This window comes from Nocardia sp. NPDC051052, assembly GCF_044456045.1.
Taxonomy (GTDB): Bacteria; Actinomycetota; Actinomycetes; order Mycobacteriales; family Mycobacteriaceae; genus Nocardia.
The window spans coordinates 96,889-144,059 of sequence record NZ_JBITFL010000019.1 but is presented as its reverse complement, the minus strand read 5'-3'; the positions used below and the strand labels follow the sequence as shown (position 1 = coordinate 144,059).

50 protein-coding genes and 1 rRNA gene are annotated in these 47,171 nt (G+C 66.7%); 32 read left to right on the top strand and 19 right to left on the bottom strand.

Annotated elements, in window-relative coordinates; all coding sequences use genetic code 11:
• From rrf to rd, 6 genes are all read left to right on the top strand, one after another.
• A 5S ribosomal RNA gene (gene rrf, locus ACIBCN_RS41090) occupies positions 1 to 88 on the top strand; the annotation flags it as partial.
• A gap of 449 nt (positions 89 to 537) precedes the next feature.
• Positions 538 to 1,176 (top strand): hypothetical protein, encoded by a 639-nt coding sequence (locus ACIBCN_RS41085; protein WP_396997819.1) that lies wholly within the window; start codon positions 538 to 540, stop codon positions 1,174 to 1,176.
• A gap of 106 nt (positions 1,177 to 1,282) precedes the next feature.
• Positions 1,283 to 3,541: an MMPL family transporter gene (locus tag ACIBCN_RS41080; RefSeq protein WP_396997817.1), complete on the top strand. Its 2,259-nt coding sequence runs from the start codon at positions 1,283 to 1,285 to the stop codon at positions 3,539 to 3,541.
• A gap of 12 nt (positions 3,542 to 3,553) precedes the next feature.
• On the top strand, positions 3,554 to 4,660 hold the full coding sequence (locus tag ACIBCN_RS41075) for an SDR family oxidoreductase (protein WP_396997815.1): 1,107 nt from the start codon (positions 3,554 to 3,556) through the stop codon (positions 4,658 to 4,660).
• Positions 4,660 to 5,748, top strand: a complete 1,089-nt coding sequence (locus tag ACIBCN_RS41070; protein WP_396997842.1) for a fatty acid desaturase — start codon at positions 4,660 to 4,662, stop codon at positions 5,746 to 5,748. Before ACIBCN_RS41075 ends, ACIBCN_RS41070 begins: the two co-directional genes overlap by 1 nt.
• A gap of 32 nt (positions 5,749 to 5,780) precedes the next feature.
• Positions 5,781 to 5,948, top strand: a complete 168-nt coding sequence (rd, locus tag ACIBCN_RS41065; protein WP_396997840.1) for a rubredoxin — start codon at positions 5,781 to 5,783, stop codon at positions 5,946 to 5,948.
• Positions 5,949 to 5,958: 10 nt separating this feature from the next.
• Here the strand turns inward: rd and nucS are convergent, their stop codons facing one another.
• Together nucS and ACIBCN_RS41055 are read right to left on the bottom strand one after the other, a co-directional pair.
• A complete protein-coding gene (gene nucS / locus ACIBCN_RS41060) occupies positions 5,959 to 6,645 on the bottom strand; it encodes an endonuclease NucS (protein WP_396997813.1) in 687 nt (228 codons plus the stop codon).
• 37 nt (positions 6,646 to 6,682) lie between these two features.
• Entirely contained in the window at positions 6,683 to 7,399 is a 717-nt protein-coding gene (locus ACIBCN_RS41055) for a rhomboid-like protein (protein WP_396997811.1), read from the bottom strand.
• Positions 7,400 to 7,660: 261 nt separating this feature from the next.
• Here ACIBCN_RS41055 and ACIBCN_RS41050 point away from each other — a divergent pair, with 261 nt between their 5' ends.
• On the top strand, positions 7,661 to 7,969 hold the full coding sequence (locus ACIBCN_RS41050) for an ATP/GTP-binding protein (RefSeq protein ID WP_396997809.1): 309 nt from the start codon (positions 7,661 to 7,663) through the stop codon (positions 7,967 to 7,969).
• 241 nt (positions 7,970 to 8,210) lie between these two features.
• On the opposite strand, the gene ACIBCN_RS41045 is transcribed toward ACIBCN_RS41050, so the two are convergent.
• Entirely contained in the window at positions 8,211 to 9,212 is a 1,002-nt protein-coding gene (locus ACIBCN_RS41045) for a hypothetical protein (RefSeq protein WP_396997807.1), read from the bottom strand.
• 86 nt (positions 9,213 to 9,298) lie between these two features.
• The gene (mce, locus tag ACIBCN_RS41040; RefSeq protein ID WP_396997838.1) at positions 9,299 to 9,760 is read right to left on the bottom strand and encodes a methylmalonyl-CoA epimerase; all 462 of its coding nucleotides are present in this window, start codon (positions 9,758 to 9,760) and stop codon (positions 9,299 to 9,301) included.
• A gap of 115 nt (positions 9,761 to 9,875) precedes the next feature.
• On the opposite strand from mce, the gene ACIBCN_RS41035 reads away from it, so the two are divergent.
• The 3 genes from ACIBCN_RS41035 to ACIBCN_RS41025 all read left to right on the top strand — a co-directional run bounded on the left by ACIBCN_RS41035 (position 9,876) and on the right by ACIBCN_RS41025 (position 12,524).
• Complete coding sequence (locus tag ACIBCN_RS41035) at positions 9,876 to 11,042, top strand: acetyl-CoA C-acetyltransferase (RefSeq protein ID WP_396997836.1); 1,167 nt, start codon at positions 9,876 to 9,878, stop codon at positions 11,040 to 11,042.
• Positions 11,043 to 11,233: 191 nt separating this feature from the next.
• On the top strand, positions 11,234 to 11,611 hold the full coding sequence (locus ACIBCN_RS41030; RefSeq protein WP_396997805.1) for a DUF3817 domain-containing protein: 378 nt from the start codon (positions 11,234 to 11,236) through the stop codon (positions 11,609 to 11,611).
• Between the two features lie 61 nt (positions 11,612 to 11,672).
• On the top strand, positions 11,673 to 12,524 hold the full coding sequence (locus tag ACIBCN_RS41025; protein ID WP_396997803.1) for a tetratricopeptide repeat protein: 852 nt from the start codon (positions 11,673 to 11,675) through the stop codon (positions 12,522 to 12,524).
• Between the two features lie 6 nt (positions 12,525 to 12,530).
• On the opposite strand, the gene glgB is transcribed toward ACIBCN_RS41025, so the two are convergent.
• The 4 genes from glgB to ACIBCN_RS41005 form a co-directional block, all read right to left on the bottom strand.
• Positions 12,531 to 14,669 (bottom strand): 1,4-alpha-glucan branching protein GlgB, encoded by a 2,139-nt coding sequence (gene glgB / locus ACIBCN_RS41020; protein ID WP_396997834.1) that lies wholly within the window; start codon positions 14,667 to 14,669, stop codon positions 12,531 to 12,533.
• 14 nt (positions 14,670 to 14,683) lie between these two features.
• Positions 14,684 to 16,684: a maltotransferase domain-containing protein gene (locus tag ACIBCN_RS41015; protein WP_396997801.1), complete on the bottom strand. Its 2,001-nt coding sequence runs from the start codon at positions 16,682 to 16,684 to the stop codon at positions 14,684 to 14,686.
• A 53-nt stretch (positions 16,685 to 16,737) separates the two neighbouring features.
• Positions 16,738 to 17,379: a LysE family translocator gene (locus ACIBCN_RS41010; protein WP_396997799.1), complete on the bottom strand. Its 642-nt coding sequence runs from the start codon at positions 17,377 to 17,379 to the stop codon at positions 16,738 to 16,740.
• 114 nt (positions 17,380 to 17,493) lie between these two features.
• The gene (locus ACIBCN_RS41005) at positions 17,494 to 18,201 is read right to left on the bottom strand and encodes an SDR family NAD(P)-dependent oxidoreductase (protein WP_396997798.1); all 708 of its coding nucleotides are present in this window, start codon (positions 18,199 to 18,201) and stop codon (positions 17,494 to 17,496) included.
• A 145-nt stretch (positions 18,202 to 18,346) separates the two neighbouring features.
• Between ACIBCN_RS41005 and ACIBCN_RS41000 the strand changes: the two genes are divergently transcribed.
• On the top strand, positions 18,347 to 18,946 hold the full coding sequence (locus tag ACIBCN_RS41000) for a TetR/AcrR family transcriptional regulator (protein WP_396997796.1): 600 nt from the start codon (positions 18,347 to 18,349) through the stop codon (positions 18,944 to 18,946).
• A 128-nt stretch (positions 18,947 to 19,074) separates the two neighbouring features.
• Complete coding sequence (locus tag ACIBCN_RS40995; protein WP_396997794.1) at positions 19,075 to 19,545, top strand: DUF4262 domain-containing protein; 471 nt, start codon at positions 19,075 to 19,077, stop codon at positions 19,543 to 19,545.
• A 43-nt stretch (positions 19,546 to 19,588) separates the two neighbouring features.
• Here ACIBCN_RS40995 and ACIBCN_RS40990 read toward each other — a convergent pair whose 3' ends face one another.
• Positions 19,589 to 19,915, bottom strand: a complete 327-nt coding sequence (locus ACIBCN_RS40990; protein WP_396997792.1) for a type II toxin-antitoxin system PemK/MazF family toxin — start codon at positions 19,913 to 19,915, stop codon at positions 19,589 to 19,591.
• Positions 19,909 to 20,106 carry a hypothetical protein gene (locus ACIBCN_RS40985; RefSeq protein ID WP_396997791.1) on the bottom strand — a complete coding sequence of 66 codons (198 nt, stop codon included), beginning with the start codon at positions 20,104 to 20,106 and terminating at the stop codon, positions 19,909 to 19,911. The genes ACIBCN_RS40990 and ACIBCN_RS40985 overlap by 7 nt, the downstream gene beginning before the upstream one ends.
• A 208-nt stretch (positions 20,107 to 20,314) precedes the next feature.
• On the opposite strand from ACIBCN_RS40985, the gene glgP reads away from it, so the two are divergent.
• From glgP to ACIBCN_RS40945, 8 genes are all read left to right on the top strand, one after another.
• Positions 20,315 to 22,903, top strand: coding sequence for an alpha-glucan family phosphorylase (gene glgP / locus ACIBCN_RS40980; protein WP_396997789.1), 2,589 nt, complete (start codon positions 20,315 to 20,317; stop codon positions 22,901 to 22,903).
• Positions 22,904 to 23,082: 179 nt separating this feature from the next.
• Entirely contained in the window at positions 23,083 to 24,408 is a 1,326-nt protein-coding gene (locus ACIBCN_RS40975; RefSeq protein WP_396997831.1) for an NCS2 family permease, read from the top strand.
• A 117-nt stretch (positions 24,409 to 24,525) separates the two neighbouring features.
• Positions 24,526 to 25,065, top strand: coding sequence for a DoxX family protein (locus ACIBCN_RS40970; RefSeq protein WP_396997787.1), 540 nt, complete (start codon positions 24,526 to 24,528; stop codon positions 25,063 to 25,065).
• Positions 25,066 to 25,367: 302 nt separating this feature from the next.
• On the top strand, positions 25,368 to 25,718 hold the full coding sequence (locus ACIBCN_RS40965) for a RidA family protein (RefSeq protein ID WP_396997785.1): 351 nt from the start codon (positions 25,368 to 25,370) through the stop codon (positions 25,716 to 25,718).
• A gap of 779 nt (positions 25,719 to 26,497) precedes the next feature.
• On the top strand, positions 26,498 to 27,049 hold the full coding sequence (locus tag ACIBCN_RS40960) for a DUF3558 domain-containing protein (protein WP_396997784.1): 552 nt from the start codon (positions 26,498 to 26,500) through the stop codon (positions 27,047 to 27,049).
• An 86-nt stretch (positions 27,050 to 27,135) separates the two neighbouring features.
• On the top strand, positions 27,136 to 27,537 hold the full coding sequence (locus ACIBCN_RS40955) for a hypothetical protein (protein WP_396997783.1): 402 nt from the start codon (positions 27,136 to 27,138) through the stop codon (positions 27,535 to 27,537).
• Positions 27,538 to 27,557: 20 nt separating this feature from the next.
• Positions 27,558 to 28,877: a hypothetical protein gene (locus ACIBCN_RS40950; RefSeq protein WP_396997782.1), complete on the top strand. Its 1,320-nt coding sequence runs from the start codon at positions 27,558 to 27,560 to the stop codon at positions 28,875 to 28,877.
• Positions 28,874 to 29,641 carry an ESX secretion-associated protein EspG gene (locus ACIBCN_RS40945; protein ID WP_396997780.1) on the top strand — a complete coding sequence of 256 codons (768 nt, stop codon included), beginning with the start codon at positions 28,874 to 28,876 and terminating at the stop codon, positions 29,639 to 29,641. Before ACIBCN_RS40950 ends, ACIBCN_RS40945 begins: the two co-directional genes overlap by 4 nt.
• Here the strand turns inward: ACIBCN_RS40945 and ACIBCN_RS40940 are convergent, their stop codons facing one another.
• From ACIBCN_RS40940 to ACIBCN_RS40925, 4 genes are all read right to left on the bottom strand, one after another.
• On the bottom strand, positions 29,642 to 30,337 hold the full coding sequence (locus ACIBCN_RS40940; RefSeq protein WP_396997778.1) for a class I SAM-dependent methyltransferase: 696 nt from the start codon (positions 30,335 to 30,337) through the stop codon (positions 29,642 to 29,644). It lies immediately after the preceding gene.
• 177 nt (positions 30,338 to 30,514) lie between these two features.
• Positions 30,515 to 32,557, bottom strand: coding sequence for an ATP-dependent DNA helicase (locus ACIBCN_RS40935; RefSeq protein WP_396997777.1), 2,043 nt, complete (start codon positions 32,555 to 32,557; stop codon positions 30,515 to 30,517).
• Positions 32,558 to 32,612: 55 nt separating this feature from the next.
• Positions 32,613 to 33,179 carry a pyrazinamidase PncA gene (gene pncA / locus ACIBCN_RS40930; protein ID WP_396997775.1) on the bottom strand — a complete coding sequence of 189 codons (567 nt, stop codon included), beginning with the start codon at positions 33,177 to 33,179 and terminating at the stop codon, positions 32,613 to 32,615.
• An 85-nt stretch (positions 33,180 to 33,264) separates the two neighbouring features.
• A complete protein-coding gene (locus ACIBCN_RS40925) occupies positions 33,265 to 34,620 on the bottom strand; it encodes a nicotinate phosphoribosyltransferase (protein WP_396997774.1) in 1,356 nt (451 codons plus the stop codon).
• 149 nt (positions 34,621 to 34,769) lie between these two features.
• On the opposite strand from ACIBCN_RS40925, the gene clpS reads away from it, so the two are divergent.
• The 10 genes from clpS (at position 34,770) to rdgB (ending at position 41,742) form a co-directional block, all read left to right on the top strand.
• Entirely contained in the window at positions 34,770 to 35,120 is a 351-nt protein-coding gene (gene clpS / locus ACIBCN_RS40920; RefSeq protein WP_396997773.1) for an ATP-dependent Clp protease adapter ClpS, read from the top strand.
• 22 nt (positions 35,121 to 35,142) lie between these two features.
• Complete coding sequence (locus ACIBCN_RS40915) at positions 35,143 to 35,712, top strand: DUF2017 domain-containing protein (protein ID WP_396997771.1); 570 nt, start codon at positions 35,143 to 35,145, stop codon at positions 35,710 to 35,712.
• A 76-nt stretch (positions 35,713 to 35,788) separates the two neighbouring features.
• Positions 35,789 to 36,853, top strand: a complete 1,065-nt coding sequence (locus tag ACIBCN_RS40910; protein WP_396997770.1) for a P1 family peptidase — start codon at positions 35,789 to 35,791, stop codon at positions 36,851 to 36,853.
• 100 nt (positions 36,854 to 36,953) lie between these two features.
• Entirely contained in the window at positions 36,954 to 37,376 is a 423-nt protein-coding gene (locus ACIBCN_RS40905; protein WP_396997768.1) for a Mov34/MPN/PAD-1 family protein, read from the top strand.
• Between the two features lie 33 nt (positions 37,377 to 37,409).
• On the top strand, positions 37,410 to 37,682 hold the full coding sequence (locus ACIBCN_RS40900) for a MoaD/ThiS family protein (RefSeq protein WP_357390617.1): 273 nt from the start codon (positions 37,410 to 37,412) through the stop codon (positions 37,680 to 37,682).
• A 7-nt stretch (positions 37,683 to 37,689) separates the two neighbouring features.
• Positions 37,690 to 38,652, top strand: a complete 963-nt coding sequence (locus ACIBCN_RS40895; protein ID WP_396997765.1) for a PLP-dependent cysteine synthase family protein — start codon at positions 37,690 to 37,692, stop codon at positions 38,650 to 38,652.
• A gap of 100 nt (positions 38,653 to 38,752) precedes the next feature.
• Complete coding sequence (locus ACIBCN_RS40890) at positions 38,753 to 39,475, top strand: rhomboid family protein (RefSeq protein WP_396997763.1); 723 nt, start codon at positions 38,753 to 38,755, stop codon at positions 39,473 to 39,475.
• 69 nt (positions 39,476 to 39,544) lie between these two features.
• The gene (locus ACIBCN_RS40885; protein WP_396997761.1) at positions 39,545 to 40,309 is read left to right on the top strand and encodes a cyclic nucleotide-degrading phosphodiesterase; all 765 of its coding nucleotides are present in this window, start codon (positions 39,545 to 39,547) and stop codon (positions 40,307 to 40,309) included.
• A gap of 48 nt (positions 40,310 to 40,357) precedes the next feature.
• Positions 40,358 to 41,128, top strand: a complete 771-nt coding sequence (gene rph / locus ACIBCN_RS40880; protein ID WP_396997759.1) for a ribonuclease PH — start codon at positions 40,358 to 40,360, stop codon at positions 41,126 to 41,128.
• Between the two features lie 2 nt (positions 41,129 to 41,130).
• Positions 41,131 to 41,742: an RdgB/HAM1 family non-canonical purine NTP pyrophosphatase gene (rdgB, locus tag ACIBCN_RS40875; RefSeq protein WP_396997758.1), complete on the top strand. Its 612-nt coding sequence runs from the start codon at positions 41,131 to 41,133 to the stop codon at positions 41,740 to 41,742.
• 7 nt (positions 41,743 to 41,749) lie between these two features.
• On the opposite strand, the gene ACIBCN_RS40870 is transcribed toward rdgB, so the two are convergent.
• The 4 genes from ACIBCN_RS40870 to ACIBCN_RS40855 form a co-directional block, all read right to left on the bottom strand.
• Positions 41,750 to 42,064, bottom strand: coding sequence for a DUF3817 domain-containing protein (locus ACIBCN_RS40870; RefSeq protein ID WP_396997829.1), 315 nt, complete (start codon positions 42,062 to 42,064; stop codon positions 41,750 to 41,752).
• Positions 42,065 to 42,132: 68 nt separating this feature from the next.
• A complete protein-coding gene (locus ACIBCN_RS40865) occupies positions 42,133 to 42,582 on the bottom strand; it encodes a transcriptional regulator (RefSeq protein ID WP_396997756.1) in 450 nt (149 codons plus the stop codon).
• 124 nt (positions 42,583 to 42,706) lie between these two features.
• Entirely contained in the window at positions 42,707 to 43,582 is an 876-nt protein-coding gene (locus ACIBCN_RS40860) for an oxidoreductase (RefSeq protein ID WP_396997755.1), read from the bottom strand.
• A gap of 203 nt (positions 43,583 to 43,785) precedes the next feature.
• Positions 43,786 to 45,192, bottom strand: a complete 1,407-nt coding sequence (locus ACIBCN_RS40855; RefSeq protein WP_396997753.1) for a lipase family protein — start codon at positions 45,190 to 45,192, stop codon at positions 43,786 to 43,788.
• 198 nt (positions 45,193 to 45,390) lie between these two features.
• On the opposite strand from ACIBCN_RS40855, the gene ACIBCN_RS40850 reads away from it, so the two are divergent.
• On the top strand, positions 45,391 to 46,035 hold the full coding sequence (locus ACIBCN_RS40850; RefSeq protein WP_396997752.1) for a TetR/AcrR family transcriptional regulator: 645 nt from the start codon (positions 45,391 to 45,393) through the stop codon (positions 46,033 to 46,035).
• On the opposite strand, the gene ACIBCN_RS40845 is transcribed toward ACIBCN_RS40850, so the two are convergent.
• Positions 46,020 to 46,655, bottom strand: coding sequence for a TetR/AcrR family transcriptional regulator (locus ACIBCN_RS40845; protein ID WP_396997751.1), 636 nt, complete (start codon positions 46,653 to 46,655; stop codon positions 46,020 to 46,022). The genes ACIBCN_RS40850 and ACIBCN_RS40845 overlap by 16 nt on opposite strands.
• 102 nt (positions 46,656 to 46,757) lie before the next feature.
• On the opposite strand from ACIBCN_RS40845, the gene ACIBCN_RS40840 reads away from it, so the two are divergent.
• Entirely contained in the window at positions 46,758 to 47,036 is a 279-nt protein-coding gene (locus ACIBCN_RS40840; protein ID WP_396997749.1) for a hypothetical protein, read from the top strand.
• The last annotated feature ends 135 nt before the right edge of the window (positions 47,037 to 47,171 follow it).

Genomic DNA, 47,171 nt, shown 5'->3' with positions numbered 1-47,171 from the left:
CGGTCCCATTCCGAACCCGGAAGCTAAGCCTGCCAGCGCCGATGGTACTGCACTCGACAGGGTGTGGGAGAGTAGGACACCGCCGGAACATCATTCATGAAAGCCCCCCAGCTCACGCTGGGGGGCTTTCGTCGTTTCTACCGATCCGCCAACTATCCGCGCGCCGAAACCCACAACCGGCCCCCGCTCCGCAGAATCCGCACCCTTATGGTCTCGAGCTGGCCGACGCCGCGCAACCAATTTCAGTCTGCGTTTTCTTCGCGACTTGTTCCATCGGCGCGCCATGAGCACAGCCCGGGCGACGTCTACTGGTCTATCGACCAATAGACCGATCTCCTTGTGCCTGAACACATCTGCCCAATTGGTTCCATCCAGACGCACTCCGGCAACGAATGATAGATGACCATTCCGGATGGTAGGTTCTGCTCACAGTCCAATCTTCACAGACTTTCAGCAGGATCGTGACGACCTCTGTCCCGGGTTACAGACCCGCGGGGGTGCTGTTCCAGTGATCTCACAGTCGATGGAAGGTTTGCGATGACAATTGAACGGACAGAAGAATCCGAGTCAGCGAGTCCGGCACGTAATCGACGTCAGGGAACTCGGCGTATCGCCTACCTGGCCGCAGGTCTGATGGCTGTTTCCGCCGCCTACGGCATTGCCGCAGCTCCCGGCTCGATGGCAAAAGGATCTGAGCCGGAAAACCGTTCATGCTCCGGTGGCGAGGGCTCGGTCACCACCAAGAAGGACGGCTCTGATGTGGTGGCGTCCGGGTCCTTGACGAAAGCACTGCAGGGTGAGGATTGCCTGCAAAAAGGCGACGGTAAGTCAGGGCCGATCAAGCTGACGAAGAAGGACAACGCGTGCGTGTTGACGGCCCCCATTCTGGTCGCGGCCGGCAAGAACGATGACGGTGCGGAGGAACGTGTCGAGGCGGATCCGGATGCCGAGGAGGCCGAGCCTTTCGAGGTGGGCACGGTCACTGTGACTGTTCCACTGGACGGGAAGAAGCCAGCGACAGCGAAGACGTCGACCAAGCTGAGTGACGACAGTGAAGACGCCGACGATACCGTCACCGCTACGGCGACAATCGCCGACCTCAAGATGAGCAAGTGCGATGCGGTCCCGATCGGCAAGTTCACCGTGACGAAGATCGCCGCGGCGAATACGGATTAGTTGTCGACCGCGCCGCGTCGGACGATCGGCGCGGCGCGGCGCGGCGCAATCAGTGAATTTGCCCTGGTCTCTTGCCTTTTCGTCCCGATATCCATAGAGGTGGCACATGCGCGTCCGGCGCGGGGATCCGTTGGCACAGCTCGGGGTGCTCGCGGCCCGGTATCGGTATCGAGTCTTCGCGGCCTGGCTGATCGCGGTAGTTATCAGCCTGCTTGGCCTGCCTTGTTTGTTCGCGTCGATCTCCTCGCCGCCGATCGAGGTCGCCGGCTCGGAATCGCAGCAGGCCGGCGCGGTATTGCGGGCGGGCATGCCGTCGTTCGGCAACGAACAGATGAGCGCTGTGCTGCATTCGAACACCCTGCGGACAATGGATCCAGCGTTCCAGGCAGCGATCGACGGCGCGATGGCGGCCATGGGTAGCCAGGACGGCATATCCGGAGCGGTGTTGTTGCCAGTGGTCGGTGATCCGAAGCCAACGCCGGCGATGCCTGAGACGCTGGAACCCCTTCGCCCGCTGCTGCACGACGAGCACACCGCGTACATCCTCGTCGGGATCTCGGGTGACGATCGGAAGCGCCAAGATCTTATTCCGGTAGAGCAGGCAGCGATCGATCAGGCGACCAGGGCAGCCTCGGGCGGCGCCGTGCGAACTTATCTGATCGGTGCTTCGGCGTTCGGCCAGGCGGTGCAGAAGGCTGAAGTCTCCGATCTGACGCGCATCGAGTTGGTCGCGGTGCCAGCCGCGATAGTCGTGCTGCTACTGGGTCTTCGGGCTCCGGTCGCCGCGGCGGTGCCGCTCGCTATCGCCGGTGCCGCCGTACTGACAACCCTCGGGCTGTTCACCATGATGCGCGGGGTGTTCCCGATCGACGGCATGCTCCTCATCGGAGTGAACGCGACCGGGCTCGGTATCGGCATCGACTATGCGCTCTTCGTGACGAACCGCTACCGCGAGGAATTGGGGGCCGGAGCCGGTCCGGAACAGGCGATCAGGACGGCGATGTCGACGACCGGCCGGACGGTGCTGTATTCGGCACTGATCCTGCTGCTGGCCTGCACGACCCTGTTCATGCTGCGCTGGCATATCTTCGTCATGGCCGCCATCGGCATCATGGTGGTCATCGCGGTCACCCTGGTGGCGTCGATGTCTCTGCTGCCCGCGCTTCTGGTGTCGCTGACCCGCTGGGTCGAGTGGCAACCCCGATGGGTGTCGAAGCGCGCTCCGCTCGACGACCGCGGCGCACACGGATGGCTGGCACGCTGGGCGCAGCATCTGATGCGCCATCCTTGGCCGTACACGGTGGCCGTTACCGCGGGGTTGTTGTTGACCGCGACCCCGATGCCGAGCATGACCTTGGGCTTCGATGCGGAAAGTCGAGCGCTGGCGGGCACCCAGTTCCTCACCGGCGTGGCCATCGCGGACCGTGACGTACCCGGTATGGGGTCAACGGTCACGATGCTGCTGAGCCGCCCCGCAGGCACCGACGAGCCGGATACCGAGCCACTACTCGCGGCATTGCGCGCGGATCCGGAGGTGGCCGCGGCATCGAAGATGGACAACGGCGTCGACGTCACCGCGGTACTCGCCATTCCGAAGCACTTACCCACCTCCCCGAAAGTTGTCGAGCTGGTTCGACGGATACGCGCGGACATCGCGCCGACGACCGCGCCACCCGGCCTCCAGTGGTACGTCGGCGGCCCGAGCGCCCTGATCAGCGACATCCTCAGCGAGGTGTCAGCCAAGCTGTGGCTGGTGGTCGGTTGCGTGCTGGCACTGATGTTCGCGGTGCTGGCCTGCATGCTCCGCAGCCTGGTACTGCCGTTGAAGGCGATCCTGATGAGTCTGCTGGCGACCGGCGCGTCGTTCGGTCTCACCGTGCTGGTGTTCCAGCGGGACGTCGGTGACCAGGCGTCCGGTCTGGTCAGCCAGGGGCTGATCTGGCCGCAAGTGCCGTTGATCGTTTTCGTGGTGCTGTTCGGATTGTCCACGGACTACGAGCTTTTCCTCGTGCGCCGAATCCAGGAGGAGTACCTGGTCACCGGGGACAACCGCGGCTCGGTCGCGATAGGTCTGCAAAGTACCGGCCGGCCGATCACGCTCGCGGCGGTGATTCTCGCTGTCGGCTTCGGCAGTCTGTTGGTGTCACAGATCAACGGCCTGAAGGCATTCGGCTTCGCGATCGCCGTGGCCTTGATCATCGACGCGACGTTGATCCGGCTCATCCTGGTGCCCGCGTTGATGCAGATCATGGGCCGATGGAACTGGTGGTTTCCTCGGCTGCCCGCAGCCGTGCGGCGTGGCGCAGTACCACGGTCGCTACCCGAGCGTCCCGAGCTCGTAGCGAATCCTGTTCCAGCACCCTGAATGAGGACTGACATGACCGGCTATTTGGTAACCGGAGCGACCGGGTTCGTCGGCGGCGCGCTCACCCTGGAACTGTTGACGGCGACGGACGCACCCATCCATCTACTGGTGCGAGATTCCGGGACCGGCGCGGACCGTTGCCGCGTTGCCCTGCAGAACGCGGCCGAATCATATGGATACGAACCGGATTTCGTGGCTCGGCAGCGCGACCGGCTGCACGTCGTCGCCGGTGATCTGCGGTCGGCCGAGGTCGCCGCGCAGTTGCCTGCCAACGAGATCTCGGAGGTATGGCACTGCGCGGCGTCACTCAAATTCGACGACCGGAGCCGGGATGAAATCTTCGCGGTGAACGTGGACGGCACCGCTCGCCTACTCGACCTGTCCGAGCGGCTCGGCGTCGCCAGGTTCAATTACATGAGCACCGCGTATGTGGCAGGTACCGCAACGGGGATGCTCACGGAATCGGCCGTGCCCGCAGACGTCAGCCCCAACAATCAGTATGAACTCAGCAAGACTTTGGCCGAATATGCTGTCTCCAAACGAGATTCGATGCAGACACGAATTTGGCGTCCGAGCATCGTGGTGGGGCACAGCGAGACGTACGCAGCCACCAGTTTCACCGGCCTCTATGGATTGACCCGGGAGGCGTTGCGGTTCAAGCGGCGCACCGAGAAGGTGTTCGGTCCGAACTTCGTCATGCGGCAGCGGCGGATACAGGCCGACCCGGCGGCGCAGATCAACCTCGTTCCGGTCGATCTGTTGGTGCGGCAGGCCGTTTCGCTGTCCATGCGTCCGGGTTTCGTGGCCGACATCATCCACCTGACGAACGGATCGGCACCTACGTTGCGTGAGATCCTGTCGGCCGTGTTGTCGCTGGTCGGCGTTACTGAACCGGAATATGTCACCTGCACAGCGGGATTCACGCCGATCGAACGCAGATTCCACAACACTTTGCAGTTCTACGCCCCGCATGTCGACCGAGCCAAGTTCTTCGCACAGGACGTCGCCGAACGCTACGGGGCGCCCATTGATTTCCCGATGGACGTGGACTATCTCGGTGCGCTGCTCGGCTGGTATATCGACCATGCCGGGCTTGCGGATGAGGCGAGGGCCGCGTGATGCGACTCGCGAATCGTCTGCCCGGCGAACGCAATCTCGCGCAGGACGATGCTGATCGAATCGCTTCGATCCGGCAGCAGATCATCGAGGTCGGTGATCGTTGGCGAGCGGAGCACGAGTGGATCGACCGCCATCAGAGCGCTGTCGGGATGGCGATCTTCACGATGGCCGGCGTCGGCGTGCTGGGCGATGCCGTGCTCTACACAAGGGGCGTATTACCTTGGTGGGCAACGATATTGATGACCGCTTTCTGGTTGTCGCTGCTGCATGAAATCGAGCATGACCTCATCCACTCGATGTATTTCCGGACGAACAAGTGGGTGCACAACTCGATGATGTTGAGTGTCTGGCTGTTTCGGCCGAGCACCATCAACCCCTGGGTCCGGCGCCGCTTGCATCTGCATCATCACGACGTGTCGGGGACCGACTCCGATCTGGAAGAGCGAGGTATCACCAACGGGCAACGGTGGGGTGGCCATCGTCTGCTCGGCCTGCTGGACACCATGCTCGGGTACGCGTTGCGGCCGTTTCATATGCGGCGGCTCGTCCATGCGTATGTGGCGCAGGCGGCTCGGGATCCCGAGGAAGCTCGCCGCCTCGCCGTCGCGACGCCGCTCGGCTATTTCCCGCTCAGTGCGGTGCACTACGGGCTCTGGTACCTCACGATCGGTGTTCATCTCTACGAGTTCTTCGGCGGCCAAATCGCCTATCCGAGCGTGCATCACGCATTAGATGTCGTAGCCGTGACCTTGTTGGCCCCCAACATGATCCGTACGTTCTGCCTGCATTTCGTCAGTTCGAATATGCACTACTACGGTGACGTCGAGCCGCACAATGTCCTGCAGCAGACCCAGGTCTGGACCGCCAAGTGGTTGTGGCCGGTGCACGCGTTGTGTTTCAACTTCGGTGGCACCCATGCCATTCACCACTTCCTCGTGCGTGACCCGTTCTACGTCCGCGAGGCGATCAGAGCCGAATGTCAGGTGATCCTGCGTACGCACGGCGTCCGATTCAACGATTTCGGCACCTTCCGCCGCGCCAACCGATTCGGGCTCGCCGCCTCGACGACAGGACCGGTAGAGGTATGACGGATCACGTTGCGGCGGTCCAGCAGTCGACAATCGTACAGTTATGGATTTGTGTCACCTGCGGGATGATCTATGACCCCGCCGAGGGTGATCCGGACGGCGGGATCGAACCGGGCACAGCCTTCGCCGACATCCCCGACGACTGGGTGTGCCCGGTGTGTGGCGCGCGCAAAGCGGACTTCGTTCCGTACGAGGACTGACGCCGCGGCGTCAGAACAACCGGAATTCGGTGCTTTCGGTGCCGCGCAGGGCGTCGTAATCCAGTGTGAGGCAGCGGATTCCGCGGTCCTCGGCGAGGGTGCGGGCCTGCGGCTTGATCTGCTGGGCCGCGAAAACGCCTGCTACGGGGGCGAGTAGCGGGTCGCGGTTGAGGAGTTCGAGGTAGCGGGTGAGCTGTTCGACGCCGTCGATCTCGCCGCGGCGTTTGATCTCGACCGCGACGGTGGCGCCGCCTGCGTCGCGGCAGAGCAGGTCGACCGGGCCGATGGCGGTCATGTACTCGCGGCGGACGAGGGTGTAGCCGGCGCCGAGGGTAGTGACGTGTTCGGCGAGCAGCACCTGAAGGTGGGCCTCCACACCGTCTTTCACCAGGCCGGGGTCGATGCCGAGTTCGTGCGAGGAGTCGTGCTCGATGTCCTCGATGGTGATGCGGAGTTCCTCGCCGGCCTTGTTGGTGACGACCCAGAGCGCCTTCGCGCCCTCGGGGATGTCGTCGGCGCCGCGCTCTTCCAGCCAGCACGGCGGGCTCATCCAGTTCAACGGCTTGTAGGAGCCGCCGTCGGAGTGCACGAGGACGGAGCCGTCCGCTTTCACCAAGAGCAAGCGGCGGGCCATCGCGAGATGGGCGGTGAGTCGCCCTACGTAGTCGACCTGACAGCGAGCAATCACTAGGCGCACCCAAGCACTGTAGGTGACCGGGTGCGAGAGCTTGTCGTCAGCCCAACAGGATCGCCGCGGCCAGTATCGCGCTGGTGGTGAGCAGTGCCTGCTCGACCCGGGTGAATCGACGAGTGACCGGGGTCTTGGTGCGGATCATGCCGTAGCCGACGGCCGAGCCGATGCCGAAGGCCAGCAGGTGGCCGACGTTGGTGAAGGTCTGCCCGAGCAGCACGCCGCCGATCGCGGCCGCGAACCACACTGCGGCCCAGGCGATCCGCAGCCGATTCGGCACCACGAAGACCAGGGCGCCGATCAACGCCATCGAGCCGTAACTGATGCCGACGTCCTCGCTCCAGCGCACACTCGCGGGCAGCCAGTCGAATTCGACGGCCACCCAGAGCCCGCCGGCCACGAGCAGCGTCGCGCCGATGTGGCCGGCCAGGAAGACGCGCACCATGTGCAGCGCGCCGAAGCGCAGCTCGGCGAGCCCGAGCAGACAGGCGAGCAACGGCATGATCAGCCACGCGGTGCCGACGTCGCCGATGACCAGCGCGCTGGACAGCAGGGTGACGACGCGCCCTTGCAGCAGGTTGTGCAGATTGGTGCTGGCGTGCAGCACCACCTTCGACTGGGCCGAGTCGCTCAAGGCGGAGAAGATCGACGTGACGAGGACGAGCGCGGCCAGGTAGCCGACGGTCGCGGGCACCCTCGGTCGCCACCAGCGAGAACTGACGACCGTTGTCAGGTCGTCCGTGGTCGTGGCGACGGCCATGCGTACCTCCGTGTTCTGTGCGGTGTCTCATCCATGATCGAGTCCGCTGCTGCGCTTGATCAGGGTATTCCCTGTGAAATTGCTGCGAAACTGATCGCCGGTGCACATCGAGATCGGTATAACGGCGGTGCCCCACTGTGCCACATCGCGCGGATCTCGGCAGGGTGAACGAGCTGACCAGGCAGTCTCGGCGCGGGCCTCGGTTCCAGCGGCGCACCGGCCGTTCCGGGGCACCTTCGGCCGGAGTAATAGTCTGGGAGCATGCCTCGTCGGAAACCGCGCGCAGACGGTCAAACAGGCCGCTCGCGGACGGGCGGCGCACCGCTCGGTGATGTGTTCGGCCGGACCGAGGCCGGGCCGGGCGGTGACGAGACATACATCGTTCGCACCATCCCAGGCGCCCGTGCGGTGAAGATCTACCGCTGCCCGGGGTGCGACCACGAGATCGTCCAGGGCGTCGCCCACATCGTCGCCTGGCCCGCCGACGGCGGCGAGGACGATCGCAGGCACTGGCACCGCGGTTGCTGGAACGGCCGCCAGACTCGTGGAATCACTCGACGCTGGTCGTAGCTGTGCCGTCCGGTTGGTGGCGTCGATTCCGGGTAAGCATTGCCCGTCGCCCCCGGAAAAGAGGGAAGGCCGCCCCCAAGGGGGCGGCCTTCGGACGAATTCGGTAACACGACAACTGATTTGGTGAGTACATGAGTAACTCACCGGGGACCGGCTGACTCAGCCTGACCCATCACCGCCGGCCGCCGACGTACGTCTGTCGCACCTCGATCTGGCCTGAATACGCGGAGAGGCGGGCCAGCTAGTTGCTGATGTCGGCGTTCTCGCGCTCCTCGTCGACGATGTCGTCTTCCTCGGAGGCAACCTCGGGGATGGCCTTGCGGCTGGAGCCCGAGACCTGCTTGGTGCTGTTGCCGATCGACTTGCGCTGATCCGGAACACCGTCCAGCAGTTCGCTTTCCCGGTTGACCGCGGCGAGCATCGCGGGCACCGAGTCGAGCTGGCCGCGGATGCCGAGCAGCTGGGCGAGCACGCGTCCACGCAGCACGCGCATCTCCTCGGCCAGTTCCTTCGCGTGCGCGATCTTGCGCTCGGAGGTCTGGGTCGCGGAGGTGATGAGGCGGTTGGCCTCGTCGGTCGCGTCCTTGATTCGCTGTGCGGCCTCGGCGCGGCTGGTGGCCTCCAGCTCCTCCATGGCACGGGTGAGCTTGGTGCGCCGCTCGGCCATGGTGACCTCGAAGTCCTGCTGGGTCGCCTTGCGCTTGGCATCGGCTTCCTTGCCGAGGCGGTCGGCCTCGGCCTGCGCGGCCTCGATGATCTTGGCGGACTCGGTGCGCGCGTTGGCCAGGGTCTGCTCGAACTCGATCTCGAGCGCCTCGCGCTTTTCCTTGGTTTCGGCCAGCAACGACTCGTACTTGCCACGCATCTCGGTGGCCTGCTGCTCCGCGATCGACACCATCTCCGCGGCCTCGGCCTGTGCCAGGGCACGGACCTCGGAGGCCTCGTCGGAGGCCAGTCGCAGCATCCGGGAGATGCGGTCGGACATGCCTTCCGCGGTGGTGGGCGGCACCGAGAGTCGGTCGACCTCCTTGCGGAGCTCGTCGATCTCGTCACGCGCATCCTCGAGCTGGCTCGCGAGGTTACGGGCTTGTGCCGCAGCAGCATCCCGGTCGGTAGCGGTGACCCTTAGTTCGGCGTCGAAGCGGTCGAAGTAGTTGCGTACCTCGTCTTGCGCATAACCCTTGCGCACAACGGTGAAGGGCAGTGCAACGAAGCGATTGCGATCGGACTCAGGTGACGACATGGCACACAAACTACAGCCTACAGAGACCTGATGGTGACTCGACCGCGAATGTGATTCCGAAGAGTTTTGCCCGCCCGATCTTGATACTAGTGCGTAACATTCGCGTTCGGCTCGACCAACTCGATCAGCACACCGCCAGCATCCTTCGGATGGATGAAATTGATGCGGGAATCCGCTGTTCCAGGCCTCGCGCCCTCGTACAGCAAACGCAGGCCCCGCGCGCGCAGGTGCGCGCAGACCGCATCGAGATCGGTGACGCGGTACGCCAGTTGTTGCAGGCCCGGTCCGTTACGGTCGATGAACTTGGCGATGGTCGACTCCTCGTTGAGCGGAGCCAGCAACTGCAGGGCAGTCCCTCGGTCGGGGGCGCCGGGCAGCGACAGCATCGCCTCGTGCACGCCCTGGGCATCGTTGACCTCGCGATGGGTCTCGATCATGCCGAGATTCTCGGCATACCAGGCAACCGCGACATCCAGGTCGGGCACGGCGACACCGACGTGGTCGATGGCGACGACGTAGTCCGCGGGGATGAAATCGGACGAATCCATAACGTTGCTCACCACTCGAAGGTAGCCGTTACCTGCGTACAGGCAACTTGGGTGTAGCGGTTACCGTGGAGTACGGAATCCTGCGAAACAAGAAGCGAGGCTTGTCGTGACTACTGTGATCGTCTCCGGTGCCCGTACCCCGGTCGGTCGGCTGCTCGGCGGCCTCAAGGACTTCAGCGGTTCCGATCTCGGCGGCTTCGCCATCAAGGCCGCGCTGGAAAAGGGCGGCGTCGCGCCCGAGCAGGTCGACTACGTGATCATGGGCCAGGTGCTCACCGCGGGCGCGGGCCAGATTCCGGCCAGGCAGGCGGCCGCGGCCGCGGGCATTCCGATGGATGTGCCCGCGCTCACAGTGAATAAGGTCTGTTTGTCCGGAATCAACGCGATCGCGTTGGCGGACCAGCTGATTCGGGCCGGCGAGTACGAGATCGTCGTCGCGGGCGGCCAGGAGTCGATGAGCCAGGCCCCGCATCTGCTCGAGAAGAGCCGCGAGGGTTTCAAGTACGGCGACGTCACGCTGCGCGACCACATGGCCTACGACGGCCTGCACGACATCTTCACCGACCAGCCGATGGGCGCGCTGACCGAACAGCGCAACGACACCGAGCCGGTCACCCGGGAGCAGCAGGACGCGTTCGCGGCGGCCTCGCATCAGCGCGCGGCGGCGGCGTGGAAGAACGGCGTCTTCGACGACGAGGTGGTCCCGGTCTCGGTGCCGCAGCGCAAGGGTGACGCGCTGGTGGTCGCCGCCGACGAGGGCATCCGCGCCGACACCACCGCGGAGTCGCTTGCCAAGCTGCGCCCCGCGTTCCGCAAGGACGGCACGATCACCGCGGGCACCGCGTCGCAGATCTCCGACGGTGCCGCCGCGGTGGTGGTGATGAGCAAGGCCAAGGCCGAGGAGCTGGGGCTGAGCTGGATCGCCGAGATCGGGGCCGCGGGCGTTGTCGCGGGACCGGATTCGACGCTGCAGGACCAGCCGGCCAACGCCATCGCGAAGGCCTGTGCGCGCGAAGGCATTTCGCCTGCCGACCTGGACCTGGTGGAGATCAACGAGGCGTTCGCGGCGGTCGGCGTCGCGTCCACCCGCAAGCTGGGTATCGATCCGGCGAAGGTGAACGTCAACGGTGGGGCGATCGCGATCGGGCACCCGCTCGGCATGTCCGGCGCGCGCATCCTGCTGCACCTGGTGCTCGAGTTGAAGCGCCGCGGTGGCGGTGTCGGCGCTGCCGCGCTGTGCGGCGGTGGCGGCCAAGGTGATGCGCTGATCGTTCGGGTGTAGGCCCGCGCAACCGAGTTTCTCGCCGCAGCCTCCGCGACTACCTTTCGCGGAGGCTGCGGTGTCTCCGGCGCGAAAGTTGTGTCCTGATTGCGGCTTTCGCCGCGACGACGGAGCGTGGTCGCCGCGATGTCGAGTAGCGCCCACTCGATGTGACTCGTCCCACTACGACACGTCGTAGTGCATGCGGCACAATGGTGCGCATGGGCAATGTCTTCGACCTGAGTACTGTCGCAAAGCGATTTCGTTTCATCGCGGTGCTCGAGGCGATCTCCTGGGTTTTCCTGATCGCCGGCATGGTGTTCAAGCGCCTCCCCGAGCCGGTGCTGTGGCCGGTCAAGGTGTTCGGCATGACGCACGGCATCATCTTCGTGCTGTTCGTGATCGCCACCATCGTGGCCTCGCGTGAGCTCGGCTGGGCCGCGAAGACCACGGTGCTCGCGCTGGTGTCCAGCATCCCGCCGTTCTGCACCGTGCTGTTCGAGCTCTGGGCGGTCCGTTCGGGCAAGCTCGGTGAGCTGAGCAACGCGGTTTCTGCCGACTCCGGAGCCCCGGCCGCCGCGACGTCGTGACAAACTGGAAACCGTGACTCGACCTGCCGCACGCCGTCCTTCGCCAGCCGCTGTCGCCGCCATGTCCGGGGCAGTTGATCTCTCCGTTCTGAAGCAACCGCCCGCAGGCGCACCCGCCGCGGCCGGTGGTGGCGATTACGCGGTGGACGAGGCGAACTTCGAGACCAAGGTGCTACGCCGCTCGGTGCAGGTGCCGGTGGTCGTCGCGCTGTACTCGCAGCGCAGCCCGGGCAGCGTCGAGCTGGTCCGGACGCTCGAGCGGCTGGTCGACGAGAACGGCGGCGCCTGGGACCTGGCCACCGTCGAGGCCGAGTCCAACATGCGGATCGCGCAGGCGTTCGGCGTGCAGGGCATCCCGACCGTCATCGCGGTCGCCGGCGGCCAGCCGCTCGCCGACTTCCAGGGCGCGCAGCCGGAGGCGCAGGTTCGGCAGTGGCTGAGCGCGGTCATCGACGCGGTGGCGGGCAAGCTGCCCGGCGGCGAGGAGCCCGAGGAGGCGCCGGAGGATCCCCGCTTCGTTGCCGCGGAGACGGCGCTGGAGCAGGGTGACTACGCCGGTGCCGAGGCCGCCTACGAGGCGATCATCGCCGCGGAGCCGGGCAACGAGGAGGCCAAGGGCGCGCTGCGTCAGCTGCGGTTCCTCGGTCGTGCGCAGGGGCTTACGGAGGCCGCGATCGCGACCGCCGACGCCGATCCCGGCAATGTGGACGCCGCCCTCGACGCCGCCGACGTGGAGATGCTCAACCAGCAGCCCGAGGCCGCGTTCGATCGCCTCATCGGGGTGGTCAAGCGCTCGGCGGGCGACGAGCGCACCAAGGCGCGCACCCGGCTGCTCGAACTCTTCGAATTGTTCGATCAGGCCGAGCCGTTCGTGGTCGCCGCGCGTCGTAAGCTCGCCGCCGCGCTGTACTGAGCCGGGTCAGCTGTTCGGGGCCAACCAGACGGCGCTGTTCGGGGCCAACGCGATCGTGGCGGAGGCCGGGCGACCGTGCCAGCCTTCGTCAGTGGCCTTGACGGCGCCCAGGTTTCCGATGCCGGAGCCGCCGTATTCGGCGGCATCGGTGTTCAGGATTTCGGTCCACTGCCCGGCGAAGGGCAGGCCCACCCGGTACTCGCCGTGCACCGAGCCGGAGAAGTTGTACACGCACGCGACCACGGATCCGTCCGACCCGTAGCGCAGGAACGCCAGCACATTGTTCGCCTGGTCGTTCGCCTCGATCCACGAGTAGCCGCCCGGGGTGGTGTCCTGACTCCACAGCGCGGGATGGGCGCGGTAGACCGCGTTGAGGTCGCGCACCGCGGTGGTAATCCCTTGGTGCAGTGGGTTTTCCAGCTCCTGCCAGTCCAGCCCCCGGTCGTGTGACCACTCGCGGAACTGGCCGAAATCCTGACCCATGAACAGCAGCTGCTTGCCGGGATGGCCCCACATGTAGGCCAGCAGTGCCCGCACGCCACCGGCTTTGGCGAAATCGTCGCCGGGCATCCTGGTCCAGAGGGTGCCCTTGCCGTGCACCACCTCGTCGTGGCTGATCGGCAGCACGAAGTTCTCGCTCCACGCGTACACCGCCGAGAAGGTGATCTCGTTGTGGTGCCAGGAGCGGTGGATCGGGTCGCGCTGCAGGAAGCCGAGGGTGTCGTGCATCCAGCCCATGTTCCACTTCATGGTGAAGCCGAGGCCGCCGACGTCGGTGCCGCGGGTCACGCCGGGCCAGCTGGTGGATTCCTCGGCGATGGTGACCACGCCGGGATGGTGGCGGTGCACGGTGTTGTTGAGGTCCTGCAGGAAGTCGACGGCCTCCAGGTTTTCCCGGCCGCCGTGCACGTTGGGCTCCCAACCCCCTTCGGGGCGTGAGTAATCCAGGTACAGCATGGAGGCGACGGCGTCGACGCGCAGGCCGTCGATGTGGAATTCCTCGATCCAGTAGCGCGCGTTGGCCACCAGGAAGTTGCGCACCTCGTGCCTGCCGAAGTCGAAAACGTAGGTGCCCCAGTCGAGTTGCTCGCCGCGGCGCGGGTCCGGGTGCTCGTAGAGCGGGGTGCCGTCGAAGCGCGCCAGCGCCCATTCGTCGCGCGGGAAGTGCGCGGGCACCCAGTCGAGCAGCACGCCGATGCCCGCTGTGTGCAGCCGATCGACGAACGCGCGGAAGTCGTCCGGGGAGCCGAAGCGCGCGGTGGGCGCGTAATACGAGGTGACCTGGTAGCCCCACGAGCCGCCGAAGGGGTGCTCGGCGATGGGCAGCAGTTCGACGTGGGTGTATCCCGCCGCCTGCACGTAATCGGCCAGCTGGTCGGCCAATTCGCGATAGCCGAGGCCGGGACGCCAGGAACCGAGGTGTACCTCGTAGACGCTCATCGGCGCCTGGGTGGGATCGGTGGACGCGCGGGTATCGAGCCACGCCCGGTCCTGCCAGACGTAGTGGCTCTCGGTCACCACCGACGCGGTGGCGGGCGGCAGTTCGGTCGCGAACGCCATCGGGTCGGCATGGTCCATCGTGCGGCCGTCGGCGCCGTGCACGCGGAACTTGTACTTGGTGCCCGGCCCGACTCCGGGCACGAACACCTCCCACACGCCGGACGAGCCGAGCGCGCGCATCGGGGCGGCGGTCCCGCTCCAGCCGTCGAAATCGCCGATCACGGTGACGCCGCGGGCATTCGGCGCCCACACCGCGAACGAGGTGCCGTCCACGTCGCCGTCGAGGGTGGTGTAGTGGCGCGGGTGCGCGCCGAGCACATCCCACAGGCGCTCGTGGCGGCCCTCGCCGATCAGGTGCAGGTCCAGTTCGCCGACCGTCGGCAGGAATCGGTAGCCGTCGGCGGAGAGAATGGTCTGGCCTCCTGGATAGGTGGTGCGGATGCGGTAGTCCATCAGGTCGGGGTAGGGGAGCACCGCGGCGAAAATGCCGTGCCCCAACGACTTCAGTGGATGGTCGGTGCCGCCGACGCGGACACCGACCGAATCCGCGTGCGGGCGAAGCACACTGATCTCGGTGCCGTCCGGATGCGGGTGCGCGCCGAGCACGGTGTGCGGGTCACCGTGCGTGCCCGCGGCCAACAGCATCAGATCCCGGCGTTTCACAGTGTGCTCCGATACGCGAGTTCGGTGCGTGCCTGCTGCGCGACCGGTGGCAGGGTGAGGATGTGCGCGACCGATATCGACGGGTCGAGCCGCACGTAATTCGTTTGGGCCCAGTGGTATTCCTCCCCGCTGACCTCGTCGTGCACCACCGGATGGTCGTGCCATTCGCGGCCGATGGCGGGCAGGTCTAGCGAGACCATGCCCCACTCAGCGGCGAACGGATTCAGATTCACCACCACCAGCACCGCGTCGCCGCCGCTCGGATCGACCTTCGAGTAGGCGATCAGCGAGTCGTTGTCGACGTGGTGAAAGTGGATGCAGCGCAACTGCTGCAGTGCCGGATGCGCGCGGCGGATCTCGTTGAGCCGAGTGATCCACGGCTCCAACGATTCCCCGCGCGCCAGCGCCTCGGCGAACGGGCGCGGGCGCAACTCGTACTTCTCCGAATCCAGGTATTCCTCGCTGCCCGGCCGGACCGCCTGATGCTCGAACAGCTCGAAACCCGAGTACACGCCCCAGCTGGGCCCGAGGGTCGCGGCGAGCACCGCGCGGATGGCGAACATGCCGGGGCCGCCGTGCTGCAGGCTCTCGTGCAGGATGTCGGGGGTGTTGACGAACAGGTTGGGTCTGGCCTCGTCCGCCTTGGCCGCCAGTTCCTCGCCGAACTGGGTGAGCTCCCACTTCGCCACGCGCCAGGTGAAATACGTGTAGGACTGGCTGAAGCCGCGGCGGGCCAGCCCGTACAGCCTGGCCGGGCGGGTGAACGCCTCGGAGAGGAACAGCACGTCCGGGTCGGTGCGGCGCACCGTGGCGATCAGCCACTCCCAGAAGTCGGCGGGCTTGGTGTGTGGGTTGTCGACCCGGAAGATCTTGACGCCCAACGCGATCCAATGCCGGACCACGCGCAGCACCTCGGCGTACAGGCCGTCGGGATCGTTGTCGAAGTTGACCGGGTAGATGTCCTGATACTTCTTCGGCGGGTTTTCGGCGAAGGCGATGGTGCCGTCGGGCAGGGTGGTGAACCACTCCGGATGGGTGGCGACCCACGGATGGTCGGGCGCGCACTGCAGCGCCAGATCGAGGGCCACCTCGAGGCCGAGTTGCGCTGCGGTGTCGACGAATTCGGCGAAGTCCTCGGCGGTACCGAGCAGCGGATGCACGGCGTCGTGCCCGCCGTCCTTCGAGCCGATCGCCCACGGCGACCCCACCTCGCCCGGCTCGGCGACGAGGGTGTTGTTGCGGCCCTTGCGATTCACCGCACCGACCGGATGGATCGGCGGCAGGTAGATCACGTCGAAGCCCATGGCGGCGATGCGCGGCAATTCCTTTGCCGCGGTGGCGAAGGTGCCGTGGATCGGCTTGCCCGCCTTGTCCCGGCCGCCGGTGGAACGGGGGAAGAATTCGTACCAGGAGCCGTACAGCGCGCGCTGCCGTTCCACCTGCACGGTGTGCTGTGGGCCGCGAGTCACCATGTCGCGCAACGGTGTCGCGCGCAGTATCTCGCTGATCTCCTCGGCGAACGCCGGTGCCACCCTGGCCGGCAGCTGCTCGTCGCTACGCAATGCGGCGGCCGCGGCGCGTAACCGCTCGAACTGCTTCTTCGGCACCGCCTGCGCGGCCCGGTCGAACAGGCGGGCCCCGATCTCGAGGTCGTTGTTCAGATCGGCGGCGTTCTGCCCGACCGCGAGTTTCGCCTCCACCGCCGAGCGCCAGGTCGCGATCGGATCGCTCCAGCCTTCGATGCGGTAGGTCCAGGCGCCGGGCAGGTTTGGGGTGAAGGTGGCGTTGAACACGTCCGGCTCGAGATCGGGTGCCATCCGGATCCGGATCGGGCGCGCGGAGTTGGGCCCGCGAACGGTCAGCGTGGCCGCGACAGCGTCGTGCCCCTCTCGCCACACCACGGTGCGCACCGGGAAAACCTCCCCGACGACGGCCTTGGCGGGCCGACCGCCTGCGATGGACGGGGCAGTGTCATCGATTGCGATGCGGCCGGTCACGGTCCCAACCTACCGGCAGGGGCCGGGATGCACGGGATCAGCGGGGGACTGCGTCAGCGGGCGTCGGCCGCCAGACCGAGGCCGAGCGCGACCAGGATCGCGCCGAGCGCGCGTTCGATCCGTTGCCGGATGCCGGTTCGCCGCAGCCAGCTGCCCGCCCGGTCGGCGGCCAGCACGACGCCGACGCACCACGCGGTGTCGACCACCAACTGGATCAACACCAGCGCGATCACGGTCGGCAGCACCGGGCCGCTGGACGGCAGGAATTGCGGCAGGATCGTCAGCCCGAACACCGCCGCCTTCGGATTCGCCGCGATCGACACCAGCGACGCACGGAACGCCGCGCCCGGTGTGCGCCCCGAGGGCAGCATCTTCGTCATGGTGCTGCCGAACTCGTCGTCATTGCGCGCGCCGCGCCAGGCCTGCACGCCGAGCCAGATCAGCACCAGCGCGCCGACCACGTGCATCGCGGTATTCAGGTAGTGGTTGGCGACCAGCAGCACCGACAGTCCCGCGCCACCCGCGATATTCCAGCCCAGCACGCCGATCTCGTTCCCGGCGACCGCGGCCAGCCCCGCCTTACGGCCATCGCGCACCGCGCGCTGCAGAAACAGGGCCGTGGCAGGCCCGGGCAGCGCGGCCAGGATCAACGAGGCCAGCAGGAATTGCGGGAGAACGGCGACCCAGTGCGGCATCAGTCGATGCTGGCACGTCGATCGTCTTTCGTGCCACCGTATTTAGGGCATCGCCGGGATAACGGACCTTGGTCGCCGAGCACAGGTCCTCGCCCGATCGAAACCGCGTACTCGTCAGGGGTGGGCGTGAATACCGCTGCCGCCGGAGACGATGAGGTTGTCCCCGGTGAGGTAGCTGGCCGAGGCGAGAAAGGCCACGGCCTCGGCGATGTCGGCGGGAGCGCCGGCCCGGCCGAGCGGGATGCCTTCGGCCCAGGAGTCGATCATTTCGGGGGAGACGCCCATCTTGGCGTAGGCGGGAGTGTTGATCAGTCCCGGACTGACGGCGTTGACGCGGATGCGGCGGGGAGCGAGTTCGAGCGCGAGGGACCGCATGAGCGGCAACAGTGCTCCCTTGGCGGCTGTCATGGCGGACCCGAGCCCTTCGCCGACGCCGACGGTGAACACGACCGAGGCGCCCTCGTTGAGGAGTGGCAGCGCTTTTTGCAGGGTGAAGAAGTTGCCCTTGACGTTGATGTCGAACAGGGCGTCGAAGGTGTCTTCGTCGATCGACTCGATCGGGCCGGGACGGGAGATGCCCGCGTTGAGGAAGAGCAGGTCGAGGGAGCCGAATCGCTCGCGTACCTGCTCGATCGCGTGGTCGATGTCGGGCAGGGATCGGGCGTTCGCCTGGACGATCACGACGTCTTCGGGAAGTCCGGCATCGGCGGTGTTGGTTACGCCGGTGACCATGACGCGGTAGCCGCAGGAGTGGAGCAGTTCGGCGGTCGCCTTGCCGATGCCGCTGGTTCCGCCGGTGATCAAAGCTGCAGGTGTGGGCATGATGCGTTCCCTTATGTGGATCCGGGCGGTATCGGTAGGCGAGATGAACCGCGACGACCATCTTTAGGCATCGTACGACTCGATGGCAGTCGCTGCCAAGTGTTATGCGACTGCCAGGCTGGCAGCGCGGGGCTATTCTGGTGGCATGAAGCAGGAAGCCAAGACGGCGACGACCACACTGTGGGATCGAACGCGGCAGCTGGCTTCCCAAGAGATCCTCCAAACGGCGCTGCGCCTGTTCACCGAGCAGGGCTACGACGAGACGACCATCGCCCAAATTGCCCGTGAGGCAGGCGTTTCCCAGCGCACCCTCTTCCGCTACTTCGGCACCAAGGAAGACCTCCTCGGCGGCGACCAGGACAAATTCGGGCAAGTCCTGACAACGACCGTCGGCGAACAGCCCGCCGAAGCCGATGTCTGGGCGGCCCTGCGCGCCGGGTTCGCGGCCGTACTGGCCGTGCATGAGAGCCGCGAAGAGGCGCTGGAACGGTTCCGTCTGCTGCACAACACCGCATCGCTGCGTGCCGGTTATCTCGAAAAGCGGCTGCGGTTCCAGGAAGCTCTACTGCCGCTCATCGCGGCGCGCATGAATGTTGTTGTCGACGGCGCGGATCCGAGGGTCCGTGCGGTGCTCGCGACGGCGTTCGCCTGCCTGGATGCCGCATCGATGACCTGGGTCGACAACGGCGGTGAGGGCGACATCATCGACCTCTACGACGAGTGCCTGGCCGCTGTACGCGGCTGATGCGCCCCGAAAACCGGGGTTAGTGGGGCTTCCGGCACGCGCCGTAGTGTCGGTTCCGTGCTTGACGACTCTTCGAATGCCTCTGCGTTCTATGCCACGACTACGGCGACCGCGACGAAGCGGACGGGGTGGATCTGAGGATCATCGATGACGTGCGGCGGCACGGTTGGCACGTCGTCATGGTCGCCGATGACGACATCGAATTCGCCTACACAATCGGCCTGACGCACACCCACCGCGCGCCCGAGCTCGCCATGTTCGGCATCGATGTGCACGTGATGCACCGCATGCTCAACACACTAGGAGCCAAGGCCGCCGCCGGTGCCGTGCTGGCAGACGGCCAGCGGGACGACGATGTCATCGAGGGCCGCCCGGTCGCCCTCCGCGCCATCGACCCGAGCTGGTACCGCCCCTACTTCGGCCGAGCCATCGGCTTCTACCGGAAGACGTCGTTCCCCGTTCTCCAAGTAGCGTGGCCCGACGCGGACCACCACTTCCACTGGGAAGAGCAAGCACAAGAGCGAAACAGAGGTCGACAGCCTCAACTGTGGCTGAAGCCGGACGAGCACCCAGCGGGCATTTGGACCGCCGACCTCTGACGGACACGCCTTCGCGAGCGGCGAGTCGGGATTGCGCTGTACATCAACCGATTCCGAGATATCGACCCAGCGTGTTGTCGAGTGCGGCCATGTCGGTGCGGGTCAGCATCTGCACGAACTTGCCCAGGTAGTCACGATCGATGATTCGTATCTGATCGATCAGCAACTTGGTTTCCTGTCCATCGATCTCGACGGCGGGCCGGTTGATCGCGGTTCCGGCACTGGTCGATGTCGGGATGATCGTCACCACCGGCAGCGGGGAATCCGGCGGGGAAACGATCACACCCAACCGCCGTCCGCGTTGTTCGTGGCCGCGCTCGGCGTCGCCGAGATCGACGCGATGTACCGCTCCACGGATCACTCTCACCATGCGTCGGGCTCCGCGTTGAGGTCTTCGTCCTTCAATGCGAGTGCATCGATGCGGAACTGAGCTAGCCATTCCTCGCGATCCAGCAACCGGAGGGCGCGGCGGATGACGTCAGTGGTGTTCTCCTCGTGGTGGCGGGCGCGGTTGATGATGCGCTCATCGTCGACCGTCGGGTGAATGGTTATCGTTGCCATACGACAAGTGCGCGATGTAAGTAAGACTTGGTCTTGGTCTTGGTCCGTCGTGTTCACGAGTTCCTCCCCTGGCCTACCGATATGGGCCTTGCTCTGTGCGTACATGTAGGTATTCGACGCCGACATGCTGCCGGATGGAAATGCGCGGCCACTGTGAGCCGCACTGCCGGGGCGGCCGGAAGCCGCGACGTTCGGTAGGGTTCGGCGGGTGAAGGCATTGCGTCGATTCACCGTCCGTGCCCATCTGCCTGAGCGGCTGGCCGCGCTCGGCGAGCTCGCTACGAATCTGCGGTGGTCGTGGCATCCGGCGACCCAGGATTTGTTTGCCGAGATGGATCCGGGGCGGTGGTTGGAGATGGGGCACGACCCGGTGCGGATGCTCGGGGAGGTGCCCGCCGCGCGGGTCGACGAGCTGGCGGCGGACCCGGAGTACGTGCGCCGGGTGGATGCCGCGGCGGCGGATCTGCGGGACTACCTGGCCGCGCCGAGCTGGTTCGAGCGGCGCGCGGGGGAGGAGGGCGTTCGTGGGATCGCCTACTTCTCCATGGAGTTCGGCGTCACCGAGGTGCTGCCGAACTATTCGGGTGGGCTCGGGATTCTGGCGGGCGACCATCTGAAGGCGGCGTCGGATCTGGGCCTGCCGTTGATCGGTGTCGGATTGCTGTACCGCTCCGGCTATTTCAGGCAGACGCTGTCGGCGGATGGCTGGCAGACCGAGCACTACCCGGACCTGGATCCGCAGGGTCTGCCGTTGCGGCTGCTCACCTCGGACAACGGTGGCGCGGAGACGGCGCCGGTGCTCATTCACGTGGCGATGCCCGATCAGCGGGTGCTGCGGGCTCGGGTGTGGATCGCGCAGGTCGGGCGGGTGCCGCTGCTGTTGCTGGATTCCGATATCGCGGAGAACGATCCGGAGCTGCGCGCGGTGACCGACCGGCTCTACGGCGGCGATCAGGAGCATCGGATCCGGCAGGAGATCCTGGCAGGCATCGGTGGCGTGCGCGCGGTGCGCGCCTACACCAACGCGACCGGACTGCCCGACCCCGACGTGTTCCACATGAACGAAGGCCACGCCGGTTTTCTCGGCGTCGAGCGTATCCGTGAATTCGTCTCTACCGGAAGGGATTTCGATACCGCGCTGGCCGCGGTGCGGGCAGGCACGGTGTTCACCACGCACACTCCGGTCCCCGCCGGAATCGACCGGTTCCCGATGCCGATGGTGCGCCGCTACTTCGGCGGCGCGCACGGCGAATCCGAATCTGCCATGCTCCCAGGGCTTTCCGTCGATCGGATCCTCGCGCTGGGCCGCGAAGCCGATCCGTCGGTCTTCAACATGGCGCACATGGGCTTGCGACTTGCCCAGCGCGCCAATGGCGTATCGAAACTGCACGGCGAGGTCAGCCGGGAGATGTTCGCCGCGCTGTGGCCCGGATTCGATGCGGCCGAAGTGCCGATCGGTTCGGTCACCAACGGTGTGCACGCGCCGACCTGGGCTGCCCGCGAATGGTTCGACAAGGCGCGCAAGCATATCGGTGCCGAGCTCGTCGAAGAGTCACGCGGCTGGGAGCGGCTGCGCGACGTCGATCTCGGCGAACTGTGGTCCACGCGGAACGCGTTGCGCGCCATCCTGGTTGCCGAGGTCCGCCGCCGCGTGCGCGCGTCCTGGCTGGACCGTGGTGCGGCGGAAGCCGAATTGGGCTGGGTGGATAGCGTTTTCGACCCCGATGTGCTGACCGTCGGCTTCGCCCGCCGGGTGCCGACCTACAAGCGACTCACCCTGATGCTGCGCGACCCGGAACGGTTGCGCGCCAGGCTGCTCGACCCCGAGCGGCCGATGCAGCTGGTGGTCGCGGGCAAGAGCCACCCGGCCGACGACGGCGGCAAGGCGCTCATCCAGCAGGTGGTCCGCTTCGCCGACGATCCCGAGGTGCGCCACCGCATCGTCTTCCTGCCCGACTACGACATGTCGATGGCCCGCTACCTGTACTGGGGCTGCGACGTCTGGCTCAACAATCCGCTGCGCCCGCTCGAGGCCTGCGGCACCTCCGGCATGAAGTCCGCGCTCAACGGCGGCCTCAACCTGTCCATCCGGGACGGCTGGTGGGACGAGATGTTCGACGGCGAGAACGGCTGGGCCATCCCGACCGCCGACGGCGTCACCGACGAACACCGCCGCGACGACCTCGAGGCCAACGCGCTCTACGACCTGTTCGAGCGCACCGTCGCGCCCCGCTTCTACGACCGCGACGCCGCCGGAATGCCGGTGCGCTGGGTCGAGATGGTGCGCCACACCCTGCAGACCCTCGGCCCGAAGGTGCTCGCCTCGCGCATGGTTCGCGACTACGCCGTCGAGTACTACGCGCCCGCCGCCAACGCCTACCAGCGAGCGACCGCCGACGAGTTCGCCGTCGCCCGAACCATCGCCGACTATCGGCGCCGCGTCGAAGCGGCGTGGCCGTCGGTGAAGGTGATCCAGGTGGATAGCGCGGGCCTGCCGGACACGCCGATCATCGGAGCCCGCCTGTCGCTGACCGCGCGGATCGACCTGGGCGGATTGCAGGTCGCCGACGTCGTCGTGCAGGCGGTACTCGGCCGGGTATCGACCGCCGACGACCTCTCCGACATCACCACCGTCGCGATGACGCACACCGGATCCGATTCCGGCGTCGAGCTTTTCACCGTGGACACGCCGGTCCCGCTGTCCGGCGCCGTCGGCTACACGGTGCGGGTGCTGCCGCACAACGAGTTGCTCGCCGGCGACGCCGAGCTCGGGTTGGTCGCCGCGCCCAACGCCTGATTCGGTCCCGCGCAGCGGCCGCACCAGCCCTTTCGGGTCGAGGACGGTCGAGCGGGATCGGTCGGGGCGAATTCTCCGATTCAGTGAATCGTCGGCTAACGTGCCTGGGCACGCTCGTACCACTCCCCGACTGGAGATCGCCCATGGCCACCGCCGTACCGACCGAGCCCCGAGGTCGCATCGACGCGTTCTTCGGCATCAGCGCGACTGGTTCGACCATGAAACGCGAACTGATGGCCGGCACGGTGACGTTTCTCGCCATGTCCTACGTCCTCGCCGTGAACCCGTCGGTGCTCGGCGACGAAGGTGCGTTGGGCGCCAAGGGTATTCCGATGCAGGCGGTGTTCACCGCGACCGCCGTCGCCGCGGTCTTCGGCACCCTCGTGATGGGGCTGTGGGCTAAGTATCCGATCGCGCTCGCGCCCGGCATGGGGCTCAACGCGTTCTTCGCCTACTCGGTGGTGCTCGGCATGGGCATCCCGTGGCAGGTCGCGCTGTCGGGCACCTTGCTGTCTGGGATCATCTTCTTCGTGCTCGCCGTCACCAAGGTGCGCGAGCGCATCCTCAACGCGATCCCGATGCAGATGAAGCTCGCCGTCGGCGCGGGCATCGGCTTGTTCGTCGCGTTCCTCGGGTTGAAGAACGCGGGCATCGTGGTGAACAGCGACGCCACCCTCGTCACCCTGGGCGACTTCACCAAGGGCACCACCCTGCTCGCGCTGTTCGGGCTCGTGGTGACCGTGGTCTTCCTCGTCATCGGCTGGCACGGCGCCGTGCTGTACGGGATCGTGCTCACCGCGGGCGTCGGCATCGTCAGCGGGCTCGTGGATCTGCCCAACGGTGTCGTCGCGGCGCCGAAGGGGCTCGAGCACACCTTCGGTCAGGCGATCATCCATCTGCCCGACGCGTTCACCGGGCAGATGGCCGTCGTCATCCTCACCATGCTCTTCGTCGACTTCTTCGACGCCTCCGGCACCCTGATCGGCGTCGCCAACCAGGCGAACCTGCTCGACAAGGACGGCAAACTGCCGCGCGCCGCGAGCGCGCTGGCCGCCGATTCGGTCGGCACCATGGCGGGCGCCGTCATCGGCACCTCCACCACCACCGCCTACGTCGAATCCACCGCGGGCGTGTCCGCGGGCGGGCGCACCGGGTTGACCGCCGTCACCACCGCGGGCTGGTTCCTGATCGCCATGTTCTGCTATCCGATCTTCGCCGTGGTCGCGGGTTCCGGGGAGGTGACCGCGCCCGCGCTGATCGTGGTCGGCGTGTTGATGTCGCGTGCGCTCGGCGAGATCGACTGGAATCGGCTCGAGTATTCGGTGCCCGCGTTCATCACCATCGTGATGATGCCGCTGACGTACTCGATCGCCAACGGTCTGGCCATGGGAATGCTGTTCTACCCGATCGTCATGGTCGCCAAGGGCCGGATCAAGGACGTGCATCCGGCGATGTGGGCACTGCTGGTGATATTCCTCGGATACTTCTTTTTCTTGGCGGAATGACCTAGCCGAGTCCCTGGAAAGTTAGGGTGCCCTGTGCGATAATCGGACCGCAGTCCACTTCATCGCCGAGGCCATTGACCAGCCGTTTGGAATCTGACTTGCAGGGACGAGGACCACATGACTACGAAATCTGTGCTCGATCGCGCCACCACCAATACTGAACTCGACGGCGTTTCCGCCGACATCGGACTCCTGATCATCCGCGTCGTCTTCGGCGCATTGCTTGCGGTGCATGGCACCCAGAAACTGTTCGGCTGGTTCAGTGGACCTGGCTGGAATGCCAATGCCGAGGGCTTCGATTTTATGGGCTACAACCCCGGCAAGTTCTTCGGAACCCTGGCCGGCCTGTGCGAGCTCGGCGGCGGGCTGCTCCTTGCTCTCGGCCTCCTGACTCCGCTCGCGAGCGCCATCGTGCTGGGCACCATGATCAACGCCATCAACTCGATGTGGAGTTTGGGGCTGTTCGGCAAGGACACCTACGAGATGCCGTTGCTGTTCGCCGTTATCGGTGCGGGATTCGCCTTCACCGGCGCGGGCAAGTTCTCGCTGGACCATGGCCGGTCGTGGCAGCGGCATGGATTCGTCTGGGGTGCGGGCGCGGTAGTGGTCGCGGTCGTCGCGGCGGTGCTCACCTTGATCCTGAAGTGGGCGTTGTAAAGCGGTCGTAGCCCATTGCCGGTGAAGCCGGGCGGCTTGCGGCCCACGGGTCCAGTCGCCAGCCGGAGACTGGACTCGCGTCACCAGATGTACAAGGCCCACCTGAACTGCGGGATCGGGACTGCCGGTTCGGATGGCGTGCCCGGATTCCGGGCAGTCGCATGGCAGTCCTGCCAGTGACTGCTCCATGTCACAGTTGGAGACGCTGCGTCGTCGTCTCCTTGTCGAGCGGAAGAGTCGGCAAACAAGGAGACGATGATGGGCATCGAAATCAGCAACCCCGCGAACTGCACGATCCAACGGTGTTCGGATACAGCCATGTCGCGCAAGTCAGCGGTGAGCTGGTGCTCATCGCGGGGCAGTACGACTCGGACGCGGCGGGACATACCACCAGTAGAGACTTCGCCGTCCAGGTGAGCAACGCCTTCATCAACCTCGGAATCGCTTTGCGCTCAGTGGGTTTGGACTACGCGGACGTCGCACAACTGCGTACCTTCATCGTCGACCACAACCTCGACAAGCTCACGATCCCCGGTAAGAAGATCGCGGAGATATGGGGTGAACGTCCGCCGGTGCAGACGTCGAACGGCGTCGCCCCGCTCGCGTTGCCTGGGACGCTGTTCGAGGTGGATGTGGTGGCAGTGCGCGGTTGATCTGGATCGATCCGGCTGGACCGCTCTAGTTTGGAGCAGCCCCGAGGGAGCTCGTGTGCGTCTTCTCCTATGCCGGGTGTTGGACTGAAGGTCAGCAGAGTCATGCGAACCCGCCATTTGTTTCGAGGCTTGCCGTGCGGGCGGTACCGGTCGTCGGACCGCGGTGCTGAGGTCTTCGCGGGGCGCGCACCGTCGACGGACGAGAATCCGACGACAGAAGGGTCGAGCGGCACTCCCCCGACGGGAAGGTTCGACCCAGGTAAGAACCCGCACACCCCCGGTTTAAGCCGCACACCGCCTGTACCGGATGTGTGGCTTACACAAACGGTGAGCGGCTTACACAAAGGTGTAGCTTGCACCGAGTTGGGAGCACTCCGAAAGAACGAGAAGCTCAGCGGGTTTCGCGAGGTGAAGATCGGCTCAGAGTTGGGCTGATTTACCAGGACAAGTCGGGTGCGTAGTAGCTGCGATGCTATGTCAGGATGCCTGCCCCGGACGGCATGATCGAAGTGACAGTCGGTGGGGATCCGGCGAGCTTGTCAGGCGTGGCCGCTGCGCACTTGCTGCCTAGCACGCGAAGCAACTCGAGCCGTATCTGCCGATGTAGCCGCCTGTGTCGCCGGTCGGTCGGGAACCTGACCGGACTGGAATGATCGAGTTGGATTGGTCTAGTTTGGAGGGAACCAGGGGGAGATCACGTGCGTCTTATCCTGTGTCGGGGTGTCTGGTCCGAAGTCAGGAGAGATATGCGAACCGCCATAGTGTCGTCGAAGCTCGTAGTGCGGACGGTGCTGGCCGGGATGGCGGTGGTCGGGCTGGTCGCGGGGTGCTCACCGACGAAGGGTGGGAATCCGACGACGGAAGGGGCGAGTGGGCAGCCGACCAGTGGCGAGCCCACGGTTCAATACAACCCGTGTAAGGAATTGTCCGACGAGGCGTTGCGCGCCACCAAAGTGGATCCTGCTTCAAAGGACGTGACCACGGATGCGCCGACCGGTCCCGTCAGCGCTCGGGTTTGCCAGTGGAGTTCGACTGAAGGTCCGTACTTCGTCAGTGTCTCCTCGACTGTCTACAGCCAGGATGATGCGCGCAAGAACGACAGGCTGACCGGCTTCCGCGATGTGAAGATAGGTCCCCGTCCTGGGTTGATCTACCAGGACAAATCCGACGATGACAAGCTCCGCTGTTACGCGAGCTTGCCATGGTCGAAGGGCATGTTCGAGGTGACCGTCGGGTGGCGATACGGCTCGCGGTCTTCTATGCCGCAGTCGCCTCCATGCGATTTGGCCGTCCGGCATGCACAGGAGCTCGAGCCTTATCTGCCGAAGTAGCGCCCTCGGGCACGGCCCTATGACCAGAGCAGCGCCGTGCGAAGGGCAACAACGAGCAGGGGATCCAGTCAGTTAGAGGAGGGACAATGTCGGATACCGAGCAGAGCGAGATGCAAGGGATGCTCACGCGCTGGCAGACATTGAAAAAGCAGGCCGAAGGGGGCGAGCTCCGCATGGACACGGAGATCGGCCAGCAGTTGGCGACTCACTCCGAGCAGATGCACACCAAGCTCGAAGCGATGTTGAACAAGGCGCTTGAACTCGAACATCTCACCGGCTTCGGCAATCTGACATCCGCTCAGGATCTGCGACAGAAGTTCGCTCAAAAGGCGAACAACGGCAACGATTCAGCGGCGAAGCGGATTAAGCAGAGCATGGACATCGTCAGCCTGATGAGCGACACCTACAAACTCGCCATCGGCAAGATAACCGAATCCGACCAGTCTGCCGCAGACAAGCTTGCCGGGCTAGGCATGGGTGATGCGTGATGGCATCGTTCAATGACTGGATGGTCGCGATCGGCGCCGGGAGTATCACCGGCTCCTCGCGGGAAGCCGACAAGAACAAGCATGACGACCAGCAGCGTGCTGCTGATGAGAACACAAAGTGGGATCAGGACCGCACTTTCGTCAACAACGAGTGGTCGAACTTGCTGTCCGAGTACGGGAGTGGCACTTTCGACGCGCCTGCGATCAAGGCTCAAGATCCCTTCGAGACCATGTCTCATCAGGCGATCTACAGTGCCCTAGAGGGGGTGCGAGAGGGAGAGATCAACGCCAAGGCCGATGGCTGGCGGGGTCTGTCGTCTGATGCGCGGAACGCGGTCGATGAGTTCAAAAAAGGTGTCGAGCAAGACATTACGGAGCACTGGAACGGTAAATCGGGAACTAGTGCCATCGATGCGACGCGCGAATTCTCGAACTCGTTCTCGAAACTGGCCGCCACCTTCCAGATGGTCGGACACGGCCTCGACCTGACCCAGGGGCACCTGGCGCAGGCGAAATCCAGTGTCGGGAAACCGGATAACTACACCCTCGGCGACAAGTTCCTTGATGCGCTGCCGTTGCAGAACGTCCTCAAGGGCCCCACGCACCGCGCGCAGGAAGCGGAGAGCGAGGCGCGGTACGTGATGACGGCGTATTACCGCCCCGGTGTGGAGGGCGTCGACAAGATCACGCCGATCCTCCCCGAGCCAACCAGCTCGGTCGACAAGAACAACCCGGGTGGCCCGAACAACAACCCGAATTCGAATCAGTCCGGTAGCCCCAACAGCAACAACCCCGCCGGCTCGCCCAACACGACAGACCAGAAGTCCCCGGACGATTCGAAGAAGCAGGACAGCAGCGTCGACCAGTCGACGCAGCCGGCGAGCACGGATCAGACCGACTCGACGGACAAGAAGTCGGCCAACACCACACCGGCCTCGACCACCCCGGCGAACACATCTACCACCGACGATCCGACGAAATCGAAGACGCCGACGGCACCGACTACACCGTCGACCCCTTCGCACACGCCGACCTCGACGTTCCCCGGTTCGCCGTCGCGCACCCCGGGCGCCCCGAGCTCCACTCCGGCCCCGGGCAAGAGCATCCCCGGCAAGGCGGCAACTCCCTCGGCCCCTGCCGCCGCCGCGGCCCGCGCCGCCGCCTCCGGCAAGCCGGGCGCGTCCGGTTCCCCGGGTATGGGTGGCGCCGGCGCCGGACGCGGCAAGGGCGATGAAGACGGCGAGCACAAGACCCCGGACTATCTCATCTACGACCGTGGTTCGGAGCTGCTCGGCACTCAGCCGCCCGCCTTACCGCCGGGCGGAGTCATCGGCGGATGAACGAATCCCGCTGGCGCCTGGACGGTTTGATGTTCGAGTTGGCGCTGGAGGCGCTCGGTCGTGACCGCCTGCCCTATCCGTTGCGCTACACCATCGAGGGCGTCGAAGCCTACGAGGACTACCAGCGGTTGCGCGCGAACGCGGCGAAGCAGCTGTCGGGTTTCGCGTCACCCGACTTGTTCAATGCCCTGAATGTGTTGCTGGAACCCAAAGTTCGGGTCGAGGTGCACGGTTTCTTCGGCCGCGATTTCCAGCAGGTGGTGCGTGTGCATGCCGGAATGACGGGCCGCGCCGCGACCATGGCGGTTCAATTGCCCGGCCCGACACAGGAATACGGCCGCGATATCCTGCTCACCCGCTGCCCGCCGCAGGCGTTGCCCGCGCAGCTCGCCGCGCAATTGCCGAAATGTGGCGGCGGCAAATATCCGACGATCAACGGCCGTCGCTCGGATGTGCACCGGGTCGAATACGCCAAGCATCCGACGCGCCTTTCGCACACCGAGCAACTCAACCGCATCGTCCGCCGTCCCCGCTCCGGGCTCGGCGAGGTCGGCGTCTTCGCGGGCGGCGCGATCGACAGCAGGCCGACCACCGACGGCCGCGGCTTCCACTGGATGGATTACCTGCCCGCCGACGGCCGCTACCTGCTGCACAACCACGGCGACGACGAGTTCACGCTGACGCCGGGCCCGGTCGAGGAGATCCAGCGTCAGCTGCACACGCTGATCGACACCACCTACCGCGCGGTGGCGCACAGCTGGTGATCAGGGGCGTAAGACGAGCACGGTATTCGCGCCGTGATGGAATTCGTAGCTGATCTCGCGGAGACCGGTGCGAATTCCTTTGTCTTCGAGCTCCTTTCGAAGATGTACGACCAGGTCGTCCAGGTGGTTACCGACGTGGTCGACCAGGGGGTAGGCGCGGATCTCGCCCGCGCAGACTCGGGCCAGCTCCAGCAGGGCGGCGAGGTGGAATTCCGCGGTCAGCCGGTCGGCGTAGGTGAACAGCAGGTGGGAGCTGAGGGCCAGGTCGAAGCTGTCGTCGGGGAAGGGCAGCGACGGCAGTTCGGCGGCGACGTAGCGCGCGGGGTTCGCGATCAGGTCGGCGCCGAATCGGCGGGCGGCGGCGTGGCGCATCTCGCGGTGCTGACGCGGGCCGCCGTACCAGTCCCACCGGTATCGTTCCGAATGCGCGGTGGCCCAGTCGCTTCCGCGATCGGTCTCGCGCAGCGCGAGAGCGCGCAGGTCATCGGGCGGGCGGGCGTAGATCGGATCGGTGGCGGTGACATGGGCGCCGAGTGCGCTCGCCTCAGCGGTGAAACTCGCTGCGCCGCCGGGGCAGTCGAGAATTCGGCCGCGCAGATCGGCGTCGGAGAGGGAGAATATTGCGCGATACTCGGCCAATGATCTTGCGCTGACCAGAAATTCGCCTAGGACATCGCTGTCGGCAGGGTGCTTCATCTGGAAACGGTCTCATGCACGGACCTGGCGCGCGGGGGAATTTGTGGTGTCCCCGCGCCGCGTGCAGGGCTTGGCGCGGGGACTGCCGATACGTTCGGTGTGGGAATTGGGGTTCACCGAAGTACCACCCTTAATTTACTTCTGTTCGGAAGCATGCGCGCGCTAATGTGTGCTGTTTCACACCGCTTTTTCGGTGAGTCGTTTCAGCGCTTTCACGACCACCTCGGGGTTGGAGGTCTCCCAGTACGGCGGCAGCGAGGCGCGCAGGTATCCGCCGTAGCGGGCGGTGGCCAGCCGGGAGTCGAGGATCGCGACGACGCCGCGGTCGTCGACGCTGCGCAGCAATCGGCCGGTGCCCTGGGCGAGCAGCAGCGCGGCGTGGTTGGCCGCGATCGCCATGAACCCGTTGCCGCCGCGCGATTCGACCGCGCGCTGCCGCGCGGTGAGCAGCGGATCGTCGGGGCGGGGGAAGGGAATCCGGTCCAGGATCACCAGGCTCAGCGACGGGCCTGGCACGTCGACGCCCTGCCACAGCGACAGCGTGCCGAACAGCGAGGTCTCCGGATCGTCGGCGAACTTGCGGACCAGCGCGCCGGTCGAATCGTCGCCCTGGCACAGCACGGGCGTGTCCAGCCGCTCGCGTAACGCCTCGGTCGCCGCCTTGGCCGCGCGCATCGAGGAGAACAGCCCGAGCGTGCGACCGCCCGCGGCCTTGATGAGCAACTCGATCTCGTCCAGGTAGGCGGGTGCCAGGCCGTCGCGGCCCGGTGCGGGCAGGTGCTTGGCTACGTAGAGGATGCCGGACTTGGCGTGGTCGAACGGCGAGCCGACATCGAGCGAACTCCAGCGCACGTTGTCGGCATCGCTGGGCGCCTTGGCGCCGTTGGCCATGCCGGGATCGATCTGGTTCGACGATTGCGCGGGCAGCCCCCAGGTGATCGCGAGCCCGTCGAACGAGCCGCCGATCTGCAGCGTGGCCGAGGTGAGTACCACGGTCGCGGTGCCGAACAGCCTGCTGCGCAACAGCCCGCCCACCGACAGTGGCGCCATCCGCAACGAGCGCCGGGCCACGCCGCGCATCTCCTCGGCGGACAGCCAGATGACGTCGTGTCGTTTCGCCGGGTCGGGTTCGTCGAACGCGGTGAGCGCGCGCACCGCGCTGTCGTGGATCTCGTCGATCGCGGCCAGCGCCTGGGTGCGCGCGGCGGCGGTCTCCACGTCACCCTGCTGGGTGCTGCCGCCCTGCGGCGCGAGCGCGGTGCGGGCGTTCCACGCCGCGTCGCGGACCAGCGCGAGCACCGGGGCGACGCCGTCGGGTAGCCGTTCCCAGCGCGCGGCGGGCAGCTCGTCCAGTACGTCGTGCCAGGCCTCGGCGGCGCTCTCCAGGCGGTCGACCTCTTTTTCGTCGATGAGTTTGGCGCAGCGGCGCGCGGCCGCGCTGATCGCGGACGAGGCCAGGTCGGCGGTGGCCACGCCGGTGACCCGGTCGACCAGCTCGTGTGCCTCGTCGATGACGACCACGTCGTGCTCGGGCAGCACCTGGATGCCGCTGATCGCGTCGATCGCCAGCAGCGCGTGGTTGGTCACCACCACGTCGGCCTGCGCGGATTCGGCCCGTGCCTTTTCGGCGAAGCAGTCCTGACCGAACGGGCAGCGCGACTTGCCGAGGCATTCGCGCGAGGACACGCTCACCTGTTTCCAGGCGCGGTCGGTGACGCCGGGCACGATCTCGTCCCGATCGCCGGTCTCGGTGTCGGAGACCCACTCGTTGAGCCGCTGCACCTCGCGGCCGAGCCGGGAGATGGCGAACGCGTCGAACAGCTCCGCCTCTGGCTCCTCCGGAATCACGCTATTGATCTTGTTCAGGCACAGATAGTTGTTGCGGCCCTTGAGGATCGCGAACTTGGCCGCGCGCCCGAGCGGCTTGCTCAGCGCCTCGGACAGCCGCGGTAGATCGCGATCGACCAGCTGGCGCTGCAGCGCGATCGTCGCGGTCGACACCACCACCGTGCGCCCGGTCCGCACCGCGTGCCGCAGGCTGGGCACCAGGTAGGCCAGCGACTTGCCGGTGCCGGTGCCGGCCTGCACCGCTAGGTGCTCCTTGGTGTCGATCGCGTGGTCCACCGCGCTCGCCATCGTCACCTGCCCGTCGCGCTCTTTCCCGCCGAGCGCCTGCACGGCAGTGGCCAAAAGGTCGGGGACGGCGGGGAGTTCGGGCACGCGAGCAGCCTACTGCCCGATACCGACACCGGATGCGGGCGTTGTGCTGATCGGCCTACCCGGAAACGCTTCCTTCGAGGTCGACGCCCGCGGCGCGCATCCGGTCCAGCGCGTTGTCGGTGGTGTCGGGGGCGACCCCGGCGGTCAGGTCGAGCAGCACGCGGGTGTCGAAGCCCTCGATCCTGGCGTCCAGCGCGGTGGCCCGGACGCAGTGGTCGGTGGCGATGCCGACCACGTCGACCGCCTCGATGCCGTGGCCGCGCAGCCAGTCGGCCAAGGTGGTGCCGTCCTCGGCGGTGCCCTCGAAACCGGAGTAGGCGGCCGAATACGCGCCCTTGGAGAAGACCTCCTGGACGGACGCGGTATCCAGGTTCGGATGGAAGTCCGCGCCCGGGGTTCCGACGCGGCAGTGCGGCGGCCAGGAGTCGACGTAGTCGGGGTGCGTGGAGAAGTGATCGCCGGGATCGATGTGATAGTCGCGGGTCGCGACGATCGCGGAGTAGTCCGCGGCGGCGAGATGGTCGCTGATGCGGGACGCGACCGCGGCGCCGCCGGTGACGGCGAGCGACCCGCCCTCGCAGAAATCGTTCTGGACGTCGACGATGATCAGGGCTCGGGTCATGATGACCTCCCGCGGTTGTGCTGAGTACCCGTATTGCATTGTGCCGCTCGGCCCGTCCTTCGAGACAGGGGGAGACACCGAGTGCTCAACTCACGAACGTGGTCGGCACGGCAGGCTCACCGGCGGACAGTTTCAAGCCCTCCCACGGCAGGCTGATCAGTCCGTGCGCCACATGGTCGCGACTGTCCGACAGCGTCGGCAGGTCCTCGACGAGCTTGCCGTCGCGCACCAGCGGGACGAGCAGTTCCCGCGCCTCGAACCCGTTCGCCTCGGGCGTGGGCCCGTTCGCCGGATAGACGATCTCCTCGACGATCGTCCCGGTCGGCCGGGACAACCGGATCGCCTTCTTGGTTCCGCCGCGCGACTCCTTGTGACTGCTGCGCTTGGCGACCGGCACCCCCTCGACCTCGACCAGCTTGTAGACCATGCCAGCGGTCGGCGCACCGGACCCGGTCACCAGCGAGGTGCCGACGCCGTACACATCGACCGGCTCGGCCCGCAACGCGGCGATGGCGTATTCGTCGAGATCGCCGGACACCACGATGCGCGTCTTGGTCGCGCCGAGCCCGTCCAACTGATCGCGCACTTGCCTGGCCAGCACCCCGAGATCGCCGGAATCGATCCGCACCCCGCCCAGCTCCGGGCCCGCCACCTCGATCGCGGTCGCCACGCCCTGAGTGATGTCGTAAGTGTCCACCAGCAACGTGGTGCCGATGCCGAGCGCCGCGACCTGACTGCGGAACGCCGCCGCCTCGTGCTCACCGTCAGAACCGCTGTGTTTACCCACCCCGTCGGCTCCGCCGACTGCCGACCCCGCGTGCAACAAGGTGAACGCGTGCGCACTGGTGCCCGCACCCGGCACGCCGTAGCGACGCACCGCCTCCAAATTCGAGGTGGCGTCGAAACCGGCCAGATACGCGGCCCGCGAACTGTCCGGCGCGGCGAGCTCATGGGTACGCCGCGAACCCATCTCGATCATCCGGCGCCCGCCGGACGCACTGACCATCCGCGCGGCGGCCGAGGCGATCGCGCTGTCGTGATTGAGGATCGACAGAGCCAGCGTCTCCAGCACCACGCATTCGGCGAAGCTGCCACGCACCGAAAGAATGGGGGAGCCGGGGAAATACAACTCGCCCTCGGCATAACCGTCGATGTCACCGGTGAATCGATAGTCGCGCAGCCAATCCACCGCCTTCGCGGGCAGGAAGTGTGCGATCACTGCCAGCTCCGGCTCGCCGAACTGGAAACGCTCCAGCGCGTCGAGCAGCCGGCCGGTGCCCGCGACCACGCCGTAGCGACGCCCGTGTGGCAGGCGGCGCGCGAACACCTCGAAGGTGCAGCGGCGGTGCGCGGACTCGTCGGCCAGCGCGGCGGCGAGCATGGTCAGTTCGTACTGGTCCGTCAGCAGTGCGGTGCTGGTGACGCCGTCGCGGATGTCCACGCAGCCAACTGTAGACAGACCGGTCGCTTATAGCGCGTGTTGCCCGGGCCGGTCATCATAAGGGCCGCCCGCTCAGCGAGGTGGGGAATGCTCGAATCGGGGCTCAGTGGGGTGTTGCTCATTCGGAGTCGAGTCGTACCCTTGACGTTATGGCCTTGTGCAACATAGTCCGAGGCGGCGTCGTGGTGAACGCCGTGGACGCGACACTGTCAGCGGCACAGGCGACCCCCGAGGCGGTCGAATACACCGAGATCTTGGAGGCAGAAGATCGCCCATGGGTCACTGTGGTCTGGGACGACCCAGTCAACCTCATGCACTACGTCGCCTACATCTTCCAGAAGCTGTTCGGCTACAGCAAAGCGAAGGCGAACGAGCTGATGCTGTGCGTGCACAACGAGGGCAAAGCCGTGGTCTCGTCGGGTTCGCGGGACAAAATGGAACATGACGTCCAGCGGCTGCACGCCGCGGGACTCTGGGCGACCATGCAACGGGACGACTGACCAAGACGACTACCCTGACGCCGTGCGGAAGTGGAGCAGGAAGAACTCGCTGAGCGGCCTCAAACTGCGATCCGAGATGGACGCACGTGAGGCCAACGTGTTGCGCTCGCTGGTCGGTGCGGTCTCCGGGTTGCTCACCGAGAGGGCCGATGCCGCGCCCGAAGACGACCTGGCCGCGCTGACCGGGCTGCGCACCGGCAATACCGTCGCCCCCGACGATCCACGACTGCGCAGGCTGCTGCCGGACTTCCACCGCAGCGAACCCGGTTCTCCGGACGCCGACCGCGCCGATCTGAACAGCGCGCTGCGCGGGCTGCACGAGCCGGAGATCATCGACGCCAAGCTGGCCGCGGGCAGCGTCATCCTGAACACCGTGCCCACCTCCGGCGGCAAGATCGCGCTCACCCCCGAGCAGGCCGACGCCTGGCTCACCGCGCTCACCGACGTGCGGCTGGCCTTGGGCACGGTGCTCGGCATCGACGCCGACACTCCCGACCATCTGGGCTCGGACGATCCGCGCGCACCGCACCTCGACGTCTATCACTGGCTCACCTGGATGCAGGACTCCCTCCTGCAGGCCCTGGCTCCCTGAACCACGAACCCGGTCGCGACCGGTAGAACAGAACGGGCGGATCGAATCGCGCCGCGACCGAGAGGCAGGAGCAACCGTGCGGGTGCAAGCCGGGCAACGTAATTCGCTCACCGATGTATCCGGCCTGCTCGTCGGGCATCATCACGCGCTCGACCCGGACGCGGCGCTCGGCTCCGGCGCGGCGACCGGGACCACCGTCATCTACGCGCCGGGCGGCGCGACCGCCGCCGTCGATGTGCGCGGCGGCGGGCCGGGTACCCGGGAAACCGACGTGCTCGATCTGGCCCGCACCATGCGCCAGGCCAACGCGATCGTGCTCACCGGCGGCAGCGCCTACGGCCTCGCCGCGGCCGACGGCGTCATGCGCTGGCTCGAGGAGCACGGCGAAGGCATCCCGATGGATCCGACCAATCCCCGCCGGGTGGTGCCGATCGTGCCGGGCGCGGTGATCTACGACCTTCCGTTGGGCGCGTGGGACATTCGGCCCACCGCCGAGTTCGGCTACCAGGCCGCGGCCGCCGCGTCGCTCGACTTCGCGCGCGGCGTGGCCGGCGGCGGTGTTGGTGCGCGAGCCGGTTCGATCAAGGGCGGTGTCGGCACTGCGAGCGTGGTGCTGGGCGACGGACCGGCGGCCGGGGCGACAGTTTCCGCGTTGGTCGTCGCGAACGCGGCGGGCTCGGTCTTCGACCCGAGGACGGGGCTGCCGTGGGGCGTCGGCACCGACGGGCCGGATCACTTCGGCGTGCGAACCCCGACCGCGGAACAGCTGGCGCGCGCGAACGCATTGCCGTCGAAAAGTATGCGACTCAATACGACCATCGGTGTGGTGGCCACGGACGCGCCGCTGGATCCGATCGGCTGTCAGCGGCTGGCGATGACGGCCCATGACGGACTCGCCCGCGCGATCCGGCCCGCCCATGGACCGTTCGACGGCGACGCGTTCTTCGCGTTGTCGACCGGCTCGTGGCAGCCGCCCGCGGCGAGCTTCGCGCTGCCCTCCGCGTTCCCGCCCGACGTGCTGATGGTCGATCTGCTCGGCACCGCCGCGGCGCTCTGCGTGGAACGCGCGATTGTCGATGCGATTCTTTCGGCCACCTCCGTCGGGGAAGTCCCTGCGTATCGAGACTTATTTCCCGGCTAGCAGCGGAGAATTCGGGTCCAGCCGACGCACTCGGGGAATAGCCGAATATTCTGGCTCGTTGTCGACTGCGATAGGTCGGCATTGCGGAAGGGTTTGACTCGTGCTGGTGATCAGGGCCGACCTCGTGGCGGCAATGGTGGCGCACGCGCGCGCCGACCACCCCGACGAGGCGTGCGGCATCATCGCCGGACCGGACGAGTCCGATCGTCCGGAGCGCTTCGTGGCCATGGTCAATGCCGAGCGCTCGCCCACCTTTTATCGTTTCGATTCCGGTGAGCAGCTCAAAGTCTGGCGCGCGATGGACGACGCCGACGAGACACCCGTGGTGATCTACCACTCGCACACCGCCACCGAGGCTTATCCGAGCCGCACCGATGTGTCCTACGCGTCCGAGCCGTTCGCGCACTACGTGCTGATCTCCACCCGCGACCCGGAGCAGCACGAGCTGCGCAGCTACCGGATCGTCGACGGCGAGGTCACCGAGGAACCGGTGCATATCGTCGACGCGTACGAAACCGCCTGAACCGATGTTTGTTCGTGAAACCGAGGAGTTCTCATGCCGGTAACCGTGTCCATCCCGACCATCATGCGTGGCCTCACCGGAGGGGAGAAGCGCGTGCAGGCGCAGGGCGCCACGCTGAGCGCGCTGATCGATGACCTCGACGCGAACCACCCCGGGCTGGCCGAGCGTCTGCTCAAGGACGGCAAGCTGAATCGCTACGTCAATATCTACGTCGACGACGAGGACGTGCGGTTCTCCGGCGGCCTCGCGGCCGAGGTGCCCGCCGACGCGAGCGTGACCATCCTGCCCGCCGTCGCCGGCGGTTGATCCACCCGTGGCGCGCTACGAATCGCTGATCGCGACCCTCGGCAACACGCCGCTGGTCGGCCTGCGCACCCTGTCCCCGCAGTGGGACGGCGAGAACCACGTGCGGCTGTGGGCCAAGCTCGAGGATCGCAACCCGACCGGTTCCATCAAGGACCGTCCGGCGCTGCGGATGATCGAGCAGGCCGAGACCGACGGCCTGCTCACGCCGGGCTGCACGATCCTGGAACCCACCAGCGGCAACACCGGCATCTCGCTGGCCATGGCCGCCAAGCTCAAGGGCTACCGGCTGGTCTGCGTGATGCCGGAGAACACCTCGGTGGAGCGGCGTCAGCTGCTGACCATGTTCGGCGCCCAGATCATCGATTCCCCGGCCGCGGGCGGCTCCAATCAGGCGGTGGCGCGGGCCAAGCAGATCGCGGCGGAGAATCCGGACTGGGTGATGCTGTACCAGTACGGCAACCCCGCGAACGCGCTGGCGCATTACGAAACCACCGGCCCGGAGATCCTGGCCGATCTGCCGGAGATCACCCACTTCGTCGCGGGCCTCGGCACCACCGGAACGCTCATGGGCACCGGACGATTTCTGCGCGAGAAGGTGCCGAACATCGAGATCGTGGCGGCCGAACCGCGCTACGGCGAGCTGGTCTACGGCCTGCGCAATATCGATGAGGGCTTCATCCCCGAGCTGTACGACGAGTCCGTGCTGACCACCCGGTTCTCGGTCGGTCCGTTCGACGCGGTCAAGCGCACTCGCGAGCTGGTCTCCGAGGAGGGCATTTTCGCGGGCATTTCGACCGGCGCGATCCTGCACGCCGCGCTCGGCGTCGCCCGCAAGGTCGCGAAGGCGGGCAAGCGCGCCGACATCGCGTTCGTGGTCGCCGACGGCGGCTGGAAGTACCTGTCGACCGGCGCGTACGACGGCACCCTGGAAGAGGCCGAGGAACGACTCGACGGCCAGCTCTGGGCATAGCGCTCGCCCTTGTCCACGCCGGTACCCTCGACATAGCGGGAGGACGGCTCGCGCGTGCCTGAGCGAACCGTCGTTGCTCCTGCTCGACGAGGAGGCTGCGATGACCGGCGGTTCGGGAATCGGTTCGTCATTCGACCCCGATCGGATCGCGGCGATCCGTGCCCAGTTGGGAAAGCCGGGTCTGCCGGCGAATACGCCGGTGAAGTCGAACAACCTCGCCGCCGTTAAACAACTGTGGCTGCGCGCCGGAGTGCTCATCGCCGGATTCGTCGCGCTGCTGTACGGCATCGAGGGCGTCGACACCCTCGACCACGGCCAACTCGACAATGCGGGTATCCACCCCAGGGCGGCCGATGGGCTCTCGGGCATCCTGTTCGCCCCGGTCCTGCACGCGGGCTGGCCGCATCTGATCGGCAACACCCTGCCCGTCCTGGTCCTCGGCTTCCTCGCCCTGCTCGCCGGCATCGGCCGCGGGCTGGCCGCGACCGCGATCATCTGGATCGTCGCCGGAGTGGGCACCTGGCTGACCGGTGCCTCCGGCAGCGTGCACCTCGGCGCGTCGGTGCTGGTGTTCGGCTGGTTGACGTTCCTGATCTCGCGCGGCTGGTTCACCCGCAACATCGGCCAGATCGTGCTCGGGCTCGTGGTTTTGGCCCTCTACGGGTCACTGTTGTGGGGCGTATTGCCCGGCCAGGATGGAATCTCTTGGCAGGGCCATCTTTTCGGGGCGGTGGGTGGACTGCTGGCCGGCTGGGTACTCTCTGGTGATGCACGCCGAAATCGTCGCGGGGATCAGGCTGGGTTCATTGCGTCGCCACGGTGATTTTGCGGCCCGTCGAGAAATGTGGGGGATAGTTTCTTGAGTGCTGATTCGTCGTGGCAGCATGGGGGAATGCGCCTCACCGTCCTCGGGTGCTCGGGCAGCGTGTCCGGCCCGGACTCCCCAGCGTCGGGCTATCTGCTGACCGGGCCGGATATGACGCCCGTGGTGATCGATTTCGGGCCAGGCGTACTCGGCGCGCTGCAGCGCTACGCCGACCCCGGCGAGGTCGATATCTTCCTCACCCACCTGCACGCCGACCACTGCCTCGATCTGCCCGGCCTGCTGGTCTGGCGGCGCTACCACCCCACCCCGCCGGTCGGCCGGGCCATCGTGCGCGGTCCGTCCGACAGCGCGCTGCGCATCGGTAACGCCTCGGCCGAGGTCGGCGGCGAATGCGACGACTGGTCCGACGTGATCGATCATCGGCCGTGGACCGTCGGCGAGGAGATCGAATTCGGGCCGGGCCACACCGTGTCGGCGCGCCGGATGTTCCACCCGCCGGAGTCCTATGGCCTGCGCATCGTCACGGCCGCCGGACGCACCTTCGTCTATACCGGCGACACCGCTATGTGCGACTCGGTCAACGAGCTCGCCAAGGGCGCCGACATTCTGATGGCCGAGGCGTCGTGGACCCACGATCCCGCGAATCGACCGCCCGGCATTCATCTTTCGGGCACCGAGGCTGGCCAGATCGCCGCGCAGGCGGGCGTGAAAGAACTGCTGCTCACCCATATTCCGCCGTGGACCTCGCGCGAAGATGTCATCGCCGAGGCCAAGGCGCAGTTCTCCGGGCCCGTGCACGCCGTCGCGCCGGGCGAGACCTTCGATCTCTGAGGCGGGTTGCCCAGCTGACGTCGACTGCCATCCCCTAGGCTGTGGCGCGTGTCTAGACGAGCCGATGGCAGGGCGGACGACGAACTCCGCGAGGTAAAAATCACCCGTGGATTCACCACGCATCCAGCCGGTTCGGTGCTGGTCGAGTTCGGTCAGACGCGGGTGATGTGCACCGCGAGCGTGACCGAGGGCGTGCCGCCGTGGCGCCGCGACTCCGGACTGGGTTGGGTCACCGCCGAATACGCGATGCTGCCCGCCGCGACGCACACCCGCAGCGGACGCGAGTCGGTGAAGGGGAAGGTCGGCGGCCGCACCCAGGAGATCAGCCGGCTGATCGGCCGATCGCTGCGTGCCTGCATCGACCTGGCCGCCATCGGCGAGAACACCATCGCGATCGACTGCGACGTGCTGCAGGCCGACGGCGGCACCAGGACCGCCGCCATCACCGGCGCGTATGTCGCCCTGGTCGACGCGATCACCTACCTGGCCGCCAAGGGCGTGCTGGCCGACCCGCAGCCGATCTCGTGCGCGATCGCCGCGGTGAGCGTAGGCGTGGTCGACGGCCGGGTGCGCCTCGACCTGCCCTACGAAGAGGATTCGCGCGCCGAGGTCGATATGAACGTGGTCGCCACCGACACCGGCACCCTGGTCGAGATCCAGGGCACCGGCGAGGGCGCCACCTTCCCGCGCTCCACGCTGGACAAGATGCTGGATTCCGCGCTGGTCGGCTGCGAGCAGATCTTCGCCATCCAGAAAGCGGCCTTGGCGCTGCCGTATCCCGGCGTGCTGCCGGAGCCGTCCGAGTCGAAGAAGAAGTAGCCGTGGCGCGTCGGGTGCTGGTGGCCAGCCGCAATGCCAAGAAGCTGAACGAGCTGCGGCGCATCCTCGCCGAGGCGGGCATCGCGGGGATCGAGATCGTCGGGCTGGACGACGTGCCCGCCTACGACGAGGCGCCGGAGACCGGCGCGACGTTCGAGGAGAACGCGCTCGCCAAGGCCCGCGACGGTGCCGTCGCCACCGGATTGGCTTGTGTCGCAGACGATTCCGGTATCGAGGTGGACGCGCTCAACGGCATGCCCGGCGTACTCTCGGCGCGCTGGGCGGGGCGGCACGGCGACGACGCGGCCAACAACGCGCTGCTGCTCGCCCAGCTCGGCGACGTGCCGGACGAGCGGCGCGGGGCCCGGTTCGTCTCGACCTGTGCGCTGGTGGTGCCCGATGGCGCGGACATCGTGGTGCGGGGCGAATGGCCGGGCACGGTCGGCCGGAAACCGCTGGGGGACGGCGGTTTCGGCTACGACCCGCTGTTCATCCCCGAGGGTGGCGATACCTCCGCCGCGCAGCTGACGCCCGCCGAAAAGGACGCGGTCTCGCACCGCGGCCGCGCGCTGACCCAGCTGCTCCCGGCGTTGTCCGAGCTGGCCGAAAACTAGCCGGCCGCTAGATGCCGAAGTCTTCCTTGACCTTTTTCGCGTTCGCGTGCTCGAAGAAGAACGACAGCAGCGGGATGGTGCCCGCGAGCAACGTGCCGACGGTGCGGCGCACCGGCCAGCGCACCTTCACCGCGAGATCAGCCGTGACCAGCAGGTAGATCAGGTACGCCCAGCCGTGCACGACCGGGATCCAGGCGGGGGTGTGTACGTGGAAACCGTACTTGGCGATCATCTCGCCGGTGAGCAGCAGCAGCCAGATGCCGGTGATCCAGGCCAGCGCGCGGTAGCGCAGCAGCGCGGACTTGATCTTGGCGGTGCGCACCCCGCTACTGGCCGGGGTGCGCTCGGTGGCCGGTGCCGCAGTGCTCTCGGTGGACTTCTCGCTGGCGGTCAACCGGCGCTCCTCTCGGTGTCGCGGGCACCAAGGCCCGCCTCGCGGACCTGATGATCGATGTCTTCGGCATGCAATGCGGCCAGGTACTTGTTGTATTCGGCGAGCACCGGGTCCTCGTCGCGCACCGCTTTCGGCCGGTCCGGTAGCAGCCCGGCCGGAATCTCGCGGGGCGCAACGGCTTTCGGCGCGCGCCGCGGCCTGTCGCTGGGCTGCTCGTCTTCCTCGGCTTCGCGTTCGAGCCGGACGAACCGGAAGTAGGCGAACACCGCGAACGCCGCGAACAACGGCCATTGCAGCGCGTAACCCAGATTCTGGCCGGTGCCGCTCGTCGACTCGAACCGCTCCCACTGCCACCACGCCAGCCCCAAGCAGCCGAGCGCAGCGACGATCACCAGCGCGATGAGGGCCGGGCGATTGTGTGCCGAGCGGCGGGGTGAAGCGGACACGGCTACTACGGTACCCGTCTACTACACGGTGCGTAGGACCAGGTCGACGGTCGGAATCCGGCTGTGATCGTGGCCTCCTGGCGCGAAACGACCCGCCCGCGGCGAACAGGCGGGTCGCTCGGGCTCAGAACTTGTAGGTGACGCCGGTCAGCCGCTCGGATTCCGCCCAGAGCCGCTTCCAGAGTTCCTTGTTCTTGGAGAGCCGGCTCGACGGCGACGACTCCACCGGGCCCTGGGTCTGGAAGAACCGGCGCGGACCCCAGTAGACCTCAGGATCGGCGTCGGGCATGGTTGCGGCGAACAGCGAGGAGTGCGCGGCCTTCTTCGGCGGGTGGCCGATGATCGCGACGAACGGCTTGATGATCCGGTCGATCGGGGTCTCGGTCTTGGCGAACAGGTCGGTGGCCGACACACCGGGATGCACCGCGTAAGACCGCTTGCCCGAACCCGATTCGGCGAGCCTGCGCTGCAGTTCCCTGGCGAACATCAGGTTCGACAGCTTGGCCTGCGCGTAGGCGAGATTGCGCTGGTAGCGGCGGTTCTCGTAGTTGAGATCGTCGACCCACAGCTTCGGGGTCTGCTTGTGCGCGATGCTGGCCAGCGTCACCACTCGGTCGCGGATGCGGTCGAGCAGCAGGCCGGTCAGCGCGTAGTGGGCGAGGTGATCGACACCCCACTGCGTCTCGAAGCCGTCCTTGGTCCGCGAGAACGGGACGTTCATCAGCCCGGCGTTGTTGATCAGTACGTCGAATTCGGCCTGCTCGTCCGCGAACTTGCGGACCGATGCCAGGTCGGACAGGTCCAGCTCGGCGACGCGAACGTCACCGGTGATGCCATCGGCGACCGCCTGGGCCTTGGCCGCGTTGCGACAGGCCATGATGACGGTCGCGCCATGGGCCGCGAGGACCTCGGTGGTCACGGCACCCAACCCGCCGTTCGCGCCGGTGATCACGAAGGTGCGTCCGGTCTGATCCGGGATTTCAGAAGGTTTCCACGCCATGAATCAACCTTACTCTGGAGTAAGTTCTGGGGGAAGGGTTTCCCCGCGGTCCGATGACGAGTGTCTCAGACGGAGGTGATTCCTGTCACTCGCCGGTCGAGAGCACAGCCGCGAGAGAGCACAGTCGTTAGAGATAACAACAGGGCACTCCGCGGACTGCCAGACGCTCGCTACAGATCACATTTTTCGCACGCGAAGTTCATTCAGCGGCCACTGCCGATTGGTTGCTGGAACGCCGCGGCGAGTGTGGTGCCGACCACCTCTCCCCACACCTGCCAGGTCGCCGGATCGAGCATCATCGAGCCGACATCGGTGGTGCTGACGCCCGATGCGACGGGTTTGCCCGCGAACCGATCGCGCAGCCACAGCAGGGCGCGGGGCGCGCCGATCGGATCGAGCGTCAGGTGCTCGCTGAAGTGATCGCGCACGTACTCGACGCGGGCGTTCGGATCCTGCGCGTAATAGGCGACCAGGTCGTTGACCGGGCCGACCGGGATCAGCCAGTCCGCGTTCGCCTGGAACATGAACATCGGCATGTCCGGCACGGCCTTGCCCATCTTGGTCTTGTCCAGCACCGCGACGACCGTGGGATCGGTGAACGGATTCTTGGCCAGCATCCCGATGTTGTCGGCGAACGGGAAGAAGATCGACTGGTAGCTCGCGCAGAGTTGATCCTTGGCCGCCATCATCAGCTTGCCGAGACCATTCATGTTGGCGTCGAGGAAGTTTCGCAGTTCCGGGTACTCGCGCGAGACGCCGAGCGCGCCCGCGAAGATGAGCCCGGCGGAGAGATTGCCGTTGGCCATCTTCAGCGCGGCGGACAAATCGGCGGGGATGCCGCCCTCGGCGGCGCCGACGACATTGAGCTCCGGTGCGTAGCTCCGCTTCAGCTCGGCGGCATGTCCGGTGGCGATGGCGCCGCCGGAATAGCCCATCATGCCGACCCGAGTGTTGGTGCCGGACAACTGCATCGGATCGAAACGCTCCGCCGCGCGGATGCCGTCCAGCGTGATCCGGCCTGCCAAAGGTCCTGCGGCATAAGCGGAATCGGGGCCTTGGTGATCGGGCACGACCACTGCCCACCCCTGCGCGAGCGCCGCCTGTACCTCCAGGAACTGGGCGGCGACCAGCACCGAACCGGTGAGCGTTGCCGGGATGGAACCCATCTGCAGCTGATAGGACGGCATGCAGTAGTTACCGGTGGAGTCCTCGGCGATCTGATAGGAGAAAAGCGGCCGGTCGGCCACGTACCCCCGCGGCTTCAGCACGGTGGCCACCGCGGCGATCGGCTCGCCGCGGGTGTTGGTCGACCGGTAGGACAGCTGCCAGGAATCGACGTTGACCGGAATCAGCGACAGGTTCGCCACATTCACCTGCCGTGCCGCGATGAGCTGTCCCGGTTCGAGATTCGCGTAGGTTTCCGGCGCCGGACGATAGAACGCCGGGTCGAAGCCCGGCGGCATGGGCGGAATGGGGAACGGCAGCGCGGGCTGGACCGGGGGAGTGCCCGGCTCGGCGACCGCCTGCTCCGCGAGGGCGAAGGGCAGCGCGGTCGCCAGCACGGCGACGGCGACGAGCAGCTTCGATGCGTGCTTGCGCGGAGGAACCACAGATCAACCTCTTTGTTGCCGGGACGCACATGTGAGCCCAGTTGGTTTCAGACTATGTCGAGTATGCAACGCCATGACGCGGATCACAAATGTCATCGGGCGAGAACTGGCCCCCAGCGCTGCCGAGTTATGCCCGCAGCCAGCGGAGCCGCGCCTGGTCACCGGGGTTGTCCCGGGATCTCCGATACGGTGGGAGGCGTGACCATCGTTGGCAGGCAGTACGGCGGACGCGCCGTCACGGAACGCAAGGCGGAACGCCGCCAGCGCTTCCTGGACGCGGCGACCCGGATCTTCGCCGAACGCGGCTACGCGAACTGCTCGCTGGCCGACGTCTGCGCCGCCGCGTCGCTGTCCAAGCGGCAGTTCTACGAGGAATTCCAGACCAGGGAAGACGTGCTGGTCGCCGCCTACGACCGAATCCAGGACGAAGCGGCCGCCGTGCTGGTCACGGCGCTGGCCGACCTCGACCCGCGCTTCGATATGACCGCGGCGATGACCGCGATGGTCTCGGCCTACCTCGGCTCGATCGGCTCCGACCCCTATCGCGCCAAGGTCGCCTTCATCGAGGTGGTCGGCGTCAGCGACCGGATGGAGCGGCACCGCCGCGAACGCAGGCACGCGTGGGCCGACTTGCTCGCCACCAGCGTGCTACCGACGGTGGCACCCGACGCCCGGATTCGCGGCGGAAGCGGCTGGGGCGCAAGCGCTCTCATCGGCGCGATCAACGGCCTCGCGCACGAGTGGGTGCTGGCCGATCCGCGCCCGTCGGTCGGCGAGCTGGTGGAACTACTGGTGCCGATCGCGCTGTCGCTGCTGGAAGTGCCCGATCAGCGCACGGCGTAGTCGCCGAGCGACGGCTCGAGCGAGTCGAACGCCGTGCCGACGTATTCGGTGACGGCCGTGGCGATTTCGTCGTTCGACTGACCGTCGAGGGTGCGGCGCATGGTCTCGTCGAACAGCACCCGATGCACCCCGCCTAGCTGAGCGGCGGCCACCCGTGGCGTGATATCCGTTGCGGCCGCGCCGGTTTCGGCGGCGAGGGTGTCAGCGAGGGCCTGCTCGCGCTCGTCGTGGAATTCGCGCAGCCGGGCGACCAGAGCTGGGCTGTCGCTGATCATCCCGGCGAACTCCGGTCCGGAGAAGCCGACCACCGGATCCTGTCCGGCCGCGGCCGTCAGGTAGGCGGCACGCAGCGCCGCCAAGGCCGACTCGCCGGGCTCGCGCTCGCGGACGACGCGCGCGAGCTGGTCGACGAAGACGTCGTGCAGATCGAGGGCCAGGTCCTCTTTGCGCGGGAAGTAGTTGGTCACCGTCATCTTGGCGACCTGCGCGGCCACCGCGACGTCGGCGATCGTCACCTTGTCGAAGCCGTGCTCGAGGAACAGCCTGGTCGCCTGATGGGAGATGTTCTCCCTGGTCTGTAGCTTCTTCCGGTCCCGAAGCCCCAATGTCTCTGCGCTCATGCGAACACCATATCTGATACCGACCAAAATTTATGCTTGACATATTTTTAGGTCTGTTCTAAGTTTGTTCTCGTTACCGAGCACGAAGGAGCGTCACCGCGAATGAACTACGGACTTGTCGAAGCAACCCCGGCCCGCACCATCACCATCGACCGAAAGGGACCAGCCACCATGGCCGACAAGACCTCCGCGCAGACCACCATCGACGCCGTCCTCAGCCGCCTCGCGCCGGACGCCGCCGCACCGAAGCGAAACAAGCAGCGCGCCAACGCATTCCCCGGCGCGACGCGACTCGACCGAAAGGCTGCCGGTCTGCCCCGTAGCCAGACCGCCTTCCGCGCGGCCTCGCAGCGCCCGCTGCGCATCCCGGGCCGCGGCTGATCATCGAGCACCCCGCCGGGGGGGGGGGGGGGGGGGGGGGGCGCCGCCCCCCCCCCCCCCCCGGGGGGGGGGGGGGGGCGGGGGGGGGGGCGGGGCGGGGGGCGGGGGCGCCGCGCCCCCCCCCGGCCCCCCCGC

Bases quoted from the DNA above. Each gene is read 5' to 3' on its own strand.
- ACIBCN_RS41085 (WP_396997819.1), top strand. From the start codon at position 538: ATGACAATTGAACGGACAGAAGAATCCGAGTCAGCGAGTCCGGCACGT.
- ACIBCN_RS41080 (WP_396997817.1), top strand. From the start codon at position 1,283: ATGCGCGTCCGGCGCGGGGATCCGTTGGCACAGCTCGGGGTGCTCGCG.
- ACIBCN_RS41075 (WP_396997815.1), top strand. From the start codon at position 3,554: ATGACCGGCTATTTGGTAACCGGAGCGACCGGGTTCGTCGGCGGCGCG.
- ACIBCN_RS41070 (WP_396997842.1), top strand. From the start codon at position 4,660: ATGCGACTCGCGAATCGTCTGCCCGGCGAACGCAATCTCGCGCAGGAC.
- ACIBCN_RS41055 (WP_396997811.1), bottom strand. From the start codon at position 7,399: ATGGCCGTCGCCACGACCACGGACGACCTGACAACGGTCGTCAGTTCT.
- ACIBCN_RS41050 (WP_396997809.1), top strand. From the start codon at position 7,661: ATGCCTCGTCGGAAACCGCGCGCAGACGGTCAAACAGGCCGCTCGCGG.
- ACIBCN_RS41045 (WP_396997807.1), bottom strand. From the start codon at position 9,212: ATGTCGTCACCTGAGTCCGATCGCAATCGCTTCGTTGCACTGCCCTTC.
- mce (WP_396997838.1), bottom strand. From the start codon at position 9,760: ATGGATTCGTCCGATTTCATCCCCGCGGACTACGTCGTCGCCATCGAC.
- ACIBCN_RS41030 (WP_396997805.1), top strand. From the start codon at position 11,234: ATGGTGCGCATGGGCAATGTCTTCGACCTGAGTACTGTCGCAAAGCGA.
- ACIBCN_RS41025 (WP_396997803.1), top strand. From the start codon at position 11,673: ATGTCCGGGGCAGTTGATCTCTCCGTTCTGAAGCAACCGCCCGCAGGC.
- glgB (WP_396997834.1), bottom strand. From the start codon at position 14,669: ATGCTGTTGGCCGCGGGCACGCACGGTGACCCGCACACCGTGCTCGGC.
- ACIBCN_RS41010 (WP_396997799.1), bottom strand. From the start codon at position 17,379: ATGCCGCACTGGGTCGCCGTTCTCCCGCAATTCCTGCTGGCCTCGTTG.
- ACIBCN_RS41005 (WP_396997798.1), bottom strand. From the start codon at position 18,201: ATGCCCACACCTGCAGCTTTGATCACCGGCGGAACCAGCGGCATCGGC.
- ACIBCN_RS41000 (WP_396997796.1), top strand. From the start codon at position 18,347: ATGAAGCAGGAAGCCAAGACGGCGACGACCACACTGTGGGATCGAACG.
- ACIBCN_RS40990 (WP_396997792.1), bottom strand. From the start codon at position 19,915: ATGGTGAGAGTGATCCGTGGAGCGGTACATCGCGTCGATCTCGGCGAC.
- ACIBCN_RS40985 (WP_396997791.1), bottom strand. From the start codon at position 20,106: ATGGCAACGATAACCATTCACCCGACGGTCGACGATGAGCGCATCATC.
- ACIBCN_RS40970 (WP_396997787.1), top strand. From the start codon at position 24,526: ATGACTACGAAATCTGTGCTCGATCGCGCCACCACCAATACTGAACTC.
- ACIBCN_RS40955 (WP_396997783.1), top strand. From the start codon at position 27,136: ATGTCGGATACCGAGCAGAGCGAGATGCAAGGGATGCTCACGCGCTGG.
- ACIBCN_RS40950 (WP_396997782.1), top strand. From the start codon at position 27,558: ATGGTCGCGATCGGCGCCGGGAGTATCACCGGCTCCTCGCGGGAAGCC.
- ACIBCN_RS40945 (WP_396997780.1), top strand. From the start codon at position 28,874: ATGAACGAATCCCGCTGGCGCCTGGACGGTTTGATGTTCGAGTTGGCG.
- ACIBCN_RS40940 (WP_396997778.1), bottom strand. From the start codon at position 30,337: ATGAAGCACCCTGCCGACAGCGATGTCCTAGGCGAATTTCTGGTCAGC.
- pncA (WP_396997775.1), bottom strand. From the start codon at position 33,179: ATGACCCGAGCCCTGATCATCGTCGACGTCCAGAACGATTTCTGCGAG.
- clpS (WP_396997773.1), top strand. From the start codon at position 34,770: ATGGCCTTGTGCAACATAGTCCGAGGCGGCGTCGTGGTGAACGCCGTG.
- ACIBCN_RS40900 (WP_357390617.1), top strand. From the start codon at position 37,410: ATGCCGGTAACCGTGTCCATCCCGACCATCATGCGTGGCCTCACCGGA.
- ACIBCN_RS40890 (WP_396997763.1), top strand. From the start codon at position 38,753: ATGACCGGCGGTTCGGGAATCGGTTCGTCATTCGACCCCGATCGGATC.
- ACIBCN_RS40885 (WP_396997761.1), top strand. From the start codon at position 39,545: ATGCGCCTCACCGTCCTCGGGTGCTCGGGCAGCGTGTCCGGCCCGGAC.
- ACIBCN_RS40860 (WP_396997755.1), bottom strand. From the start codon at position 43,582: ATGGCGTGGAAACCTTCTGAAATCCCGGATCAGACCGGACGCACCTTC.
- ACIBCN_RS40845 (WP_396997751.1), bottom strand. From the start codon at position 46,655: ATGAGCGCAGAGACATTGGGGCTTCGGGACCGGAAGAAGCTACAGACC.
- ACIBCN_RS40840 (WP_396997749.1), top strand. From the start codon at position 46,758: ATGAACTACGGACTTGTCGAAGCAACCCCGGCCCGCACCATCACCATC.